The sequence below is a fragment of the Clostridium sp. 29_15 genome (assembly GCF_001916075.1).
Taxonomy (GTDB): domain Bacteria; phylum Bacillota; class Clostridia; order Clostridiales; family Clostridiaceae; genus Clostridium; species Clostridium lentum.
Genome location: NZ_MNRT01000035.1, coordinates 101,962 through 149,431 on the forward strand (window position 1 = coordinate 101,962; position 47,470 = coordinate 149,431).

Sequence of the window (47,470 nt, forward strand, 5' to 3'; positions counted from 1 at the left end):
CTAGCTTTATGATTTTTGATAAATATATATTAAGCTTTCCTGAAACTATTTCTGGAGCTTCAACATTAATACACTCTATTACTCCATCTGGTGAAACAGCCCATCCATCGTCTTCTTTTATCATGGCATAAGTATATGTGTATGGAACTTCTTTTCCCTCTTCCATAATTGCCATATTTACCACTGCTTTTTCTATGTTTTCATCTATAGCTTCAATACTTTCAGTTTCAGACTTAGTAATTTGAGCATTTTTTCTATTGGCTTCTAACATCTTTACTACTGTGCCACTACTATAGCCTACCGAATCTAAATATACATCAGAATATAATGAAACCATGTTTTCTATGTCATTTGCTTTATTATATTCATTAAATAAGTTTATTACCTCTTCGGCACTTTCAGCTCTAACTGGTGTCACATCTTTTGTAGTACATCCTGTGAAAAGGGTAGCAATGATTCCTGTTGATACTAATCCCACAACTAATCTTTTGGTAAATTTCATATTATTCTCCTTTACGTATATATTTTCCTTTATTAAGCATAACATAAATAACTCTATTTTTCAGCATTGACTTAAAAAAAAGATAATGTTTACAAATTATTTATTTTATGATTGAAGCCTTCATTCTCTGAAGGCTTCAACTTCTATATAGATCTTATATAAAATCCCTTATTATATATATCCTTATCATACTTTATCTCAATACCATTACATATTTTTTCATATTCCTTATGTACTACAAAAGTTATTCCATCTACTGATTCTTCAATATCATTTTCACCTTTGAAATCTACATATATTTCATATGCTGGCTTTCCACACCCAATGAAAGGATTAACTCTTATATAATTCTCATTACTATTTTTTATCATTTCCTCTAATGCATTTTTAGCTTTTTTATCAAAAATTATCTTCAAAAAAACATCTCCTTTGTCTATAATATATATTTATTATATACTATAGACAATATTTTAGCATTAGGAACTTTTCATATTTTATAAAAAGTCCCTAATACCAAGATATCCTTTTATATTTTTCCATTGATGTTAATAATTAATGGACTTTTGATAAACCAAACTCTTCATGTAAAAGATTTATGGCAATTTCAATATCCTTAGTATAGATAAGGCACCATATAGTCATATTAGAATCTGTTGTCTGTAATACTTCAATATTATTATTTTGCAGCACATTTATTATCCTAGCCATAATACCAGGTACCCCTGTCATTCCTGCTCCCACTATAGCTATTGTGCTACATTCCTCAATTATGCTATATTTAATTCCCACCAGTTCTAGTATACTACATACATTTTCCTTTTCTGATTTATCTACTGTAAAAAATTGATGTGCTGGAAAGATGTTGATAAGATCTAAACTTATATGATTCTTTGCAAGTATTTCTAATAAATTTTGATAGACCTTTATATTGCTATTTTCTGATAACCTTATCCTCACTTGAATTCTGTTATTAAGATAAGTTATACCTGTAATATATCTTCTTTCATTACCTATGGTATTATTACTTACTAATGTCCCCTTTGATTCACCCATGGTATTTTTTATAAATAGAGGAATATTGCCCTTCTTTGCTAAGTCTATAGCTTTAGGATGTATTACTTTAGCTCCTTGATCTGCCAATTGAAAAACTTCATTATACGTTATTTCATCAATAAGTGAAGCATCTTCAACTATTCTTGGATCTGCTGTCATAATCCCATCCACATCAGTATATATTTCTATTTCTTTTGCATTTACAGCATTACCTAGAATACATGCTGTAGTATCGCTTCCCCCTCTACCTAAAGTAGTAAAATATCCATCTTTAGTTATTCCTTGAAAACCTGTAACAACAGGAACCTTTCCTTCTCTTACCACTGATAGTAATCTATCTATATCAATGCTTATATACTCAGCCTCGCAGAAATTATCATCAGTAATTATTCCAGCTTGTCCTCCTGTTAATGGTACTGCTTGAATTCCTTCATTATATAAAGCATTTGCTACTACAACAGAGCTTATAATTTCACCGCAGCACATCAAGAGATCTTTGGAATTTCTATTGGATTCCTTAAATTTATCATCTATAAGAGTCAATAAAGTATCAGTGGCATATGGTTGTCCTTTTCGCCCCATAGCAGATACAACCACTATAGGTGTAAACCCATTATCAATTGCCTCCTTTACTTTAACCGCTACCTGTTTTCGCCTGTCCTCTGTAGATACAGATGTACCTCCAAACTTTTGTACTATTATATTCAAGGAAATCTCCTCCTTAGCTAAGCTTTAGCTCTTTTAATTTTTCCTTCTTCTGCGGAGATTACTATTACGTTAGCACCAATTTTAGTAACGCATTCCCAAGGTATTTCTACAAATTCCCTGCTACCTCCAAAAAAGCTTAACTTATTACTGCTAACACCTACAACCAAGAATTTTAAGCATCCTTCTTCATCTATTATAAAGTCAATATTTTGAGAACTATCATATTTTTCTGCACATTCTAAATTAAATATTTCAAATTTCTCCAAATCACTAATAAGTTTTTCGGAACTATCTGCCTTTTTTTCATAATATTCAAAATCTTTCATAAACGAATTACCTCCTTACTTTTCATAAAATTTTATGCTAAAAGGAGGTAATTTATTACCTAGGTAACTTTACTAACCCAGTGACATAATTATTATACTCTTTTGTCATTTACAATCAAATCTCTATTGTACGCTACGTCAGAAAGTCCTACTATTTTATTTAATCCATCAATTTCTACATCTTGACCCACATATGATGCACTTATTATTCCCGGCTTAAAGCACTCTTCCAATACATAGTTTATGTCTTGCTTATTTATTTTGTTAATCTTTTCAGTAACTTCTTCTGCTGTTTTTATCTTATTTTGTAATAACAAACATTTAGCATTAGCAAACATTCTTGATGCAGTGCTTTCTAAACCTAAAAGATAACCAGAAATAAGTTTTTCTTTATTTATCTTAAGCTTTTCATCACTAATGCCTTTATCTGCAAAAAGTTTAAGCTCTCTACTTATAACTTCTAATGCTTTATTTGCAAACTGTTTACTTAAACCAGTATAAATATTTAAACTTCCAACACCTATATAAGGCTGTGAATATGAATATATAGTATAGCAAAGTCCTAACTCTTCTCTTACCTTTTGAAATAAAACTGATGAAGCTCCTCCACCAAAAATATTATTTAATAAAGCAAGTGAATATGCTCTTTCATGAGCATATGGAAGTCCCTTTAAACCAATATTTATATGAAGCTGTTCAATTTGCTTATTTACATAAGCTGCCCCTCCTAAAAGGTTTACTTCTTTATAAGTTGGTATATATATTTCATTTTTATCCCAAGAACCAAAATAATTTTCCATTAATTTTTTTAATTCATTTTTATCAAATTTTCCACATATACTTATTACTGAATTATGGGGAGTATAATGTTTTTTTACATATTCCTTAATTTTACTGCTATTTAATGATTTAATTATATCAATAGTTCCTAATATTGGATCAGCAAGAGGATTATCACCAAATATTACCTTTGAATGGATATCTTCTAGAACATCTTCTGGATTATCCTCACTCATATTTATTTCTTCTATTACAACGCCTTTTTCCTTTTCAATTTCCTCATCATCAAACTTTGCATTAAGAATCATATCTGAAAGTACATCTAGGCAAAGATTTAAATGTGTATATAATGATTTTGTATAATAACAAGTTGTTTCCTTGCTAGTATAGGCATTAATTTGTCCACCTACATTTTCTATGTGCTGAACTATTTCTTTGGCACTTCTCTTATTAGTACCTTTAAAAAACATATGCTCTATAAAATGTGAAATTCCATTAACTGAATTTTCTTCATTTCTTGATCCATTTTGAACCATAACTCCAACACTTACCGAATTCACATGTTCAATATATTCAGTAACAACTCTTAATCCGTTATCTAATGTATATATCTCAAACATAATTACCTCCACTTTTATAGTTTGATTTTAGTTTATTTTAATTTATACTATTTTATTCTATATACTAAAAAAAGAGAATTTTAATAATTCTCTTTCACATAATAAATATTATTTCGCTGAATAAATACTATTGTTCAGTTGTTTCCTCTTCATCTGGTAATGCATCTTTTCTAGAAAGGTTTATTCTGCCTTGTTGATCTATTTCAGTTACTTTTACAAGTATTTCATCACCAACAGATACTACATCTTCAACTTTATTTACTCTTGCTTTATCTAATTTAGATATGTGGCATAATCCTTCTTTATTTGGTAATATTTCAATAAATGCTCCAAAAGCAGCAATTTTTGTAACCTTACCTAAGTAAACTTCACCAACTTGAACTTCTTTTGTTAATCCTTCAATAATTCTTATGGCTTCATTTACCCCTTCATGATCAGGTGATGAAACAAATACTGTACCATCCTCTTTAATATCTATCTTAACACCAGTATCCGCAATAATCTTATTGATTACCTTTCCACCAGCACCAATTACATCTCTTATCTTTTCTGGATCAATACTTATAGTACAAGTCTTAGGTGCAAATTTAGATACTTCCTTTCTGCTCGCTGGAATGCATTCCTCTATCTTATCTAAAATAAATATTCTTGCTTTTCTAGCATCAGTAATTGCTTTAGAAATTACATCAAAGCTTAACCCCTTAATCTTAGTATCAACTTGGATAGAAGTTATACCTTCTGTTGTACCTGCAACTTTAAAGTCCATATCTCCAAAGAAATCTTCAATTCCTTGTATATCTGTTAATACTTCTTCATGAGCTAAATCTTCTGAAGTTATTAATCCCATTGCTATACCAGCTGCTGGTCTCTTTATTGGAACACCTGCATCTAATAATGCTAGTGTAGAACCACAAACTGAAGCTTGAGAAGTTGATCCATTGGAACTTAATACTTCAGATACTAATCTTATAGTGTATGGGAATTCCTCTTCTGAAGGTATTAATGGTTCTAAAGCTCTTTCAGCTAAAGCTCCATGCCCTATTTCTCTTCTTCCTGGTCCTCTAAGTGGTCTAACTTCTCCAACTGAATAAGCAGGGAAGTTATAGTGATGCATATATCTCTTAGACTCTACTTCACCAATACCATCTATTATTTGGATGTCACCTACAGCTCCTAAAGTAGCTACAGTCATAACTTGAGTAAGACCTCTAGTGAATAAACCTGTACCATGAGTTCTAGGTAATATTCCTACTTCACATGAAATCTTTCTTATCTGATCAAATGCTCTTCCATCTGGTCTTCTCTTATGGTTAAGAAGCATATCTCTTACAACTTCTTTTTGCATAGAGTAAACTATTTCATTGATATCTCCTAAACAATCTGCATACTTCTCTTGGAATTCTTCTATGATTTTATCATTTACAATATCCATAGCAGCATTTCTTTCATCTTTATCAGTAATCCACATTGCTGCTTTAATCATCTCACCAGCAAACTCTTCTATATCAGCTTTTAATTCTGAATTTGGTTTATAAAGAACTGGTTCTTTCTTTTCTTTACCAAACTTAGCCATAGCCTCTTCTTGGAATGCTACGATGTCTTGACATTTTTCAAAACCGTATTCAATTGCTTTGATCATTGTTTCTTCTGGTATTTCATCTCCACCAGCTTCAATCATCATTACTCTTTCTTTTGTTGCACAAACAGTTAATTGAAGAATACTTTCTTCTCTTTCTTTTAATGTTGGATTTAAAACAAAGTTTCCATCGATTAATCCTACTTGGACAGCTCCAACAGGTGTTGTGAATGGAATGCTTGATAGGCATAATGCCATAGATGCAGCATTAATTGCTAGAATTTCTGGTAAGTTATCTTGTTCTACAGAAACAACTGTACAAACTACTTGAACATCATTTCTATACCCTTTTGGGAATAATGGTCTAAGAGGTCTATCTACAGCTCTTCCAAAAAGAATTGCATTTTCTGAAGGTCTACCTTCTCTCTTGATGAATCCACCTGGTATTTTACCAACTGAATATAATCTTTCTTCGTATTCAACGCTAAGTGGGAAGAAATCTATTCCTTCTCTAGGTTTTTCTGAAGCGTTAACATTTGTTAATATAACTGTATCTCCATAGCTCATGAATATTGCTGCATCTGAAAGCATTCCTACTCTACCAGATTCAACTTTCATTTCTCTTCCAGCTATGTTTTTTGTAAGTACATTAGTCATTTTTATATAACCTCCCTTCAGGTCTTTCGGTTAATTTTTAATCTTTAAAATAATAGAGCGGATAAAACCCGCTCTACAGACTATCTTCTTAAGCCTAATTTTGAAATTATAGCTCTATATCTTTCGATATCTTGAGCAGCTAAATACTTTAAGAATCCTCTTCTTTGTCCTACCATCATTAAAAGACCTCTTCTTGAGTGGTGATCTTTCTTATGAGTTCTTAAGTGAGCTGTTAAAGAGTTGATTCTTTCAGTTAAAAGTGCGATTTGAACTTCTGGTGAACCAGTGTCTCCTTCATGTCTTCCGAATTCTTTAATTATTTCTTGCTTTCTTATTGCGTCCATTATGACACCTCCGTAATAGTATCCCCTTATATCCATGGTATAAGTTAAAGCTCATATCTTAGATATAGGTTTGTTCATCAGTTATTATATCAGACTAATTTAATATTGTAAACAAATTTTATTTTAATAGTAATTTTGTCGTTTAGTACAAAATAAAATCAATATTAAATAATAATTCCATTTTTTTCAGCATAACTTTTATCTACATTTAATTGATTTACCAGTTCTTCTAAGCCATTAAATTTTATTTCTTCTCTAATCTTATTAATAAAATATAAAGTTATATTCTGCCCATATATGTCTTCATTAAAATCAAGAATATAAGTCTCTATAGTTAATTCTTTCCCATTTACTGTAGGATTATGCCCTACAGAAGTAATTCCTTTAAAAATTTTTCCTTTAATAGATACATTGGTATAATATACACCTTTTGCAGGAATACATTTGCTTTTGTCTATTTCTAAATTTGCCGTTGGAAATCCTATTGTTCTTCCAAGCTTCTTGCCATGAATTACCTTCCCTTCAAGAGAATATGGTCGTGCAAGCATATTAAAAGCTTCTTCCATATTACCATCAATTATAGCTTCCCTAATTCTAGTTGAACTTACTACTGAGTCATTATATATACAAGGCTCCATAACATATAAATCAAAATGATATTTAGATTTAAGTTCATTTAACAACTTAATATCGCCAGCATTTTTATAACCAAACTTAAAATTAAATCCTACTACAATACCCTTGATATTAAAGTTTTCACAAATATTTTTAATAAAGTCTTCTGGGCTCATTTTCATAGTCTCTTTATCAAATTTCTTAAAGGCTAAGATATCTATCCCCTCTTTTTCTAAAATAGATATCTTTTCTTCATTAGTCATAAGTAAATTCAATGTACTATTTATATTAATAAATTTTCTAGGATGATTTTTAAAAGTATAAACAATTGATTGTCCTTTACCTTCTTCAGCCAGCTGCTTTATCTTACGTATTAGAGATAAATGCCCTTTATGCAATCCATCAAAACTGCCTAAGGCTACAAAGTTTTTCCTATTTTCTTTCTTTAAAATAGCATCTTCTAACACTAACATTATTTTTCTCCTAAGTTATTAATAGTTTAGTAATCTTAAATCCTTCATTATTTTTGCTTCCAAGACCTAAGAATTTTTCTCCATCATATACACGGTATAATTTTTCATTTTCAACTTTATCATTTGTATATCTAGTGTCTCCAACTCTCACTCCATTTACTAAAAGCTTTGCATACTTATGATTTATATTAATTCTCTCATAATGATTTAATGCTTCTTCTATGGAAATTAAGTGCTCTGAATAGTTTTCACTAGTAAGATTCTTAATATTAATTGAATCTTCCTGCTTAAAAACTGATGTTTCAGCTCTATTAAGCTCTGTCATTGTTGCATAAACTCCAAGCTTTTCCCCTATATCATAGCAAAGACTTCTTACATAAGTTCCCTTAGAGCATGTAACCTTCATTGAAACAAAAGGATTATCTATTTTTATATTTTCAATATTATAAATAGTTATATTTCGTCCTTCTCTTTTAACTTCAATTCCTTGTCTTGCTAAAGTATATAGTCTAACACCATTTTGTTTAAGTGCTGAATACATAGGTGGCACTTGAGAATATTCACCTAAAAATCCCTTTATTGCCTGAAGTATTTCATCATCAGTTAAATGCTTGGTTTCACGAGTTTCAAGAATCTCACCTTCATCGTCATATGTTGTAGTCTTAATTCCAAGCTTAAACTCTACTTCATATACTTTTCTTGAATCCATGATATAGTCTATTATCTTTGTTGCTCTTCCAATACATACTGGCAAAACACCTGTAGCTTCTGGATCAAGGGTTCCTGTATGACCAACCTTTCCAGTGGAACAAACTTTTTTTACTTCTCTAACAACATCAAAAGATGTCATTCCTTTAGGTTTAAAGATATTTATAACTCCATTCATATCTTATAACTCTTCCTCTATTTTGCTTAATATTTTATCTCTAGCTTCTTCTAACGTTGAATATTTTATAGCTAAACCTGCGGCCTTAGTATGTCCACCTCCACCGAAGTATTCAGCAATCTTTCTTACATCAACATCATTTTTTGATCTAAGACTAGCTTTAATCTTATCATCAGCTTCTTTTACTAATAAAGTTACTTCTACACCTTTTATCTGCAATCCATAAGATATAATATCTGAAGTATCTCCTACTTCTATACCAAACTCTTTTCCAGCATCTTTAGGTAGTTCTATTAAGGCAACTTTATCATCACAAACAAGCTGCATATTTGTAAGAACTTTGCCTACAAATCTCACTCTATTAAAATCCTTATTATCAAAAAGACTTTGATAAATAAATGTATTATTTACACCAATTCTCTTCAGTTTAGCAGCAATTTCTAAAGTTCTATATGTAACATTAGAATGTCTAAAAGCTCCTGTATCTGTTACTAACGATGTATATAAACATGTTCCTATTTCTTTACTTATTTCATCATCTTCTTTAAAAACAAATCCTAGCTCCAACAGTAATTCATAAACTATTTCTGCTGTAGCTGCAGCATCTATATCTACGTAATTTTCATTACCATACATATCATTTGATAAATGATGGTCTACATTTAATAATACTTTATTATAATTTTCTAAATTGGCACATATTCTTTCATAATTACCACAATCTAAGACTATAACTACATCTGTATCATCTATTGGTTCATACACTTCACCAGTTACATCTTCAGCACCTAAAAGAAATCTTAAATTTTCTGATAGTGCCTCCTTAGAAAGTACATAGCAATCTTTATTTAAGTATTTTAATCCATTATAAAGTGCAAGAACACTACCTACTGCATCACCATCTGGTGATACATGGTAGGTAATGCCTATCTTCTTTGCACTTAATAAAATATCTTTAATTGTTTTAATTGACAATTATTTACCCTTATTAACCTTATGAATAAGTTCTTCAATATGCATTCCATAGCTTATTGAGTCATCTAATTCAAAAATTATTTGAGGATTATGTCTTAAATTAATTCTTATGCCAATTTCTTTTCTTATATATCCACTTGCATTTTTTAATGCAGTGAAAGTATTATTCTTTTCTTCTTCATCTTTTCCAAATATACTTACAAATACCTTTGCATATCTTAGATCCTTAGTAACTTTTACTGCTGTTACAGAAACCATTGCAGTAAGTCTTGGATCTTTGATTTCATTTTGGATTATATTACTAACTTCTCTTCTGACTTCTTCGTTTATTCTTCCGCCTCTATAGTTAGCCATTTAAATCACCTCTTAAAGCTCTTTTCTTTTTACAGCTTCCATTGTAAATGATTCGATTATATCTCCCTCTTTAAGATCATTGAATCTTTCAACACTTAAGCCACATTCGTATCCTTTATTAACTTCTTTAGCATCATCTTTAAATCTCTTTAATGAAGCTAAGACAGATTCAAAGATAACTATTCCATCTCTTATTACTCTTACTTCAGAGTTTCTTACTATTTTACCATCTGTTACGTAACATCCTGCAATAGTACCTACGTTAGATATTTTGTAAGTCATTCTTACTTCCGCTTTACCATTTATAACTTCTTTGTACTCAGGATCAAGCATACCAATCATAGCAGACTTAACATCTTCAATTGCATCATAGATGATTCTATATGTTTTGATATCCACTCCATCTTTTTCTGCCATAGCTACTGCATTTGAATCAGGTCTAACATTGAATCCAATCATTAATGCATTTGATGCTGCTGCTAAAGTTATATCTGTTTCTGTTATAGCACCTACTGCACCATGGATAACCCTAACCTTAACATCATCTGTTGAAAGTTTCTCTAAAGATTGTCTTATTGCTTCCACTGAACCTTGAACATCAGCTTTAACAATAATGCTTAATTCTTTAACCTTCCCTTCTTGGATTTGGCTATATAAATCTTCAAGTGATACTCTATGTGATGCTTGATGGCTTTCAGTTTTGATTTTATCTTTTCTGATTTCAGCCATATTTCTTGCAGTCTTTTCATCTTTAACAACTACAAATCTGTCCCCAGCTGCTGGAACTTCTGAAAGACCTAAAACTTCTACTGGTATAGATGGACCTGCTGATTTAATCTTTTTACCCATATCATCAAACATAGCTCTTATTCTTCCATATGTAGATCCAACTAAAATAGAGTCTCCTACATGTAGTGTACCATTTTGAATTAATAGTGATGCAACAGCACCTCTACCTTTATCTAACTTAGCTTCAATAACTGTTCCCTTAGATTTTCTATTAGGATCTGCAGTTAATTCTTGCATTTCTGCTGTTAAAAGAATCATTTCAAGTAATGAATCTAAGTTTTCACCAGTTTTTGCTGAAACTGGTACACAAATTGTATCTCCGCCCCAGTCTTCTGCTACTAAACCATGTTCAGTTAATTCTTGTTTAACTCTATCAACATTTGCTCCTGGTCTATCAATCTTATTTATTGCAACTATCATTGGAACATTAGCTGCTTTACAGTGACTTATAGCTTCTTTAGTTTGTGGCATTATACCATCATCAGCAGCAACAACTAAAATAACGATATCTGTTACTTGTGCTCCTCTAGCTCTCATGGCAGTGAAAGCTTCGTGTCCTGGTGTATCTAAGAATGTTATCTTTTCACCATTTAAAGTAACTGTGTAAGCACCTATATGCTGAGTGATTCCACCTGCTTCTGTATCAGTAACTTTAGCTTTTCTTATAGCATCTAATAATGAAGTTTTACCGTGGTCAACGTGACCCATTATTGTTACTATAGGCGGTCTCTTTTCTAAGTTTTCTTCTACTACATCTGTATCTTCTTCAAATGCTTCAAGTTCTGTTTCTTCTTCTTTTCTTTCAGCTATAACTTCATATTTTTCACAAAGCTTTTCTGCTGTAGCAAAATCGATTTCTTGGTTAACTCCAGCCATTACACCTAAGAATATTAAGTTCTTAATAACATCTGCTGTTGGTTTTCCAAGCTTTTCGCATAACTCTTTAACTGTAATAGTATCACCTATTTCAACTACTCCACATGCTGCTTCTGCATTTCTTTCGATTTCTTCACGCTCAATTTCTTTCTTAGTTTTCTTTTTCTTTCTTACACCTTTATTAACTTCTTCAGCTAATTGATCTTCATATTCATCCACTATAGATTTCTTTTCTTGTGGTATTCCATTTTCACCTATAAGTTCTTGAATTAGTGCAGCATCTTCATCTTCTATGACACTCATATGATTTTTTACCTCTACACCAAACTCTTCCATTAATAAAGTTATTAAGTCTTTTGAACTTACATTTAACTCTTTTGCCAATTCATATACTCTGATTTTTGACAATAAAATCACCCCCGGTTAATTTGTTCCTGAATTCTCTCTGTATAAAAACATTAACTTTTCAGCCATATTCTTGTCAGTTATTGCTAAAATTTTAACTTCTTCTCTTCCAATAGCAAAACCTAATTCTTCTTTTGAAAAATCTTCTATTAATCTTATATTCTTTGCTATGCAATGGTTTTTAAATTTCTTTCTGGTGCTATTTGAAGCATCATCAGATATTATAATTAAGAAAAAATCTTTCTTATTTCTTTGTTCATCGCATCTGCTATAGCCTTCAACTATATTCCCAGCTCTTTTAGCTAATCCTAAAAAATTAAAAAATTTATCCATTTAATATCTCATTCCTTAATCTGTTATAGATTTCTTCATCAATGGCTATATCGAGATTTCTACTTAGCCTTTTAGCTTTAAAGGCTTTTTCAAGACATTCTATATTTCTACAAATATATGCCCCTCTTCCAGATTTCTTACCTGTAAGATCCACTGTTACTTCTCCTTCTGGAGTTTTAACTACTCTTATAAGCTCTTTCTTAGGCTTCATTTCCATGCATCCAGTGCACATTCTTAAAGGTATCTTCTTTACTTTCATAGTAAATCCTCCTTTAGTTTTCTAATGCCTCTGCTTGTGATTTACTCTTAATGTCGATTTTCCAGTTAGTAAGTTTTGCAGCTAATCTTACATTTTGTCCTTCTTTACCTATAGCAAGTGAAAGTTGGTTGTCATCAACGATAACTTTAGCAGATTTAGTTTCTTCATCCACTGTAACGCTTAATACTTTTGCTGGGCTTAATGCGCTTGCTAAAAATTCAGCTGGATCTTTACTCCATTTGATTATGTCGATTTTTTCACCTTTTAACTCATCTACTATATTTTGTACACGAACACCCTTAGGACCAACACAAGCTCCCATTGGATCAACATTTTCATCATGAGATACTACTGCAATCTTACTTCTTGAACCAGCTTCTCTTGAAATGCTCTTTATTTCAACAACACCTTCATATATTTCTGGAACTTCTAGTTCAAATAGTCTCTTAACTAATCCTGGATGAGTTCTTGATACAACAACTTGTGCACCCTTTGAAGTATTTTTAACTTCAACTACATATAATTTTACCTTTTCGTTAAATCTATATTCTTCTCCAGGAATTTGTTCGTTTGGTCCGATTACAGTTTCCAACTTACCAATATTAACAAATACCATACCTTTATCTTGTCTTAAAACTGTTCCAACGATGATGTCATATTCTAATTCTTTGTATTCGTTGTATATGATACTTCTTTCTGCTTCTCTTATCCTTTGTGTTACAACACCTTTAGCAAGTTGAGCTGCAACTCTTCCAAAATTCTTTGGTGTTACTTCGAAATCAACTACATCATCTAAATCGTAGATTGGTCTTATAGATTGTGCTTCTTCAAGTCCAATTTCAGTTACATCATCAAATACTTCTTCTACAACTATTTTTTGAGAATATACATGGATTTCTCCTGTTTCCCTATCAATTGTTACCTTTACATTTTGAGCTGAAGAAGTTGGCCCAGCATAATTTTTCTTGTATGCTGCTACTAATGCATCTTCAATTGTTTCAAATAATAAATCTTCACTAATCCCTTTATCTTTAACTATCTCTTTAAGAGCACCTATAAATTCTTGATTCATTTATATTTCCCCTCCTTGTTATATTTCCCCTTCTAAGTTTACGGACTTAATTTTATCTTTTGGAATATTTATTTCTTCTGCTCCTTCAATTGTTATTGAACTCTCATTATTTTCCTTAAGTATTCCTTTTATTGTCTTAGTTCCTTCAACAGCTTTAGCAAGTTTTACTAAGACTTCACTTCCTATAAATCTTGTATAATGTTCGTTGGTAAATAATGTTCTGTTTAATCCAGGAGATGAAACTTCTAAGAAATATGCATCTGTAATAGGATCCTTCTCATCTAATACATCACTTACTCTTCTTGAAAGTGCTTCACAATCATTTAATGAAACGCCTCCATCTTTTTCTATATATATTCTTAAATAATATTCTCCGCTTTCTTTCACATATTCAATGTGATAAATACCATAGCTAAGCTCTTCAGCTATTGGCTTAACTATTTCAGCTATTTGTTCCACTAAGGCATTAACTTTCATTTTTTACCCTCCTTTTCAATATTCAGTTTTTTCGTAATTTAAACATAGGTACATAAAAACGCAACTAGAAAAGTAGTTGCGTTAAAATAGAAAGAGCAGGTGTTTACCCCTACTCTATATCTTTTAGCTATTAGTAAATTACTTCCTTTAACATATTATCACACTTTACTAACAATTACAAGGGGTTATTATTTGCAACCTTTCCCCCTATTAAAACTTTACCCAAAAGCAAGTATTTTTATTCATAGCTCTTTTTTAATTCTATTATTCTTCTTTTTCTCTCACTCTTAAAGGAATCCCCATTTCATCAGCTAAGCTCTTACATCTTTCAATTTGTTCATCACTTATGACATTAACAACTGAAAAAGCTACATCACCAATATTTTCTTTGACATACTTGGAAAACTTAATCATAGCATAAAAGGCTTCTGCACCAAACTTTGGTCTTGTTACTTTCACATATTCATCTGCTGTTGGTGCATTTAGACTTATTGAAACTGCATCAATACATCCAACAAGCAATCTTGCTGTATTATTCTCCTTATGGATTAAATCAGAAATACCAGTTGTATTTATTCTTACTTTCACATTTGATACTGACTTAATGTATCTAGCTACTTCCACCACTTCATGTATCCTAACTAACGGCTCTCCATAACCACAAAAAACTACTTCTTTATATGAATTAAGCTCCTGTTTCTTAAGCTCATCTACAACTTCACTAACAGAAGGATCCCTATCAAGCCAAAGACTTCCACTGCCTTTAAGTCCATCCATTTCTTTTCTAATACAAAAATTACAACTACACGGGCATTTGTTAGTTATATTTATATATAAGCTATCTCCTATTGTATATAATATATTCATCATTTTTTCACCCCCTTTATACTTCTTTCAAAAAAACCTTGCTTTTAAATTTCACTTTATCTAGTGCCAAAGCTGCCATAACAAACACTAATCCACTTCCCACAGGTTGGACTAATGTAATAAAACTCATATAAAAAGCAGCTAGAAAATTACCATACATTATATACTCAGCTAAGCAATACAATATTACACCTGTAAAACCTGCTAAAAAAACTGCTAAAATATTTCTCTTACATAATATATTTTCTTTTTTCCTTGTGAAAAACAATACTAATATCGGCTTAATAATAATTGTTGGTATTACCCATACAGCTGCTCCACTAATCAAATCTGCAAGTCCTGCTCCTATAGCTGACGCCATCATGGCATAAGGTAATGGTAGTATAGATGCTGCCATATATATAAATGCATCTCCCACATGTACATATCCTCCATTGACTCCTACAGGAATATGAAAAGATGTAGTTGTAATGCATATGATAGCTGCTAAAAGAGCTGATATTGCTAATGCTTTTACTTTGCTATGCCCATTAATCATATAAACAACTCCTTTAAAATTGGTTCAAATACAACACCATTTTTCACATCAATTTTTTTTGTGTCAGAATAGCTTATTGCTTTATAGACAAACTCCGAAGCTTTCTTAACAGCCTCTTCAAAATCTTTTCCTCTCATCAGCATACCACATATTATTGAGGCAAATATATCACCAGTTCCTCCAAATGATCTATCTGAATGATTATTAACTATAATATACTTCTTATCTTCATCCATATCATAAGCAAAATTTATTATTTCACTTCCTTTTATAATACCTGTAATGACAACTTTTTTAGGGCCTAAAACACCTATTCCTTTAGCTATTTCTTCAATTTCCTCTAAAGAATATTCTCCATTTTTATATTGCTTACCTAAAAGAATACATGCTTCAGTAATATTAGGTGTAGTTACAGTTGCTAGTGATACAAGTTCTTTCATTTTACTGCACATAGCTTCTGTGTAAGTCTTATAAATAGTCCCATTATCTCCCATTACAGGATCTATTAATACAAAGGAGATATTTTGACTCACTATAAGTTCCTTCACTATATCAATTTGCTTTTCAGAGCCTAAAAATCCACTATATACCCCATCAAAAGCAAACCCCATTTCATCCCAGCTATTTTTATAGTTAATCATTTCTTCCGTAAGATCCAAAAACGAAAAATTTGAATAACCTGTTTGACATGATAGTATTGCTGTTGGAAAAGGACAAGGTTGCACTCCTAATACAGATAATATTGGTATAACCGCAGTAAGAGAGCATCTACCAAGACCTGAGATATCGTGTATTGCAACAACTTTTTTTATATCTTTTATCATTTTCCTCACCTGCCAAAATTATTATATGAAAAATATAACATATAATTTAGCTAGCAGCAAAATGTACCCATACATTATATTAGATCACTATTCTAAAGAATATTAATTATCTATATTGCTCAATAAGTTTACTAAAGGCTGGCAATGAATTTACTATTGTTTCATAAGATACACAATAAGCTAATCTAAAATATCCTTCTTTTTTAAATACTGATCCTGGCACTAATAATATATTAAATTTCTTTGCTTCTTCACAAAACTTCTTATCATTTTCTATTGGACATTTAGGAAATAAATAAAATGCCCCTTTAGGCTTTTCACACTCTATCCCTAGACTTGTTAAATGACTATAAATTAAATCTCTATTCTTTTTATAAATATTTATATCAACTTCTAAATTTAAAGATCTTTTAACTACCTTTTGAAATAATGATGGTGCATTAACAAATCCTAAAATTCTATTAGCAATACTTAAAGCCACCGTCACTTCTTTAAAATTCATCATCTTGTCATTTATTACTACATACCCTATTCTTTCTCCTGGTAATGAGAGAGACTTACTATAAGAATAACATACAAATGAATTATCATAATAATTTAATATATAAGGCACATCTATATCATCATAGACAAGTTCTCTATAAGGTTCATCAGCAATTAGATAAATCTCCTTATGGTATTCTAGCTCCTTTTCTTTTAGTACAGAACATATGTCTTGTATCACCTTACCACTATAAATTACTCCTGTAGGATTATTTGGTGAATTTATAATTACAGCCTTTGTTCTTTTAGTGATACTTCTTTTTAAGCTTTCAATATTAGGAAAAAATGTCCTTTCATCTGTATCAACAACAACTTCCTTACCATTAAAGTTTTTGATGTAATTACTATATTCACCAAAAAAAGGTGCAAATAATATAACTTCATCATCATCTTCTAAAATGCTCTTTAATATTATATTAAGCCCTCCTGCAGCACCACAAGTCATTACTATACTGCTTTCATCAAGAGACAAATGATATTTTCTATTTATATCACTTGCAATTGTTTTTCTTACATCCTCATATCCTGAATTACTCATATATCCATGAAGACTTAATGAATTTTCATCAGAGATAATTTCACCTATAATATTCTTTATTTCTTCTGGTGTCTCTACATTAGGATTTCCAAGACTAAAATCATAAACATTTTCCTTGCCATACTTTCTAGATAGTTCCTTTCCTTCTTCAAACATAGCTCTTATTGTAGCTCCGTTTTTTATTAAAGCTCTCATATGCTCAGTTATCATTTTTAACCCCCTTTTATTTGTAGTATGAAATTATCATTATTTCTATCTACCCATTCTTTAGGTAAATAGAAGTTTTCCTGCTTTTCATCATTTATTTCAATAGGATTTCCTGCAGCTATTTCATTAAATACTGGTATTTCTCTTAAATTCTTTCCTGATATATTTTCTTCATTTAAATATATTTCTTTTTCTATAGAGTTATCATCTATTTTAAACTCTAGAATATTTTTATTCTTTAAATTTAAATATTTATATTCATTCATATATCTAACTGTTTCCTTCTCATTAAACTGTTAAAACTTTCCACTTTTAGTATTTTAAAAGCTTCTTCATCAGTAATAAGCTTAATTTTTACATTATAATAGCCTTTAGCATACATAGATACTATTTTGGTAAGATATAAAATTTTCACTCGTTTTTCTTCAATTGAAAATAAAAAATAAGAATTGTTCTTTTCAAATTCTTCATTTTCTCACCTTCTTTAATCTCATATGTATGATAAAAACCCCAAAGAACCTTTGGGGCTATATTATAATTCTATTGATTTAACGGTAGCTTGTCAATTATTTAGTTATTTTTTCTTGTAGGTATTTGTCTATGGCTTTTGCTGCCTTTTTACCTGCACCCATAGCCAGTATAACTGTAGCTGCACCTGTAACAGCATCTCCACCTGCATAAACTCCTTCTTTAGTAGTGAGACCTGTTTCTTCGTCAGCAACAAGACATTTCCACTTATTAATTTCTAATCCATCAGTCGTAGAAGCAATAAGTGGGTTTGGTGATGTTCCAAGAGACATTATCACTGTATCTACTTCAATAACAAACTCTGAACCTTCAATGGGTATAGGTCTTCTTCTTCCTGAATCATCTGCTTCTCCTAGAACCATCTTTACACATTTTATTCCCTTTACCCATCCGTTTTCATCACTTAATATTTCTACCGGGTTAGTAAGTATATGAAAAATTACTCCTTCTTCCTTTGCATGATGTACTTCTTCTTTTCTTGCTGGAAGTTCTGACTCACTTCTTCTATAGACTATATGTGATTCAGCTCCTAATCTTAACGCTGTCCTTGCTGCATCCATGGCAACATTTCCACCACCTACTATTGCAACCCTTTTACCAATTTTCACAGGAGTATCATAATCCTCTCTAAAAGCTTTCATTAAATTTACTCTCGTTAAAAATTCATTGGCAGAAAATACTCCATTGGCACTTTCTCCAGGTATACCCATAAATTTTGGCAGTCCTGCACCTGAACCGATAAATACAGCCTTAAATCCCTCTTCATTCATTATTTCATCAATAGTTATTGTCCTACCTACAATAACATTTGTTTCTATATTAACACCTAATTTTCTGATATTATCAATTTCAGCCTTAACAACTTCTTCCTTAGGAAGTCTAAATTCTGGAATTCCATATACAAGCACTCCACCTGGTTCGTGAAGCGCTTCAAATATGGTAACATCATACCCTTTTTTAGCTAAATCACCAGCACAAGTAAGCCCTGCAGGCCCAGATCCAATTATAGCTACCTTTATATTATTTGACTCTTCTTTAAAAGATACATCAACATAATTTTCCCTAGCCCAATCTGCTGCATACTTTTCTAGCTTTCCTATGGCCAATGGTTCCCCTTTAATTCCTAATACACATTTTCCTTCACATTGACTTTCTTGAGGACATACTCTTCCACAGACAGCAGGAAGAGAACTATATTTAGCAATTTCTTTAGCTGCTCCTTCAATATCATTATCCTTAATATAATTTATAAATTCCGGTATATTTATTGATACAGGACATCCTTCTATACATTGAGGATTTTTACAATGAAGGCATCTCAATGCTTCTTTAACAGCTCTCTCATTATCATATCCCAAGCATACTTCCATAAAATTTTTAGCTCTTTTTCCCGGTTCTTGTTCATTAACTGCCACTCTTTTCATTCTATCTGACATCGCCATTAATTTCCACCTCCACAACCACAGCCGCCATGCTTATGAATAATTCCTTCTTCCATTCTTAAAAGCGCTCTTCCTTCTTCTGTCTTATATAAAGTTTGTCTTCTCATAGATTCATCAAAATCCACTAAATGCCCATCAAATTCTGGTCCATCAACACAAGCAAATTTTACTTTGCCTCCAACAGTTACTCTGCAAGCTCCACACATACCTGTCCCATCCACCATTATTGGGTTTAAGCTTACTGTAGTCTTAATATTTAACTCCTTAGTAAGCTTGGCCATAAACTTCATCATAATCATTGGCCCAATTACTATGGAATGATCATATTTTTTATTTTGATTATTCACCAAATAATTTAGCATATCTGTAACTCGACCATTAAAGCCATAACTTCCATCATCAGTGGATACATAAAGGTTTCCTGCAACCTTTTTCATTTCTTCTTCTAAAATAATAAGATCTTTAGTTCTAGCTCCAATAATCACATCTGCTTTTATCCCTTGCTCATAAAGCCACTTAACTTGCGGATATACCGGAGCTGCTCCTACACCTCCAGCAACAAATAAAATATTCTTTCCTTTAAGATTATCAACAGCTTCATATATTAACTCACTTGGTTGCCCTAAAGGCCCTGCAAAATCCTCTACATAATCTCCTATTTCATATTGTGCCAATTCCCTTGTGGCAGCACCTACAGTTTGAAACACAATAGTTATAGTACCTTTATCCCTATCATAATCTGCAATGGTTAATGGAATTCTTTCTCCTTTTTTATCATTTCTTATGATTATAAATTGACCTGGTTTTGCTGATTTTGCAACCCTAGGTGCTTCTATATCCATTAAGTATATATTGGAGGTAAGATATCTTTTGTCTGTTATTTTATACATTACTTCACTTCCTTAACAATTTTTAAATAAAATTATAGTTCAACATCATTTCCATAGTATGTGCAGACTAACAGTTTTTCCATTGTCTTATCATCAATTGTTCTAGGATTTGATGATGTACATGCATCAAGAACAGCATTATGAGCTATAAACTTAACATTTGAAGTAAACTCATCTTCAGTAATTCCATATTCTTTCATAGATGCAGGTATACTTAACTTTTTATTAAATTCCCTTATCTTATTTATCAATAAATCTGTAGATTCTTTATTATCTTTTCCTTTTACTCCTAATACTTCTGCAATATCTGCATATCTATCTTCACAAGCCTTTCTATTATATTGGATAACATATGGTAAGAAAATAGCATTAGCACATCCATGAGGTATGTGGAATACTGCACCAACTTTATGTGCCATTGAATGAACTATTCCAAGTAATGCATTACTGAATGCCATTCCTGCAAGACATTGTGCTTCATGCATTAATTCTCTACATTCTTTATTTTCTTTATAAGATTCTATTAAATTTTCATTAATCATTGATATAGCTTTTAGAGCTAAAGGATCAGTAAAATTAGATCTTAAAGATGCAGTATAAGCTTCTATTGCATGAGTAAGTGCATCCATTCCTGTATGCGCCACTAATTTAGGTGGCATTGTCTGTGCTAAATCTGGATCAATAATTGCAATATCTGGAGTTATATTAAAATCAGCTATAGGATATTTTATTTTAGCCTTATAATCAGTGATTACAGAAAACGCTGTTACTTCTGTAGCTGTACCTGAAGTTGATGGTATTGCCACAAATTTAGCCTTTTGTCTAAGTTCAGGAAGTCCAAAAGGTACCACTGCTTCTTCAAATGTAAATTCAGGATATTCATAAAAAATCCACATTGCTTTGGCTGCATCTATTGGAGATCCCCCTCCCATAGCAACAATTAAATCCGGTTCAAAATCTCTCATCATTTCTGCACCCTTCATAACTGTTTCCACTGAAGGATCTGGTTCAACACCTTCAAATAAAACAACTTCCATTCCAGCTTCTTTTAAATAGCTTTCTACCTTATCTAAGAAGCCAAACCTCTTCATTGAGCCTCCACCAACTACAACTATAGCCTTTTTAGCCTTAAGAGTCTTTAAAACTTCTAATGAACCTTTTCCATGATAAATATCTCTTGGTAATGTAAATCTTCTCATAATATTTCTTTCCTCTCCTATATTCATATATTTTTACTAACTTTAATACTAAAGTTTATTTTTAGTATTAATTACATAATATACCAAAATTATTTTAAAAAAAAGAAGTTTTATGCTTTTTTATACATAAAACTTCTTAACTTTAAATTATTTATTAAATTCCCTACAGTTATCATCCATATCTTTTATTATATTGTCTACAACATCCCAAGATGCAACTGAAGCACCAGCAGCTAACATATGTCCACCACCGCCATATTTAAAAGCAATATCATTTACTCTAGGTCCATTAGATCTAAATTCACAGAAGATGCTTCCATCTTCTTTTTCAGCAAAGAAATGCCAATTTATTATCCCTGCTGTATCTTGAAGTGCATTAACCATTCTTACTGCTTTTATAGGAGTTAATCCATATTTGACCACGTTATCATAAGTAATTTTTAAATAAGCTACTCCATTTTCTGTTTTTTCATAATTGCTATAGATAAAACCTAAGAATTTTAGTTCTTCTTCTTTTCTTCTATAAAGATTTGCGTAAATATCTTTTGTTTGTAAATCAAAAGTTATTGTTGGCAGTTTTTTAAACAGCTCTGTTGGATTATCTACATAGGCAAATCTTCCTGTATCGCCAATAATACCTGTATATAATGCTTTTCTACCATTATATTCAATCTTTAATCTATCACTATTTGCTAAGTAAAAATCTAATATCATTTCACTGCATGATGAATATTCAGTATCTACCCATGTTAAATCTTCAAAAGGAGCATCAAAAGGTTTATGATGATCAATTTTTATTATATAACCACAATCCATAAAGCTTTGATTATCTACTCTTTCTTTATTAGACACATCCACAATAATAGCCAAAGTATCTTTATCACATACAACACTTTCATCCATAGTTCCAATATATCCTAATTTTTCTAAATGTTCTCCTAACAAATATACCTTTTTATCTGGATATGTACTTTCTATTATACTTTTTAATCCATTTTGTGAACCATATGAATCTGGATCAGGAAATACATGTCTAAATATCGCTATTTTATCGAATTCTTCTATTTTTTCTAAAATATTCTTGATTAATATTTTTTTCATAAGCTATACTCTCCATTATTATTTTATGTTAAGCATTATTATAATACTTAACATATTATTATATCAAATTTCTATTTAAATTCAAGAAAAAACCTACCTAGCAAACTAGGTAGGTAATATTTTATATAAATATTATTAGTTACGTCCTATTGATGTTTGAACTTGTGATACTATATCATCAACTAAAACTTCAACATCTTTAATACTTCCTGACATAAACGCTTCATACTTTTCTTGAGCTACTGTTCTTGCTGATTGAGCATTGTTTATAGCTGGTGTATAGTATGCATATGGAAGTGATTTTTGAGCTACATTGTATACTTGGCTGTATAATGAAGTTTCATCATTTAAAATATTTTTAACTATTTCTGTTTCAACTGCTGATTTTCTTACTGGAAGATATCCTGTAGCAGTTGCAAATTTAGCAGTATTTTCTGCATTTGTTGCAAACTTTACAAACTCGTAAGCAGCATATTGCGCTTCTGCACTTACATTGTTAGTTACAAATAATGAAGCTCCTTGTTGCATAACTGCTTTATCTTTTCCTTCAAATACAGGTACTTCTACAACCGCAATTTCAAAAGCTCCATCATTGTTTAAGTATGCATATCCTGCTGAAGAACCTTGGTAACATAACATTTTTTGATTAACAAAAGGATTTGAAAGGAATTTATCTTCCCCAGCAATTCTGAAAGCTCCACTTTCTGCTTGTTTTTGGAAGAATGTCATATATTCTCTAACCCATTCATTATCAACATTAATAGTACCTTTTGAGTCAACAAAATCAAGTCCATCCATTTTTAATGATGAAATAAAAGCATTTGAAGAAGAGTCAAAACCAAATCCTGCTACACCTAATTCTGTAACAGCTTTATTAGATATTTCTGCTAACTTTTCAAAAGTTAAGTCTTCTAAATCTTCTAAAGTATACCCTAAACTTTCTAACATGTTTTTATTAACATATAATACTTCTGTTGATTTAGTCATTGGAAGTCCATAAACTTCTCCGTTATTCCATTGAGATGTTTCTTGAATGAATGCATCTACAAAATCATCCATTTCATCAGCCATACCAACATTTTTATCATTGATAAATGAAGATAAATTAACTAACTTCTTGTCTTCTATCAATCCAGTAGCTACGTCTGGATAAACATTTATAATAGCTGGTAAACTATTTGATTGTGCTGCTGAAATTACTTTTTTGTTAAGGTCTACAATAGATCCTTGGCTAATGGCATTTACTGTAATTCCTTTATCATTTGTTGCATTAAAATCTTCAATTATTTCATTTAATACCTCAGCTTGTCCCCCATTCATATAATGCCACATTTCAATTGTAATTGGTTTAGTTAATTCTGTAACCATATCACCATTTTCTGATTTACTAGAACATCCAGCTAATGATGTCATCACTAGTGTACTAGAAAGTAAAGTTGCTAAAAGTCTTTTTTTCATTAAAGTCACCTCTGTAATAATATTTATATATATTTATATAAAGAGAGAGGCTATGAACCTCACTCTAAATATCTTAACCCTTTGTTCCACCTAATGAAATACCATTCATAATTTTCTTATGTAAGAATACATAAACACCTACAATTGGAACTGTTATTATAGATGATGCTGCCATTAATAACTCATATTGATTACCTGCATCTGATTGGAAAGCTGTAAGACCTGTGGCAAGTACTCTCATATTTTCATTATTAGTTACTAATAACGGCCATAGGAAAGCATTCCAAGAATTGATTCCAACCAAAATTGATATAGTTATTATTGATGGTTTTGCTATTGGAACTAAAACTTTCCATAAGAATTTCCAGTCTCCTGCTCCATCGATTTTAGCTGCATAATAAAGTGGCTTTGGTACTGTTAAGAAAAACTCTCTTAACATATATATATATAATACACTTGCCGCATAAGGTATAAATAATGATGTATATGTATCAATCATTCCTAAGTTAGATATAGTTTTAAAGTTATTAACTATTAAAACTTCTCCTGGAATCATCATTGATGCAATAAATATTGAAAATATTAAATCTCTACCTTTAAACTCTAAGTGAGAGAATGCAAATGCTGATAAGATAGAAATTACAACTGTACTTACTATACTTAATACTGTTACTATAATTGTATTTATAAAATATCTTCCAAATGGAGCCATGCTAAATGCTGTGCTATAATTAGACCACATTACATTCTCCGGTAGCATTGTTGGTGGTGTCTGAATAACTTCAAATCCTGACTTTAATGATGATGAAATCATCCAATAAAACGGAAATACAGTTATTATAGCAAAAATAACTAGTAGAAAATATTTTATAGCTACTCTGAAATTATTTTTTTGGTTCATTTCTGCACTCCTTAATAGTGAATCTTATTACGTGTTATTACTTTTTGTACCATCGTAACTGTTAATATAATCAGTAATAATATAACTGACGCTGCAAATGCAAGTGGGAAATCTTGATCTCCGTAAAATCTATCGATTATATATCTTACAACTGTAGATACCTTTCCATCTAGCGTTCTTCCTCCAAATAAAACATACACTTCAGTATAAACCTTAAATGAAGCTATTAAACTAATCATGTACGTATATGCTATCATCGGCGATACTAGAGGAATTGTTATCTTTCTAAAAATTGTACTTCCCTTAGCTTGATCAATTTTAGCAGCTTGATAGTATTGTGGATTAATTGACGCAATACCAGTAGTTAATATTAATGTATTGAATGCTAAACTCTTCCATACAGCAAAAATAATTAATGCTATCATTGCATACTTTGGATCATTAAGCCAATTTATTTTATCAACTCCTAATAATCCTAATAAGTAGTTAATTATTCCATATTCACTATTAAATAACCATGACCATACTAATCCAATAGCTACTACTGAAGTTACATACGGTAAGAAATAAACACTTTGGAAAAATCCCCTTACAGTTTTATTCTTTATATTCGCTAATGCATTAGCAAGAATTAAAGAAATAAATACTGATGAAAATGGAACAACTACCGCATAAATTACAGTGTTTAATAGCGACTGAATAAATCTCTTATCATTAAACAAGTATTGATATGTACCAAATCCAAATTGGAATCCTGCTGCTTTTGTTTCATCAAAACTGAAGATTATAGTATATATTATTGGATAAAATACAAATACCCCTAATAATACAAGCGCTGGTAATAAATATATATATCCTTTGCGATTTTTCTTTAGCATTTTGTTATAAACGCCTCACTTTCAGCATCAAACACATAACTCTTACCAAGCTTAGGTCTAACTATTAATTCTTTTCCTTCTTCAATTTTAAATTCTTTTTCTACAAGCATCTTGTATTCTGTTTGATTATGAGTAAGAGTAAGTAATCTTTCTCTTCCTAATATTTCAACAGTTTTTACAATTGTCTTTAAACCACTTTCTGCTACTTCAAAATCTTCTGCTCTAACTCCCATTAAAACATTCTTTTTATCTAACGGTAAGTTATTTACTTCAAGAGAATCTACCTTTGCAATTCCATTTTCAACATTTAATGGTATGAAGTTCATTTCTGGACTTCCTATGAATGAAGCAACAAATTTATTACAAGGATTCATGTAGATATCACTTGGTGATGATATTTGTTGTATATCACCATCTTTCATTAAGACAATTTCATCTGAAATACACATTGCTTCTTCTTGATCATGTGTTACAAATATAGCTGTAACTCCTGTTTCTTTTTGGATTCTTCTTATTTCTTGTCTTGTTTCAACTCTTAATTTTGTATCTAAGTTTGATAAAGGCTCGTCCAATAATAATATGTCTGGCTTTTTAGCTAAAGCTCTTGCAATAGCAACTCTTTGTTGCTGTCCACCTGAAAGTTGTGCTGGCTTTTTATCTAACTGGTCTGCAATTTTAACTATTCTTGCAACTTCTTCAACTCTTTCAGATGCTTCTTTCTTATCCCACTTAAGATTCTTTAAAGGGAACATGATGTTTTCTCTAACAGTCATGTGTGGATAAAGTGCATAGTTTTGAAAAACTAATCCTATTCCCAATTGTTCTGGTTCTAATCCTGTAACATCCTTATCTCCAAAGAATATCTTTCCACTATGTACTTTATGAATTCCTGAAATAGTAAAAAGTGTTGTTGATTTTCCTGAACCTGATGGACCTAGTAACGACACTAACTTTCCCTTTGGAATTTGTAATGTAACGTCATTAATAGCCGTAAAGTCACCAAATTTTACAACTAGATTTTCTAGTCTTATTCCCATTGATAATTCACCTCATGCTTTATTTACTTTTTAAGTTACTTGTACGAATTTTTTATTAACCACCAATAATCTTTCGCACCCTATTCAGAATACGATATTTTTCTACCAAATGTCAACTTATTTCCGCATTTTATATGACATATTTCGCTTGTAGTATATTTCTTAACATAAATTTAATATTTATTTTAACAATACATAAGTAATACATATATCACTTTACAATAAATATCTCTTGCATAATTTTCAAATGTAAAATATTATAATGTATGTAATATATAAAAAGGAGATATTTATGTTAGCTTTATTGGTTATTTTTTCTTATCTAATGGGTTCTATACCTACAGGATATATAATAGTTAAAAAGAAATTTAACAAGGATATTAGGAAATTTGGTAGTGGAAACATAGGCGCTACTAATGTTGGAAGAATAGCAGGTAAAAAACTATCTAAAATCACAGCTATATGTGATATGCTTAAAGCAATAATACCTGTATTAGTAACATATTTATTCTTATATTTAGGACTTTTAAAAAGCAATAAAAGTATTGCTTTAGCTTTAGTAGCTATCTCAGCAATACTGGGACATAACTATACCTTATTTTTAAAATTCAAAGGTGGAAAAGGAGTTGCAACTTCTGCTGCTGCTTTTATGTTTATAGTACCAAAGGCCTTTATTGTAACAGCAATAGTATTCTTTGGACTAAAGTTATTTACAAAAGTAGTATCTATCCGTTCACTAATTGCTGGTGTTACATTATTTTTTACAACCTTACTTTTTGGTTATGATAAGTATTTAGTGTATGCAACATTATTTGCATGTCTTTTAGTATTTTGGAGACATAGAGCTAATATCAAAAGATTAATTGATGGTACTGAAAAATAGCTAGATAATCTAGCTATTTTTATTTTTACATAGATTAATCTATCATTTTAATCATTATTTACTGATTATTATTCAAATGGACTTTCTTCAAATTCAATAAAATAACCTTTAGGATAAGTACATACAGGACACGTATTAGGTGCTGACTTTCCCTCATATATATATCCGCAGTTTGTACACATCCAAATTGTTTCTTCTTCTCTATTATATAAAGTATCTTTTTCAATCATATCAGCATATTTACCAAATCTTTCGCCATGCTTCTTTTCAATTTCTGCAATATTGTTAAAAATGTTGCTTATTGCTATAAAACCTTCTTCTTTTGCCACTTTTGCAAAGTTGGGATAGACATCATCACCGGATATCCACCATCTATATTAATATTATCGCTGTTACAGCTCTTAAGTGCCCTATAAAACACTTCTGCATGAGCTTTCTCTTGATTAGCAGTATAAGTGAATAAATCCTTTATTATATACATTCCTTGCCTTTTTGCAGTTTCTCCAGCAATAGTATATCTATTTCTTGCTTGACTTTCACCTGCAAAAGCCCTCATTAAATTTATCTTTGTATTGCTATCCTTTAAATCCATAATATTCCTCCTAAAATAAAATCTAAATATATTATTAGAAGATTTGCTAAGTTTTATTCTTATTATTTTTAATAAATATTAAAATATATAAAAAAGACAGAAAATCCTTTTTATATTTTCTGTCTTTTTTATATATTATTTTACTTTTTCTTCAACTGGTTTTCTTAATATTCCAAGAAGTATAGCACCTACTATTGTTCCTATTACCACTGATAATAAATACATAAATGGTTCTCCTATTACAGGTAATACAAAGATACCACCATGAGGAGCTCTAAGTGTACAATTAAAGAACATAGATAATGCTCCCGCTGTTGCTGAACCAATTACTGCTGAAGGTATAACTCTTAATGGATCTGCTGCTGCAAACGGTATTGCACCTTCTGTAATAAATGATAATCCCATTACAAAATTAGTTACCGCTGCCTCTCTATCTTTTTTAGTAAATTTATTTTTGAAAACTAATGATGCTACTGCAATTGCTAATGGTGGAACCATTCCTCCTGCCATAACTGCTGCCATAACTTCAAAGTTTCCTGATGCTAGTGACGCTGTACCAAAAACATATGCTGCTTTATTGAATGGTCCACCCATATCTACAGCCATCATACCAGCTACAACCATACCTAACATAACTCTGCTTGTTCCACCCATTGAGTTTAATACATTTGTTATGCCAGTATTAATTGTTCCAAAGAATGGATTTACAAATAATAAAATTGCACCAACTAAACCAATTCCTAATAAAGGATATAATAGTGTAGGTTTTAATCCTTCTAAAGATTGTGGTAAGAAACTTAATACTTTCTTAATTCCAAGTACAAGATATCCTGCTAAGAACCCTGCAAATAAAGCACCTAAAAACCCACCACTAACAACAGATATATTAGCATCAAATGCACTTGCTATAGTAATACCTGAATTTGCTAATGCTCCACCAACAAAACCAGCTGCTAGCCCTGGTCTATCTGCAATACTCATTGCTATATACCCTGCTAGAACAGGTAGCATAAAGTTAAATGCTGTCTCTCCTATTGTTTTAAGAACTGCTGCTAAAGGTGTATTTTTTCCAAAATTAGCTGGATTGATATTATAATCATCAAATAAGAATGCTAAAGCTATTAAGATACCTCCTCCAATAACAAATGGAAGCATATGTGAAACACCATTCATTAAATGTTTATAAATTTGACGTCCAAAGCTTTCTTTTTCCGCTGAAGCTTCATCTTCATCGCCACCACCAGCATGATGATAAATAGGCGCATCTCCTTTAGCAGCCCTACTTATTAGCTCCTCTGCTTTATGAATTCCATCAGCAACTTTAGTTTGAATTACTTTTTTACCATCAAATCTAGCCATATCAACTTTTTTATCTGCTGCCACAATGATAGCTTCACAATTTTCAATATCTTCTTTTGTTAAAACATTTTTAGCTCCACCAGAACCATTAGTTTCAACTTTTATAGATATACCCATTTCTTCAGCTTTACCATTTAAGCTTTCTGCTGCCATATATGTATGAGCAATACCAGTTGGACATGCTGTTACAGCTAATACTCTATAACCTGTTCTTACATCAGCATTAACTTCTGCTTCTCCCTCTTGCTCATCTGGGAATTTTTCTTTTTCTTTTTTATCAATAAGATTTAAAAACTCTTTTTTATCCTTTGCATTAATTAATGACTTTCTAAACTCTTCATCCATTAATATAGTTGAAAGCCTTGCTAATACCTCTAAGTGAACTTCATTTTCACCTTCTGGTGCTGCTATCATAAAAAATAAATGTGAAGGCATTCCATCAAGTGCATCATAATCAACACCTTCTTTGCTCACTGCTGCTGCCAGTGAAGCATTCTTTACAGCTTTAGTCTTACCATGAGGTATAGCAATACCATCACCAATTCCTGTAGTACTTAAATCTTCTCTAGCTAATATAGCCTCTTTATATCCATCTTTATCATTTAAGTTTCCTGTCTTATCCATTAATTCCACGAGCATATCAATAGCTTCTGCTTTATTTTTAGGAGCAAAGTTTAAATCTATTCCTTGCTCATGCAATAAATCAACGATTCTCATTTTCATATCTCCTTCTATAATTGTTTTAACAATTCTTCAACTTTATCTCTTGTTGCTAAACCTTCAGAAAATGCCGAAGCACTACCTGTAGCTACCCCTATTTTGAAAGCTTCCTTAATATTTTTATTTTCAGCTATACCAGCTAAAAATCCACCAACCATTGAGTCACCAGCTCCAACTGAATTAACTAGCGTTCCTTTCGGTGTATCACTGATAGTTATTTCACCATTTTCTTCAATTAATATTGCTCCATCACCAGCCATAGATATAATTACATTTCTTGCACCAATTTCTTGTAACTTTTTAGCATATGTTATTATTTCATCTTTACTATTTAGCTTTACATTGAACATTTCTCCAAGTTCATGATGATTAGGCTTAATTAAAAACGGCTTATATTTTAATACATTAAGTAGTAAATCTTTTGTTGCATCTACCACAAAATTTATTTCTTTATCTTTAAAGTCCTTCATGATAGTTTCATATATATCATCAGGAAGAGTATTTGGTATACTTCCAGCAAGAACAACAAAGTCTCCCGCTTTAAGAGCTTCAAGCTTTTCGTATAGCTTTTCTATATCATTTTTAGAAATATCTGGCCCCATACCATTAATTTCACTTTCTTCTTTGCTCTTTAATTTAACATTTATTCTTGACATTCCCTTTTCTAATCTTATGAATTCATTATCCACTCCATGATTTGCTACAAGCTTTTCAATTTCTTCTCCAGTAAATCCAGCAGTAAATCCTAACGCTCTGTTTTTAACTCCCAGGTTCTTTAATACAATTGATACATTTATACCTTTTCCACCTGGATAAATATCCTCCTTAGAAGTTCTATTTACATGCCCTACCTTAAAATCGTCAACTTTTACTATATAATCTAATGAAGGGTTTAATGTAATGGTATTAATCATTTTATTCACTCCTATTACCAACATTTGTTTAATCCTTTACATAGCTTCCAAAAAAACTTCTGTTAAGGTTTTATTTAATTAAATAATATGATACTTTACTTTCACTGTCAATACATTTCTTTCATTTTCTTTCACTTCATTTCACTTTCTTTCATAAAAATTCATTATAGCTTACTTAGTTTAATTTATTTTTAGTATGTACTTTTTTTTAATTGATTATTAATTTTCCTTAATCTAAAATTAAATAAATTGATGGAGATGATTTTATTTATGAAAATTCTTTTATTATATATATTATTTATAAATATCCTTTCATTTGCCTTAATGTTTATTGATAAAATAAAGGCTATTAGAAGGAAATGGCGTATTACAGAAAAAACTCTACTATCTGTATCATTTATTGGTGGATCTTTAGGTTCATATTTAGCAATGATATTTTTTAGACACAAAACTAATCATTTTAAATTTAAGTATGGATTACCATTAATGCTTATTTTACATTGTATTTTATTTTTTATATTAAATAATAAGATAGTATAAATCATCGCAATTTATACTATCTTATTGTATTTTAATCTATAACTTGTTTTTCTTCATTTTATTTTCATAAACATTAAATAAACTTAAGGCAACAACGCTAAATATAACTGGTCCAGCTATTTGTGCTATTGTATCAACATATTTACTTGCTTCTATGGCTGGTTGAATTATTGTAAATACATTAGCGAAACCAACAGTTATGATTACTATCACTGCACAGATAGTTGCAAAACTTTTACTCTTAAATATTATAAAAGGCTTATCTATATTATCATTTTTCTTAAATGCTATAAATGCTATAGCTAAGAAAATAGTTGGTATTGTCATTGCAACGTTACTCATTAAAATTAATAAATCAAGGAATGCCGCTGCAGTATCACCACCAAATGATGCTACTACTATTATAGCAACTACTATTAAACATTGTATCCATAAAGCCTTAACTGGCATATTGTTTTTATTAACTTTAGTCCAGCTTTCAGGCCATATTTCCTTTGGTGTTCCTTCTATTAATTGCTTTAATGGCGAATATATTAATGTAAAGAATGCACCTATTAAAGCAAGGAACATGGCAAGACCTATATATCTTGCAAACCAAGTACCCATTATTGCAGCACCTTTAGGTGAAAGTCCAAATACATTTCCAAGTTGAACTCCAAGATTCTTGATTACTACATATGAAACGTTAGCTCTACTTACTTCTGGTGAACTTAATATTTCTTGCCAATTTGTAAATAGACCTATCATAAGTATTCCTAATGAATATCCTATAGCTATTACTATAGCTGAAATCTTAATTCCTGTCGGGAATGTCTTTTCTGAATTCTCAGTTTGATCAACTAATCCACCAACAGCTTCTAACCCACCATATGCAAATATTGCATATACTAAGAATGAGAATATTGCTAATATAGATGTATATGATGGATTTGGGGAATTAAAGAAGGCTGAAAAGCTTATTGGTTCAGCAGCTTTAAATCCATTTCCTCCAAATACTATTAATGCACCTACTAAAAGAACTATGTTTGCACTTGTAACGAAAAATCCTCCAACAGAAGCAATTTTTGAAATGCTTTTCAAACCTTTTGTTGATAAATATGTAATTACTACTATTAACACTACACCTAGAATAGCTAATGTCTTAGGTGCATTTAAGCCAAATAATGACCACGTTGATGTAACATCTGATCCAAAAATTAAATTAGAAAGTGGAACCCAAATTGATGAAGATACACTTACCATCCATACTATGTATGAAGCAAACCACATGAACGTTCCAACGAAAGCAAATTTTGCTCCCACTGCTCTCTCCATCCAAGCATATATACCTTTTTCTTCTTTAAATGCTGCACCATATTCAGCCATCATGAATGCATATGGAATGAAAAATGCAATTGCACCAAATAAATACCATAGAATAGCAGAGTATCCCATTAAGTAAAACGCTCTTGGAATATTGTTAAATCCAAAAACTGATGTGAAAATCATTAAAATAAGCGCAACTAATGTTAATTTACTCATTTGTTTATTTTCTTTTCCCATAATTATCTCCTTTTCAAGAATATTTTAACAATCTTATCATTAGTGATAAAATCACACTCATCTATAATAACAAATATCTTTATTATAATCTATATTATTATTTTCATTTTTCCCTAAGTTATTATTTTTTTTCCTATATACTATCATTTTTTTCACTGTATATTTAATTATTATTTGTTTTTAAAACATTTTTATAATATCATAATATTTTTTAGATTAAAAAAATAACAGTGTTTAAATCTGTTTTTTCTATGAAGATAAGATGAACTTTCACTATTTATTATAACAAACTCACATTTTTAGTATAAAATACTTATCATATACAACTAGATTAAATTAAATTGGAGATTTTACATATGAATAATTTTAACTTAAACCAAAAACGTCAACAAATGTAAACTAAAAATAAACAAAAAAACATTAATTTTTCTTAATGATAATTACATATAAAAAAAGCTATATCAACTTTGATACAGCTTTTTTCATATTCTTAATCTATCTTCATATTATTTGCAATAAGCTTGTTACTTCTTTTAATAAATTGAGAAATTTCTTCTGGGCTTAATCCCCCACTAGAAATCCTAGCTAAATCAAATATCTCATGGCAAATAAGATTTTTATTATCTTCATTTTCCATGGTTAATATATTTTTTATAATCTTGTTATTTCTATTTATAACTAAAGTTTTTTCTTCCTTAAACATGGCTGCCATATCCATGTTTCCATACATTCTGCTCATTTCAATCATTCTTCTTGATTGTTCTGAAACTGTAATAAGTGCTGTAATTTCTTCGTTCTTTAAAGATTCAACCTTAACTTCTTCTATTTTATCTTTTAATATTTCCTTAAATAATTCTTTAATTTTCTCATCATTATCATCACTATCTTCTGTATTTTTTAAGATATCACTTATATCAGAATCAATTCTTAAAAATGAAAGGTTTGGATTTTCTCTTTCTAATAGAGTTATAAAGTGGTTATCTATACTACAATTTAGAATAACTGCATTTAGATTATTTTCTTTAAATATATTTATATATTGACTTTGCTCATTTTCATTATTTACATAGTAAATCTTATTTTCATGAGTCTCTTTACATTGCTCCATATATTCTTTTAAAGTTAAATACTTACCATTTAAATCTTTAAATATAAGTATTTCCTTTATTTTTTCATAAAAGCTTTCATCTCTTAGACAGCCATACTTAATAAATATCTGTATATCATCCCAAAAGCTTTCATAATTTTCTCTTTGATTAGTAAATACATTTACCAGCTTATCTGAAACCTTCTTAACAATATGTTTAGAAATCTTAATTACATTTTTATCTTGTTGTAAAAAGCTTCTTGACACATTTAAAGGTAAGTCTGGACAATCTATTACTCCCTTTAGCAATAGTAAAAACTCCGGAATTACTTCTTTTATATTATCTGCTACATAAACTTGATTGTTATATAACTTTACTTCACCTTCAGTAACTTCTAGCTCATGTTTTAATTTAGGGAAGTATAATATACCTTTTAAATTAAATGGATAATCTACGTTAAGATGGATCCAAAACAACGGATCATTATAATCCTTAAATTCCTTCTTATAAAACTCCTTATATTCTTCATCGCTGCAATCCTTTGGCATTTTAGTCCAAAGTGGCTTTATTTCATTTATAGGAGTCTCTTTTTCCTCATCTTTCTTTTCTGCACATTCATCTTCAAAGAATATTTCCACTGGCATAAAAGAACAATATTTTTCTATTACAGATCTTACCTTATAATTATCTAAAAATTCACTACTTTCCTCATTTATATATAAGGTAATAGTAGTTCCCCTACTTTTCTGCTCATTTGAATCACCTATTTCGTACTCTGTTCCACCATCACAAATCCATTTAACAGCTTTTGCTCCTTCTTTATATGATAAAGTATCAATTTGCACCTTATCTGATACCATAAAAGCTGAATAAAATCCTAAACCAAAGTGTCCAATTATTTGTTTTCCTTCATCTTCACTTTCTTTATACTGCTTAACAAAATCCTCTGCCCCAGAAAATGCTACTTGTGTTATATATTTTTCTATTTCTTCTGCTGTCATTCCTATTCCATTGTCGCTAAAAGACAGAATTTTCTTATCTTTATTAACCTTTACTACTATTTTATAAGCATTATCTTCTTCAACTTTAGCTTCACCTAATGATGTTAGTCTTTTAAGCTTATGAACTGCATCACACCCATTACTAATCAATTCTCTCACAAATATATCCTTATCTGAATATAGCCATTTTTTAATTATTGGAAAAATATTTTCTGTATGTATTGATATATTGCCTTTTTCCACGATAATATTACCTCCTATTCCTTTTATTGTATAATTTTAGTTTATATGCTTTTTTAAGTCAATTAGTTTCTTTTAATTTTTTATATATTTTTTGTTAAATTTCTTCAGAAAATATGTGGGGCTGTCGCAATAGCAAATAAAAAAATCCGTTAGCGATAGCTCCTTTTCTATACTTTTATAAAATTTAAGGCATATTTTATGATATGGATAGACATTATTTAAAAATAGAAGCACTTTAATAAAGCTAACAGAAAAAACTTGAAAAATTTAACTATTAAGCTTTTTTTATCTCAAACCAATGCTTACCAGTTCGGTTATATTGTATTTTATTATGTAACTTATTAACAAAAATGAGCTGTGCACTAATTATTTAGTGCGACAGCCCAATATTATCTATTTTATACCTATATACCCTAAAATATTAATACATTGTTTTTAAAAGGTACTGCAATGATATTTTGCAGTACCCCATATATAAAATCCAAGTTATTATAAGGTTCTACTCATAATAACTTGAAGCCTACACTCTTTATTATCTCTATAGTCATTTAATTTATACAGTAAATTCACAAAAACTTTACTTATTAAAACTTAAATATAATTGTTTTACCCCCTATCATATACTATAATGTAATTAAAATTACAAATGGAGTGATATTAAATGACTAATTATAATGATAGATATGGCTTTGATCTTCTTTCCATTTTTATGATCTTCATATCTTTAATATTAAATGTCTTTCCAATAACAAGAATTTTTTCTTTTATTCTACTAATTTTATCTTTTTATAGAGCATTTTCTAAAAAGTATTATAAGAGACGTCAGGAGTATAATGTATTTTATACATATTGTAATAAATTCTTAGCACTCTTTAAGAAGTCATTACCTGCAAATATTCCTAATTTTCACTTTGGCAATCTTTATCCATTAGTGGAAAGTGCTAAAAATTCTTTAAATGAAAAGCGTAACTATAAAATAACTAAATGCCCTAAATGTCACCAAAAACTTAGGCTTCCTAGAGGTAAAGGAAAAATTGTTGTTACTTGCAGAAGATGTTCAAACAAATTTGACTTTAAAACATAAAATATGAGATTTTGAAAAATCTCATATTTTTTTTACTCCTTTGGCAATTAAATTCAATAAAATGATTGTATAACTATTTTCAAATCTTCCATCTTTAACTTTCTGCATTACCTTCCCTACGGTAGGATTATATCTCATTAAAAGCTTTATTTGTTCATCATTAATTTTAGGTATTTTTAAAATATTTTTCATTCCTATAATATCACTATGAATGGTCACTGCTTCAAAATCCAAATCCTCATATCCACATATTCTTAGTATCTTAACTAACTTTCTTCCTATTTCTCTATTCCATCTAGCCCTCTTTTCTATTTCCTGAAAAAAGCTTCTGCCACTTTTGATTAAGAAAGAAGGATCACTTATTCCCATAAGTCCACTATCAGAATCTATAATAGCTATAATTCCTCCTGGCTTCAAAATACGATATATTTCTCTTACAGCTTCCACAGGTTTATCTAAATGTTGCAAAACAAACCTGCATATTACAAAATCATAAGTATTATCTTTTAGTCCAGTTTTATATATAGTTGTTTTTTCAAAGTCTACTCTATTTTTATAATAACTATTAGAAAGTCTATTTTGAGCAATCTTAAGGAGTTTATCATCTACATCTAATATAGTTACATTTGAATCTGGTAGATTTTCCAGAAGCTTTTCACTGTAAAACCCCGGTCCACCTCCCACATCCAATATATCCATTCCATTTTTCAGTCCAAGCCATTTTAATGTTCTAAATTCTTTTTCCCATCCTAACTTTACTTGTGCCTTTAATCTATCCACTTCATTATTGAAGCCAATCATATTATAAATAGAACTATATGTCACTATATACACCTCTAAATTACTTTTGCTATATTTTATGTTACAAAGATAAATTGGTTCATTTCTTCATTCCTTATCATATTGAAAATTTCTCCATAATGATATATTTTTTACATAAAAACTCATGTCCCATTAACTCTATTTGTCTTTTTGACAGTAGCTAGTTAATATTGACATGAGTTTTTATTAGAATAATGAAAGTTGGTTAGTTTCTGACATTCCTTTTAAGCATCCATGTACACTTAATGTTTCAATAACAGTCTTTGATACTTTAGACCTTATTCTTAAGTCTTCTTTAGAAATAAATTCCCCATCTTTTCTTGCTTCAAATATTGCTTTGGCTGCATTCACTCCAACTCCTTGCAGGGAGCTAAGGGGGGGTCTTAAAGCATTACCTACTATTTGAAATTTAGTTGCATCAGATTCATATAAATCAACTTTAAGCATTTCAAAACCTCTTTTATACATCTCAAATGATAATTCAAGAACTGTAATAAGACCTTTATCTTTTACCGTTGCACTATTTCCTAAAGCATATAATTCCTGTAATTTAGCATGTACTGCACTTTCGCCTTTACAAATAAGCTCTGCATCAAAATCATCTGCACCTCTTACCGTAAAATATGTTGCATAATATGCCAATGGATAATACACCTTGTAATAGGCAACTCTCACAGCCATCATGCAATATGCAACAGCATGCCCTTTAGGGAACATGTACTTAATTCTCTTACAAGATTCTATATACCAATCTTCAACTTTATTTTCTCTCATTATTTTTTCAAATTCTTCTGTTAACCCTTTACCCTTTCTTACACTTTCCATAATAGTAAAGGCTGTTTTAGGCGGTACACCTTTATACATAAGGTACACCATAATATCATCTCTTGTGGCTATACAATCTCTTAAGGTAGTATATCCTTCCTTAATAAAGTATTGTGCATTATTAAGCCATACATCTGTACCATGAGAAAGTCCTGAAATTCTCACTAAGTCAGAAAATGTTTTAGGCTGTGTATCAACAAGCATCTGCCTTACGAACTTAGTTCCAAATTCCGGTAGCCCATAGGAACCTACTTCACATTCAAGTTCCTCTTTGGTAACTCCTAGAGCATCAGGTCTGGTAAATAATGATAATACTTTCTCATCATTCAACGGTATTGTTTTAGGATCTATTCCAGTTATATCTTGTAGCATCCTTAATACCGTTGGATCGTCGTGTCCTAGTATATCAAGCTTAAGAAGTCTTCCTGAAATTGAGTGGTAATCAAAATGGGTTGTTGTTACATCTGATGTGTTATCATCTGCTGGTCTTTGTATAGGCGTAAAATTATATACATCTGTATAATTTGGTACAACCATTATTCCACCTGGATGCTGTCCTGTAGTTCTTTTTATTCCAGTACATCCAATAGTTAACCTTTCAATTTCTGCTTGTGAAGCAATCTCACCTTTTTGATCTAAATACTTTTTAACAAATCCATAGGCAGTCTTTTCTGCCACTGTACCTATTGTACCTGCTTTAAATACATATCCCTTACCAAAAAGAACTTCTGTATACTTATGTATATCAGCTTGGTTATCCCCTGAGAAATTTAAATCTATATCTGGTTCCTTATCTCCTTCAAATCCTAAGAAAGTTTCAAATGGTATATCATGACCATCTTTAATATATGGTACTCCACAATTTGGGCAATCCTTATCTGGTAAATCAGCCCCTGAACTCACTGATCCATCTAAGAAGAATTGTGACTTCTTACATTTTGGACACACATAATGTGGTGGAAGCCCATTAACTTCTGTAATATCTGACATTGTTGCAACAAAAGAAGATCCAACAGATCCTCTAGAACCTACTAGATATCCATCTGCATATGATTTAGCCACCAGTTTTTGTGCTATAAGATAAAGAACTGCGTATCCATTATTTATGATAGAGTTTAGCTCTTTATCAAGTCTCTTCTGCACTACTTCTGGTAGGTTTTCTCCGTATATTGAATGAACCTTATTCATGGTCATATTCCTTATATCGTCATCAGCCCCTTCAATCTTAGGTGGATATGTCTCATCAGGAATAGGTTTTAATATATCAACTGAAGCTGCAATTTCCTGTGGATTTTTTATAACAACTTCCTTTGCAATATCTTCACCTAAATAAGAGAATTCTTTTAACATTTCTTCTGTAGTTTTAAAGTATAAAGGTGGTTGATTTTCTGCATCTCCAAATCCTTGCCCAGCCATTATAATCCTTCTAAATGCTTCATCCTGTGGCTCTAAAAAATGTACATCTCCTGTAGCTACTGTTGGCTTGTTAACTTCCTTGGCTAAATTATAAATCTTCCTATTTATATCCTTAAGCTCATCTTCATCTTTTACATTTCCCTTTTCTATAAGATAAGCATTATTTTCAACTGGCTGAATTTCAACATAATCGTAAAAGCTCATTATCTCTTTTACTTCTTCATCATTTTTACCACCAAGTACAGCTCTATAAATTTCACCTGCTTCACATGCACCACCAATAATTAGCCCACCTCTCATTTCAGCAAGCCTTGATTTTTTAGTTCTAGGTCGTCTAAAGAAATTATCTATATGAGCCTCTGACACAAGCTTATATAAATTTCTTATACCTTCCTGAGTCTTTGCTAAAATTATAATATGATATGTTGGAAGTTTCTTAATATCAACCTTTTCTAAGAAAATCTTATTAAGTTCACTTAAGTCTGAAACTTCATATTCTTCTTTAATCTTCTTAATACACTCTACAAATATATCACCTGTTGCTTTAGCATCGTCTACAGCCCTATGGTGGCTTGTAAGCTTTATACCTAAATGTTTAGCCACTAAATTAAGCTTAACTGATTTTAATTCAGGATATAAAAATCTACATATCTGTACAGTATCAAGAATAGTAGCATTGAAATGTAAATCTAAATCTTTGCAATTTTTTTCAATAAAGCTACAGTCAAAGCTGGCATTATGTGCTACTACTGCTGCATCTCCTATAAAATCCATAAATCTTGGTAGTACAAAGTCTATTGAATCTGAATATCTTACCATATCATCACTTATCCCTGTAAGTTCTGTTATCTTATAAGGAATTGGTCTTCTAGGATTGACAAACTCACTGAAGCTATCGATTATTTTCCCATTTTTAACCTTTACCGCTCCTATTTCAATAATTTTATCATTCTTTGGTGAAAAACCAGTTGTTTCTAAGTCAAAAACCACATATGTGTCATCTAAATTTTGACCTTTTTCATTAATTGCTAAAGGAATACCATCATCAACTAAATATCCTTCCACACCATAAAGAACTTTAATTTTATTTTTCTTTGCGGCAATTTGTGCATCTGGAAAAGCTTGAACAACCCCATGGTCAGTAATAGCTATAGCAGGGTGTCCCCACTTAGCAGCTCTTTCAATGATTTTCCCAACTGGAGTAGTCCCATCCATGGCACTCATGGTAGTATGACAATGTAGTTCAACTCTTTTCTCTGTTGCCCCATCCATTCTCTCTAACTTTTTCATTCTTAAAATATCACGTCCCATGATAACAACTTCTCTAGCATATGTATCATATACTGCTTCCCCTCTTACCTTACAATAAAGCCCCGTTTTAATATTATCAAGAACCTCACCTTTTTCCTGCGGCTTTAAGAAGCATTTTACTGTAATTGAATCAGTATAGTCTGTAATAAAGAATGTTAGTATTATCTTTCCAGTCTTAGTTTCCATAGTATCAACCTTGAATACCTCTCCTAAAACTGCCACATATCCAGAAGTTTCATTAACCTCTTTAATTGGTATTGCTTCAATAGATATATTTCTTCCATAAATAGAGTTTTCACTCTTAGGTTCTCTTTTATATGTATTTTCCTTCTTTTCATATGGCTTCTTCTCGGTAGATTTCTTTTCTTGTGCCTTGCCACTTTCTTTGTAGCTACTTCCTGCTTTTTGTATTTCTAAAGATTTGGCTTGCAGCACCTTATTTAAAAGAGCTCTTTCATTCTTTTCTTTTTCAGCATAATCTATAATTACTTCCATAGATGGATCAAATCTTATTTCCACCTTACATTTTAGACCAAATATAGCTTCAATGGTACCTTCAATAGATTTATCGCCATATTTTGACTTTAAATGTTCAGTTACTTTGTCATATCCATTTAATACAATTACCTTATTTCCTTCAACAACTCTTTTACTACTTAAAAGCAATGTCTTACATAATGGAGTTTTCTTTATGGTATCTGAAATACATTCAAGCCAATGACTTTCTACCACTTCTTCTAAAGAAATATTTGAAGCATCTTTATAAAATAGAATTTCTATAGTTATCCTAATCATTAAGGTCTTGCATATTATCTTCTTTATTAATTCCTCTTCTTCTATGGCTAATCTTTCTTTTCCTCTTAAAATTACTTTTAAAATATTACTCTTTTTTAAAAGCTGAAATCTTATTATATTTAACTCTTTATCTTCTAAGCTTTCATGTTTATTAATTTCAAGGGTAATTTTCTTTAAGATATCTTCGCTCATTAAAATCACCTCATCTTTATAAAATTAACTATAACATTATAACACAATTATAATATTTAAAAAGGGACTTTTTTTACAGCCACTTTATTAATATTGAATACTACATATATAGTATATTGAGACTTTATTTTTAGTATCTTTTCAAAAATTTACTCTTGCTAATTAATCCTATTAAAATACATATATCCCCTCTTTTATTTTCTATTATTTTTTAATCTTCTTCCCATGCCATAGCTCTTGTTACTGCTTTCTTCCATCCTCTATAAAGCTTTTCTTTCTTATCTTCATCATATTGTGGCTCATACGCTTGGCTTACACACCATTTTGTAGTTATCTCTTCTTTTGATTTCCAGAAGCCAACAGCTAATCCTGCAAGATATGCTGCCCCTAAAGCTGTTGTTTCTGTAGTTATCGGTCTAATTACCTTTGTTCCAGTTATATCAGCTTGGAACTGCATTAAGAAATTATTTCTACTAGCTCCTCCATCAACCTTAATACTATTAAGTCTACAACCTGAATCCTCTTCCATTGCATCCATAAGATCTCTTGATTGATAAGCAATGGACTCTAATGCAGCTCTTATTATATGATTTCTATTAGCACCTCTTGTAAGTCCTAATATAGTTCCTCTTGCATACATATCCCAATAAGGAGCTCCAAGTCCTGTAAAGGCAGGTACTATATATACTCCACCGTTATCTTTTACTTTACCTGCAAAGTATTCTGTATCAGCAGCATCATTCACTAGCTCTAACTCATCTCTAATCCATTGAATTACAGCTCCACCAACAAATACGGAACCTTCTAGAGCATATTGAACTTTACCATCTATGCCAACGGCAATGGTGGTTAATAGGCCATTTTTACTTTCAATCATTTTTTCTCCAGTATTCATTAAAAGGAAACATCCTGTTCCATATGTGTTTTTTACATCTCCAGCTTTAAAGCAAGTTTGTCCAAACAGTGCACATTGCTGGTCTCCAGCCATTCCAGAGATAGGTACTCTTATACCACCTTTTCCTCCTAGATTGGTATATCCATAAACCTCAGAAGAATTTCTCACTTCTGGAAGCATAGACATCGGAATACCTAATCTTCCGATAATCTTCTCATCCCATCTAAGTTCTTTGATATTATATAACATTGTCCTAGATGCATTTGTATAATCTGTAACATGTACTTTTCCATTAGTTAATTTCCAAACAATCCATGTATCTACAGTTCCAAAAAGTAATTCTCCTTTTTCAGCTTTCTCTCTAGCTCCCTCCACATTATCTAAAATCCATTTTATTTTTGTTGCTGAGAAATAAGCATCTAATAATAACCCTGTACTTTCTTTTACATATTTAGCAAACTCTTTATCCTTCTTTAATTCATCAACAATTGCAGCAGTCCTTCTACATTGCCATACTATGGCATTATATACAGGTTCTCCAGTATATTTATCCCATACAATAGTTGTTTCTCTCTGATTGGTAATACCAATTGCTGCTATTTCTTCTTGAGTTATATTAGATTTAGCCAGCACTTCTTGTAAAACACCATATTGACTGGACCATATTTCCATTGGATTATGCTCCACCCATCCTTCATGAGGATAAATTTGTGTAAATTCCTTTTGACTTATATCTAATATATTTTGATCCTTATCAAAAATAATAGCTCTTGAACTTGTGGTTCCTTGATCTAATGCAATAACATACTTTTTCATTTTTTATACCAATCCTTTCAAAATATATATTAAATAAAAATAACCACATAAAACATATTGATTGCATAAATGCATATGTTTTATGTAGTAACTCTCACTTTCTGTTATTACCTACATAAATAGAAATTTTAAAACTCTAAATGCAACTTAGTAATCGTTTACAGTTCTATTTTTAGTATTACAAATATCATAACTCTTGTCAACTTGCTTCTCTCATTTATATATACTATACAGTCTCAATCTTTGCTGATATTTAACTTTTTTAATCGCAAAAAACGAAAGTTATTTTTTGTAAATATTTATATTTGTTTTTCAAATTAACAGCTCTAAAGCTTTACATATCAAGATCAATATAGATTTTTTCTTATTTCCACTATTGTCATTTTCTTCTTTTTATGGTATAAATATATTTATATTTTGCAAGTTATGTTTTCGAAAATTGCATTTTATAAAAACAAAGGGGGATACTTATGAGAAAAAAATTAAATTTGACAGCGAAAATTTTTATATGCTTAATTCTTGGAGCCATTACAGGTATTATTTTATACCAATTACCTAGTGGATACATTAAGGATGATTTTATTATTAATGGTGTTTTTAAAGTTATAGGTAAGGGATTTGTTCGAGCAATGCAAATGCTAGTTGTACCTTTAGTATTTTGTTCACTTGTTTGCGGTAGTATGTCTATTGGAGATACTAAGAAACTAGGTAAAGTAGGTGCTAGAACCATAGCTTTCTATATTGCAACTACAGCCATAGCAATAACTCTTTCCATTGGTATAGGAAAATTACTTAATCCTGGTTTAGGTCTTGATTTATCTACTATGGAAATTGCTGAAACAACTATAGCAGAAAGTACAGCAGTTTCTGATGTAATATTAAATATAATTCCAACTAATCCTATAAATTCATTAGCTGAAGGAAATATGCTTCAAATAATAGTATTTGCTCTTTTAATTGGCCTTATTTTAGCACAATTGAAGGATAAAGCTGAAACAGTTGGTAAGTTTTTTACACAATTTAATGATATTATGATGAAGATGACAACAATAGTTATGAAGGCTGCTCCAATAGGTGTATTTTGCCTTATAGCCACAACTTTTTCAACTATGGGATGGAATGCTTTTGCTCCACTTTTAAAATATATATTTGCAGTATTTTTAGCATTAGCTATTCATTGCTTAGTAACATATATGCTTATGCTTAAAGGCTTTACAAAACTAAGCCCAATAAAATTCTTAAGCAAATTTGCTCCTGTTATGAGCTTTGCATTTTCTACAGCATCATCTAATGCTTCAATTCCTTTATCCATTGAAACATTAGATGAAAAATTAGGTGTTTCTGAAAACATATCATCTTTTACTGTACCACTTGGTGCAACTATTAACATGGATGGGACTGCTATAATGCAAGGTGTAGCTGTAGTATTTGTTGCTCAAGCTTTTGGTATCAACCTAGGATTAAATGATTACCTTACTGTAATACTTACAGCAACACTTGCTTCCATAGGTACTGCTGGTGTTCCTGGCGTTGGTATGATCACTCTATCAATGGTCTTTAATTCTATAGGACTACCTGTTGAAGGAATAGGTCTTATAATGGGAATTGATAGAATATTAGATATGTGTCGTACTGCTGTCAATGTTACAGGTGATGCAGTATGTACAACAATAATTGCTAAACAATACGGTGAACTAGATGAAAGTATCTTTAATGACAATCTTAATACAGCAATTTTAAATGATTAATTAAGAAAAGGGCAATTTATAATGCCCTTTTATTTTCTATTACAATATTTTATTTAATTCTATTACCGCAATATGGACAATAACTATATTGTGAATCAACCTCTCTTCCACAGCCTGGGCATATTTTTTCCCTCCATGTATTTTCCTCTTCTTTTAAATCCCAATAATTTATTTCTATATCATTGTCATGCTCAATACTTTTTCCCTTTTCCTTAGAAACTTTAAATACACAGCTACAATTCTCACAAATAAGGTAGTATTCTTCACGCCACTTAAATATAGGTATAAAGAAAAAATGAAAATAATCATATTGCTTTACCAATTTACCTGTAACATTTTGTAAACATCTTTTACATGTAAGATTATTTATTTCTTTTATTATCTTTTCCCTATGTTCTATGCCAAAAATCCCTATAAAAAACATAGTTTCCTCCTTTTATAATATTAATAAATTTGTTTTATAAGCATTAATATTTTCTATTATACATATGCATATATTTATTATAGTAGATTATTTAAAATAAAGGAGTTTTTTATGCAATCTATCTTAAATAAAATTAGCAATCTAGAAAAACTTATAGGCAACACTCCACTAATTGAAATTACCTTTAAATATAAAGATAGACCTTTAAAGATTTATTCTAAAATTGAATATTACAATTATACTGGAAGTATTAAAGATAGAGTTGCCTTATATATAATAAAAAAAGCTTATTTAGCTGGTAAAATTAAAGAAAAAGATATTGTTGCAGAAGCTACCAGTGGTAATACAGGCATATCCTTTGCAGCCATTTGTACCTATCTAAATCATGATGTCCATATTTATATGCCTGATTGGCTCAGCACTGAACGAATAAAATTATTAGAAAGCTTCAATGCAACCTTACATTTAGTTTCCAAGGAAGATGGAGGATTTCTAAAATGTATTTCATTAATTGAACAGTGTAGCAAACTTTGTTCTGATATATTTCTTCCAAGCCAATTTACCAACGTAGATAATATTTATGCTCATTACTACTCAACTGGTCCTGAAATCTATTCTTCCTTAAGAAAAAGACATATCATTCCATCTATCTTTGTTGCTGGTGTTGGTACAGGTGGTACTGTTATGGGAATAGGTAAATACTTAAAAGAAAAAAATAAAAACATTAGAATTTATCCTCTAGAGCCAGCTAATTCTCCAACACTATCAACAGGAACACACATAAGTGACCATAGGATTCAAGGTATATCTGACGAATTTGTTCCACCAATTTTAGATCTTGCCTCTTTAAATGAAATTATAAGTGTTGATGATGGCGATTCAATAATAATGGCTCAAAAACTTTCTAAAGTTCTTGGTCTTGGTGTAGGTATTTCCTCTGGTGCTAACTTTTTAGGTGCTGTTAAGTCCTTAGAAATGAATAATTTTAAAGGAGCAGCTATTACCGTTTTTCCTGATGATAATAAAAAATATGTTTCTACAGATTTAATGAAAAAAGAACCTGTTAAAGAAAACTTTATTTCTTCAGATATTGAATTATTGCATTTTCGCATATTATAATCACCATAAAATAATATAAAAAAGTGGCTTTCGCCACGCTCCCTTCGGGAATTTAATTTTAAGTATTCTAAAAGGCATAGAACTAACATCGGTTCTATGCTATATTTTTC

The 47,470-nt window shown here is 30.5% G+C and carries 43 protein-coding genes and 1 pseudogene (1 of these 44 cut by a window edge); 5 read left to right on the top strand and 39 right to left on the bottom strand.

The window, feature by feature from the left end:
* The 30 genes from BHW04_RS07940 to BHW04_RS08085 all read right to left on the bottom strand — a co-directional run.
* On the bottom strand, window positions 1-502 hold the 5' portion of the coding sequence (locus BHW04_RS07940; RefSeq protein ID WP_186835267.1) for a hypothetical protein. Its footprint begins 290 nt before the window's first position; 502 of the gene's 792 nt are visible here — the first part of the coding sequence; its start codon is at window positions 500-502; its stop codon lies beyond the left edge, outside the window.
* Between the two features lie 143 nt (window positions 503-645).
* The gene (locus BHW04_RS07945; protein ID WP_302699348.1) at window positions 646-918 is read right to left on the bottom strand and encodes a hypothetical protein; all 273 of its coding nucleotides are present in this window, start codon (window positions 916-918) and stop codon (window positions 646-648) included.
* 136 nt (window positions 919-1,054) lie between these two features.
* The gene (gene dapG, locus BHW04_RS07950; protein ID WP_022212383.1) at window positions 1,055-2,263 is read right to left on the bottom strand and encodes an aspartate kinase; all 1,209 of its coding nucleotides are present in this window, start codon (window positions 2,261-2,263) and stop codon (window positions 1,055-1,057) included.
* Between the two features lie 17 nt (window positions 2,264-2,280).
* On the bottom strand, window positions 2,281-2,589 hold the full coding sequence (locus BHW04_RS07955; protein ID WP_186835268.1) for a YlmC/YmxH family sporulation protein: 309 nt from the start codon (window positions 2,587-2,589) through the stop codon (window positions 2,281-2,283).
* Between the two features lie 92 nt (window positions 2,590-2,681).
* The gene (locus BHW04_RS07960; protein WP_186835269.1) at window positions 2,682-3,989 is read right to left on the bottom strand and encodes a M16 family metallopeptidase; all 1,308 of its coding nucleotides are present in this window, start codon (window positions 3,987-3,989) and stop codon (window positions 2,682-2,684) included.
* Between the two features lie 127 nt (window positions 3,990-4,116).
* A complete protein-coding gene (locus BHW04_RS07965; RefSeq protein ID WP_186835270.1) occupies window positions 4,117-6,222 on the bottom strand; it encodes a polyribonucleotide nucleotidyltransferase in 2,106 nt (701 codons plus the stop codon).
* An 80-nt stretch (window positions 6,223-6,302) separates the two neighbouring features.
* The gene (gene rpsO, locus BHW04_RS07970; protein ID WP_022168177.1) at window positions 6,303-6,566 is read right to left on the bottom strand and encodes a 30S ribosomal protein S15; all 264 of its coding nucleotides are present in this window, start codon (window positions 6,564-6,566) and stop codon (window positions 6,303-6,305) included.
* 164 nt (window positions 6,567-6,730) lie between these two features.
* The gene (locus tag BHW04_RS07975) at window positions 6,731-7,654 is read right to left on the bottom strand and encodes a bifunctional riboflavin kinase/FAD synthetase (protein WP_302699349.1); all 924 of its coding nucleotides are present in this window, start codon (window positions 7,652-7,654) and stop codon (window positions 6,731-6,733) included.
* Between the two features lie 10 nt (window positions 7,655-7,664).
* Window positions 7,665-8,540 carry a tRNA pseudouridine(55) synthase TruB gene (gene truB / locus BHW04_RS07980; RefSeq protein ID WP_302699350.1) on the bottom strand — a complete coding sequence of 292 codons (876 nt, stop codon included), beginning with the start codon at window positions 8,538-8,540 and terminating at the stop codon, window positions 7,665-7,667.
* A gap of 3 nt (window positions 8,541-8,543) precedes the next feature.
* Complete coding sequence (locus tag BHW04_RS07985; RefSeq protein WP_186835273.1) at window positions 8,544-9,515, bottom strand: DHH family phosphoesterase; 972 nt, start codon at window positions 9,513-9,515, stop codon at window positions 8,544-8,546.
* Window positions 9,516-9,869, bottom strand: a complete 354-nt coding sequence (gene rbfA, locus BHW04_RS07990; RefSeq protein ID WP_022212376.1) for a 30S ribosome-binding factor RbfA — start codon at window positions 9,867-9,869, stop codon at window positions 9,516-9,518.
* A 12-nt stretch (window positions 9,870-9,881) separates the two neighbouring features.
* On the bottom strand, window positions 9,882-11,942 hold the full coding sequence (gene infB / locus BHW04_RS07995) for a translation initiation factor IF-2 (RefSeq protein WP_186835274.1): 2,061 nt from the start codon (window positions 11,940-11,942) through the stop codon (window positions 9,882-9,884).
* Between the two features lie 15 nt (window positions 11,943-11,957).
* The gene (locus tag BHW04_RS08000) at window positions 11,958-12,272 is read right to left on the bottom strand and encodes a ribosomal L7Ae/L30e/S12e/Gadd45 family protein (protein WP_302699351.1); all 315 of its coding nucleotides are present in this window, start codon (window positions 12,270-12,272) and stop codon (window positions 11,958-11,960) included.
* Window positions 12,265-12,531, bottom strand: coding sequence for an RNase P modulator RnpM (gene rnpM / locus BHW04_RS08005; RefSeq protein ID WP_022168184.1), 267 nt, complete (start codon window positions 12,529-12,531; stop codon window positions 12,265-12,267). The genes BHW04_RS08000 and rnpM overlap by 8 nt, the downstream gene beginning before the upstream one ends.
* A 13-nt stretch (window positions 12,532-12,544) precedes the next feature.
* A complete protein-coding gene (nusA, locus tag BHW04_RS08010; protein WP_302699352.1) occupies window positions 12,545-13,603 on the bottom strand; it encodes a transcription termination factor NusA in 1,059 nt (352 codons plus the stop codon).
* An 18-nt stretch (window positions 13,604-13,621) separates the two neighbouring features.
* Window positions 13,622-14,080 (bottom strand): ribosome maturation factor RimP, encoded by a 459-nt coding sequence (gene rimP / locus BHW04_RS08015; protein WP_302699353.1) that lies wholly within the window; start codon window positions 14,078-14,080, stop codon window positions 13,622-13,624.
* Between the two features lie 264 nt (window positions 14,081-14,344).
* A complete protein-coding gene (locus BHW04_RS08020) occupies window positions 14,345-14,950 on the bottom strand; it encodes a TIGR04100 family radical SAM protein (RefSeq protein WP_368072956.1) in 606 nt (201 codons plus the stop codon).
* Between the two features lie 13 nt (window positions 14,951-14,963).
* On the bottom strand, window positions 14,964-15,485 hold the full coding sequence (locus BHW04_RS08025; protein ID WP_022212370.1) for a TIGR04002 family protein: 522 nt from the start codon (window positions 15,483-15,485) through the stop codon (window positions 14,964-14,966).
* The gene (locus tag BHW04_RS08030; RefSeq protein ID WP_302699354.1) at window positions 15,482-16,309 is read right to left on the bottom strand and encodes a pyridoxamine kinase; all 828 of its coding nucleotides are present in this window, start codon (window positions 16,307-16,309) and stop codon (window positions 15,482-15,484) included. The genes BHW04_RS08025 and BHW04_RS08030 overlap by 4 nt, the downstream gene beginning before the upstream one ends.
* A 106-nt stretch (window positions 16,310-16,415) precedes the next feature.
* Window positions 16,416-17,600: a pyridoxal phosphate-dependent aminotransferase gene (locus BHW04_RS08035; protein ID WP_302699355.1), complete on the bottom strand. Its 1,185-nt coding sequence runs from the start codon at window positions 17,598-17,600 to the stop codon at window positions 16,416-16,418.
* 2 nt (window positions 17,601-17,602) lie between these two features.
* Entirely contained in the window at window positions 17,603-17,863 is a 261-nt protein-coding gene (locus BHW04_RS08040) for a LexA family protein (RefSeq protein ID WP_186835277.1), read from the bottom strand.
* Window positions 17,860-18,012 carry a hypothetical protein gene (locus BHW04_RS08045; protein WP_186835278.1) on the bottom strand — a complete coding sequence of 51 codons (153 nt, stop codon included), beginning with the start codon at window positions 18,010-18,012 and terminating at the stop codon, window positions 17,860-17,862. Before BHW04_RS08045 ends, BHW04_RS08040 begins: the two co-directional genes overlap by 4 nt.
* A 151-nt stretch (window positions 18,013-18,163) precedes the next feature.
* Window positions 18,164-19,567 carry an NADPH-dependent glutamate synthase gene (gltA, locus tag BHW04_RS08050; RefSeq protein WP_302699356.1) on the bottom strand — a complete coding sequence of 468 codons (1,404 nt, stop codon included), beginning with the start codon at window positions 19,565-19,567 and terminating at the stop codon, window positions 18,164-18,166.
* Window positions 19,567-20,457: a sulfide/dihydroorotate dehydrogenase-like FAD/NAD-binding protein gene (locus tag BHW04_RS08055; protein WP_302631412.1), complete on the bottom strand. Its 891-nt coding sequence runs from the start codon at window positions 20,455-20,457 to the stop codon at window positions 19,567-19,569. The genes gltA and BHW04_RS08055 overlap by 1 nt, the downstream gene beginning before the upstream one ends.
* A gap of 32 nt (window positions 20,458-20,489) precedes the next feature.
* Complete coding sequence (locus BHW04_RS08060) at window positions 20,490-21,656, bottom strand: iron-containing alcohol dehydrogenase (protein ID WP_302699357.1); 1,167 nt, start codon at window positions 21,654-21,656, stop codon at window positions 20,490-20,492.
* Between the two features lie 147 nt (window positions 21,657-21,803).
* On the bottom strand, window positions 21,804-22,757 hold the full coding sequence (locus BHW04_RS08065; RefSeq protein ID WP_302631410.1) for a DHH family phosphoesterase: 954 nt from the start codon (window positions 22,755-22,757) through the stop codon (window positions 21,804-21,806).
* A gap of 135 nt (window positions 22,758-22,892) precedes the next feature.
* On the bottom strand, window positions 22,893-24,215 hold the full coding sequence (locus tag BHW04_RS08070) for an extracellular solute-binding protein (RefSeq protein ID WP_022212362.1): 1,323 nt from the start codon (window positions 24,213-24,215) through the stop codon (window positions 22,893-22,895).
* Window positions 24,216-24,288: 73 nt separating this feature from the next.
* The gene (locus tag BHW04_RS08075; protein ID WP_022212361.1) at window positions 24,289-25,116 is read right to left on the bottom strand and encodes a carbohydrate ABC transporter permease; all 828 of its coding nucleotides are present in this window, start codon (window positions 25,114-25,116) and stop codon (window positions 24,289-24,291) included.
* An 11-nt stretch (window positions 25,117-25,127) separates the two neighbouring features.
* Entirely contained in the window at window positions 25,128-25,994 is an 867-nt protein-coding gene (locus BHW04_RS08080; protein WP_302699358.1) for a carbohydrate ABC transporter permease, read from the bottom strand.
* On the bottom strand, window positions 25,988-27,031 hold the full coding sequence (locus tag BHW04_RS08085) for an ABC transporter ATP-binding protein (RefSeq protein ID WP_302699359.1): 1,044 nt from the start codon (window positions 27,029-27,031) through the stop codon (window positions 25,988-25,990). The genes BHW04_RS08080 and BHW04_RS08085 overlap by 7 nt, the downstream gene beginning before the upstream one ends.
* Window positions 27,032-27,323: 292 nt before the next feature.
* Between BHW04_RS08085 and plsY the strand changes: the two genes are divergently transcribed.
* Window positions 27,324-27,914, top strand: coding sequence for a glycerol-3-phosphate 1-O-acyltransferase PlsY (gene plsY, locus BHW04_RS08090; RefSeq protein ID WP_022212358.1), 591 nt, complete (start codon window positions 27,324-27,326; stop codon window positions 27,912-27,914).
* A 68-nt stretch (window positions 27,915-27,982) separates the two neighbouring features.
* Here the strand turns inward: plsY and BHW04_RS08095 are convergent.
* The 3 genes and pseudogenes from BHW04_RS08095 to pfkB form a co-directional block, all read right to left on the bottom strand.
* Window positions 27,983-28,506 (bottom strand): annotated as a pseudogene (locus tag BHW04_RS08095) (rubrerythrin family protein).
* Between the two features lie 135 nt (window positions 28,507-28,641).
* Window positions 28,642-30,582: a PTS fructose transporter subunit IIABC gene (locus BHW04_RS08100; RefSeq protein WP_302631907.1), complete on the bottom strand. Its 1,941-nt coding sequence runs from the start codon at window positions 30,580-30,582 to the stop codon at window positions 28,642-28,644.
* A 14-nt stretch (window positions 30,583-30,596) separates the two neighbouring features.
* Entirely contained in the window at window positions 30,597-31,499 is a 903-nt protein-coding gene (gene pfkB, locus BHW04_RS08105) for a 1-phosphofructokinase (RefSeq protein WP_022212355.1), read from the bottom strand.
* Window positions 31,500-31,769: 270 nt separating this feature from the next.
* On the opposite strand from pfkB, the gene BHW04_RS08110 reads away from it, so the two are divergent.
* Window positions 31,770-32,039: a DUF1294 domain-containing protein gene (locus BHW04_RS08110; RefSeq protein WP_022212354.1), complete on the top strand. Its 270-nt coding sequence runs from the start codon at window positions 31,770-31,772 to the stop codon at window positions 32,037-32,039.
* A gap of 36 nt (window positions 32,040-32,075) precedes the next feature.
* Here the strand turns inward: BHW04_RS08110 and yjeM are convergent, their stop codons facing one another.
* Together yjeM and htpG are read right to left on the bottom strand one after the other, a co-directional pair.
* Window positions 32,076-33,581 carry a glutamate/gamma-aminobutyrate family transporter YjeM gene (yjeM, locus tag BHW04_RS08115; RefSeq protein WP_022212353.1) on the bottom strand — a complete coding sequence of 502 codons (1,506 nt, stop codon included), beginning with the start codon at window positions 33,579-33,581 and terminating at the stop codon, window positions 32,076-32,078.
* 490 nt (window positions 33,582-34,071) lie between these two features.
* Window positions 34,072-35,919, bottom strand: a complete 1,848-nt coding sequence (htpG, locus tag BHW04_RS08120; protein ID WP_302699365.1) for a molecular chaperone HtpG — start codon at window positions 35,917-35,919, stop codon at window positions 34,072-34,074.
* A gap of 655 nt (window positions 35,920-36,574) precedes the next feature.
* Between htpG and BHW04_RS08125 the strand changes: the two genes are divergently transcribed.
* The gene (locus BHW04_RS08125; RefSeq protein WP_022212351.1) at window positions 36,575-36,997 is read left to right on the top strand and encodes a hypothetical protein; all 423 of its coding nucleotides are present in this window, start codon (window positions 36,575-36,577) and stop codon (window positions 36,995-36,997) included.
* A gap of 21 nt (window positions 36,998-37,018) precedes the next feature.
* Here BHW04_RS08125 and BHW04_RS08130 read toward each other — a convergent pair whose 3' ends face one another.
* The 3 genes from BHW04_RS08130 to glpK all read right to left on the bottom strand — a co-directional run bounded on the left by BHW04_RS08130 (window position 37,019) and on the right by glpK (window position 44,069).
* On the bottom strand, window positions 37,019-37,822 hold the full coding sequence (locus BHW04_RS08130) for a class I SAM-dependent methyltransferase (RefSeq protein WP_022212350.1): 804 nt from the start codon (window positions 37,820-37,822) through the stop codon (window positions 37,019-37,021).
* Between the two features lie 183 nt (window positions 37,823-38,005).
* Window positions 38,006-42,358: a PolC-type DNA polymerase III gene (locus tag BHW04_RS08135; protein ID WP_302699360.1), complete on the bottom strand. Its 4,353-nt coding sequence runs from the start codon at window positions 42,356-42,358 to the stop codon at window positions 38,006-38,008.
* Window positions 42,359-42,569: 211 nt separating this feature from the next.
* Window positions 42,570-44,069: a glycerol kinase GlpK gene (gene glpK / locus BHW04_RS08140; protein WP_302699361.1), complete on the bottom strand. Its 1,500-nt coding sequence runs from the start codon at window positions 44,067-44,069 to the stop codon at window positions 42,570-42,572.
* A gap of 470 nt (window positions 44,070-44,539) precedes the next feature.
* Between glpK and BHW04_RS08145 the strand changes: the two genes are divergently transcribed.
* Window positions 44,540-45,817, top strand: a complete 1,278-nt coding sequence (locus BHW04_RS08145) for a dicarboxylate/amino acid:cation symporter (RefSeq protein ID WP_022212347.1) — start codon at window positions 44,540-44,542, stop codon at window positions 45,815-45,817.
* Window positions 45,818-45,866: 49 nt separating this feature from the next.
* Here BHW04_RS08145 and BHW04_RS08150 read toward each other — a convergent pair whose 3' ends face one another.
* On the bottom strand, window positions 45,867-46,241 hold the full coding sequence (locus BHW04_RS08150; protein ID WP_022212346.1) for a zinc ribbon domain-containing protein: 375 nt from the start codon (window positions 46,239-46,241) through the stop codon (window positions 45,867-45,869).
* A gap of 111 nt (window positions 46,242-46,352) precedes the next feature.
* Here BHW04_RS08150 and BHW04_RS08155 point away from each other — a divergent pair, with 111 nt between their 5' ends.
* Entirely contained in the window at window positions 46,353-47,360 is a 1,008-nt protein-coding gene (locus tag BHW04_RS08155; protein WP_302631322.1) for a PLP-dependent cysteine synthase family protein, read from the top strand.
* The last annotated feature ends 110 nt before the right edge of the window (window positions 47,361-47,470 follow it).

What these genes read in the sequence shown, in the direction of transcription:
- BHW04_RS08085 (WP_302699359.1), bottom strand. Translation starts at nt 27,031, where the DNA reads ATGGGAATAAGACTAGAAAATCTAGTTGTAAAATTTGGTGACTTTACG.
- yjeM (WP_022212353.1), bottom strand. Translation starts at nt 33,581, where the DNA reads ATGGGAAAAGAAAATAAACAAATGAGTAAATTAACATTAGTTGCGCTT.
- rbfA (WP_022212376.1), bottom strand. Translation starts at nt 9,869, where the DNA reads ATGGCTAACTATAGAGGCGGAAGAATAAACGAAGAAGTCAGAAGAGAA.
- BHW04_RS08025 (WP_022212370.1), bottom strand. Translation starts at nt 15,485, where the DNA reads ATGATTAATGGGCATAGCAAAGTAAAAGCATTAGCAATATCAGCTCTT.
- plsY (WP_022212358.1), top strand. Translation starts at nt 27,324, where the DNA reads ATGTTAGCTTTATTGGTTATTTTTTCTTATCTAATGGGTTCTATACCT.
- rimP (WP_302699353.1), bottom strand. Translation starts at nt 14,080, where the DNA reads ATGAAAGTTAATGCCTTAGTGGAACAAATAGCTGAAATAGTTAAGCCA.
- gltA (WP_302699356.1), bottom strand. Translation starts at nt 19,567, where the DNA reads ATGGCGATGTCAGATAGAATGAAAAGAGTGGCAGTTAATGAACAAGAA.
- BHW04_RS08150 (WP_022212346.1), bottom strand. Translation starts at nt 46,241, where the DNA reads ATGTTTTTTATAGGGATTTTTGGCATAGAACATAGGGAAAAGATAATA.
- BHW04_RS08030 (WP_302699354.1), bottom strand. Translation starts at nt 16,309, where the DNA reads ATGATAAAAGATATAAAAAAAGTTGTTGCAATACACGATATCTCAGGT.
- BHW04_RS08080 (WP_302699358.1), bottom strand. Translation starts at nt 25,994, where the DNA reads ATGCTAAAGAAAAATCGCAAAGGATATATATATTTATTACCAGCGCTT.
- BHW04_RS07955 (WP_186835268.1), bottom strand. Translation starts at nt 2,589, where the DNA reads ATGAAAGATTTTGAATATTATGAAAAAAAGGCAGATAGTTCCGAAAAA.
- BHW04_RS08155 (WP_302631322.1), top strand. Translation starts at nt 46,353, where the DNA reads ATGCAATCTATCTTAAATAAAATTAGCAATCTAGAAAAACTTATAGGC.
- BHW04_RS08110 (WP_022212354.1), top strand. Translation starts at nt 31,770, where the DNA reads ATGAAAATTCTTTTATTATATATATTATTTATAAATATCCTTTCATTT.
- BHW04_RS08075 (WP_022212361.1), bottom strand. Translation starts at nt 25,116, where the DNA reads ATGAACCAAAAAAATAATTTCAGAGTAGCTATAAAATATTTTCTACTA.
- BHW04_RS07960 (WP_186835269.1), bottom strand. Translation starts at nt 3,989, where the DNA reads ATGTTTGAGATATATACATTAGATAACGGATTAAGAGTTGTTACTGAA.
- nusA (WP_302699352.1), bottom strand. Translation starts at nt 13,603, where the DNA reads ATGAATCAAGAATTTATAGGTGCTCTTAAAGAGATAGTTAAAGATAAA.
- pfkB (WP_022212355.1), bottom strand. Translation starts at nt 31,499, where the DNA reads ATGATTAATACCATTACATTAAACCCTTCATTAGATTATATAGTAAAA.
- BHW04_RS07965 (WP_186835270.1), bottom strand. Translation starts at nt 6,222, where the DNA reads ATGACTAATGTACTTACAAAAAACATAGCTGGAAGAGAAATGAAAGTT.
- BHW04_RS08040 (WP_186835277.1), bottom strand. Translation starts at nt 17,863, where the DNA reads ATGAATGAATATAAATATTTAAATTTAAAGAATAAAAATATTCTAGAG.
- BHW04_RS08125 (WP_022212351.1), top strand. Translation starts at nt 36,575, where the DNA reads ATGACTAATTATAATGATAGATATGGCTTTGATCTTCTTTCCATTTTT.
- BHW04_RS08135 (WP_302699360.1), bottom strand. Translation starts at nt 42,358, where the DNA reads ATGAGCGAAGATATCTTAAAGAAAATTACCCTTGAAATTAATAAACAT.
- BHW04_RS08055 (WP_302631412.1), bottom strand. Translation starts at nt 20,457, where the DNA reads ATGTATAAAATAACAGACAAAAGATATCTTACCTCCAATATATACTTA.
- BHW04_RS08035 (WP_302699355.1), bottom strand. Translation starts at nt 17,600, where the DNA reads ATGATAACTGAGCATATGAGAGCTTTAATAAAAAACGGAGCTACAATA.
- BHW04_RS08065 (WP_302631410.1), bottom strand. Translation starts at nt 22,757, where the DNA reads ATGAAAAAAATATTAATCAAGAATATTTTAGAAAAAATAGAAGAATTC.
- BHW04_RS07975 (WP_302699349.1), bottom strand. Translation starts at nt 7,654, where the DNA reads ATGTTAGTGTTAGAAGATGCTATTTTAAAGAAAGAAAATAGGAAAAAC.
- BHW04_RS08020 (WP_368072956.1), bottom strand. Translation starts at nt 14,950, where the DNA reads ATGATGAATATATTATATACAATAGGAGATAGCTTATATATAAATATA.
- BHW04_RS08100 (WP_302631907.1), bottom strand. Translation starts at nt 30,582, where the DNA reads ATGAGAATCGTTGATTTATTGCATGAGCAAGGAATAGATTTAAACTTT.
- BHW04_RS08000 (WP_302699351.1), bottom strand. Translation starts at nt 12,272, where the DNA reads ATGGATAAATTTTTTAATTTTTTAGGATTAGCTAAAAGAGCTGGGAAT.
- BHW04_RS08060 (WP_302699357.1), bottom strand. Translation starts at nt 21,656, where the DNA reads ATGAGAAGATTTACATTACCAAGAGATATTTATCATGGAAAAGGTTCA.
- BHW04_RS08145 (WP_022212347.1), top strand. Translation starts at nt 44,540, where the DNA reads ATGAGAAAAAAATTAAATTTGACAGCGAAAATTTTTATATGCTTAATT.
- truB (WP_302699350.1), bottom strand. Translation starts at nt 8,540, where the DNA reads ATGAATGGAGTTATAAATATCTTTAAACCTAAAGGAATGACATCTTTT.
- glpK (WP_302699361.1), bottom strand. Translation starts at nt 44,069, where the DNA reads ATGAAAAAGTATGTTATTGCATTAGATCAAGGAACCACAAGTTCAAGA.
- BHW04_RS08070 (WP_022212362.1), bottom strand. Translation starts at nt 24,215, where the DNA reads ATGAAAAAAAGACTTTTAGCAACTTTACTTTCTAGTACACTAGTGATG.
- rnpM (WP_022168184.1), bottom strand. Translation starts at nt 12,531, where the DNA reads ATGAAAGTAAAGAAGATACCTTTAAGAATGTGCACTGGATGCATGGAA.
- rpsO (WP_022168177.1), bottom strand. Translation starts at nt 6,566, where the DNA reads ATGGACGCAATAAGAAAGCAAGAAATAATTAAAGAATTCGGAAGACAT.